This is a genomic window from Pseudomonas sp. LS_2 (genome assembly GCF_042709235.1).
Lineage (GTDB): Bacteria > Pseudomonadota > Gammaproteobacteria > Pseudomonadales > Pseudomonadaceae > Aquipseudomonas.
In genome coordinates this window covers 1-57,671 of record NZ_JAVAYC010000007.1, presented here as the reverse complement: position 1 = coordinate 57,671, position 57,671 = coordinate 1, and the positions used below count along the sequence as shown (strand labels likewise).

Below are 57,671 nucleotides of genomic sequence, written 5' to 3'. Positions count from 1 at the left end.
CAAGCAGGCGATGGAGCTGAAGTACTCAGGCAGCGAGGAGGAAGGCTTGAATGTGGTGATCCCGAATGCCTCGCCCGAAGCCACCCACATCAACCTCGCCACCCTCGAGCACATCGCCGATGCGCTCAGCCAACTGCCCCAGCGCACCCGCTATGCCTTCGAGATGTACCGCCTGCATGGCGTGCCGCAGAAAGACATCGCCAAGGAGCTTGGGGTGTCGCCGACCTTGGTCAATTTCATGATTCGTGATGCGCTGGTTCATTGCCGCAAGTCCAGCAAGCAGGGTTGAAGCTGAGGCTTGCAGTAGCGACCCAGAGATTTTCGTCCTTTCTCGATAGAACACGGGCTTTTTCGCGGGTAAACCCGCTCCCACAGGTATTGCGCCGCTCTCCAGTACGCCGCTGAACCTGTGGGAGCGGGTTTACCCGCGAAGAAACCAGCGCCGCCCCGCAGACTAACGCCTCAAACCAACCTGCACCGATCAAAGAACCGTTCCCGCCCCAGGATCATCAGCGCCGCGCGCTTGTGCGGGAAATCGAATTCCTTCTCGCAGTGAAAGCACTGGTCCTGCATGTAGCCAATCATCTTGCCGTTGTCGGCACGCGGCTCGGCCACCACGCGCTGGGTGCGCGGGTCGTCCAGAAACAGGTAGTGCACCAGCGCCGATAACCAACTGGCCACCTTGTGCGGGCCGCGGTGCCCCTCCTCCCCCACCAGCATGTGAATGCCGCGGTCGTAGTCATCGGCCGGGTAGAACGGCGCGATGCGATCCTCCTTGGCCCAGTAGGCCTCGAAGTAGGCGAACGGCTCATCGTCGAAGCAACCGATCAAGGTCAGGGTGTGCGGGTCGGCGTCCAGCGTGTCCAGGTACTCACGGTGCTTTTCCAGGCTGCCGTCTTCCTGCCAGAACTGGGCTACCCGCGGGTTGTTCTGCCAGCGATTGAAACGCGCCAGGTCCTGCTCGATCTCCAGGGTGCGCAGCGACACCCACGCCCCCACGCGCGCATCGAAACGACGGTACACCTCGCCCCGCGGCTTCGGCGCACGGCGCGGGTGGCGCTTGCCATTGCTGAACTGCATCTGCTGCGGGTAGACGCCACTGGCGGACTGGCCCAACCAGGGCTGCGGCAACTGCCAGAACAGGGTGCGTTCACACAGGTACACGCCGGGCTGCGCGCTGGCCAGCAACAAGCCGCTGGCAAGGCTCGGTGCCAGCGCTTGTGGCAGGTGCCATACCAGGCGCTGGCACGCCGGGTCGCGGGACAGCAACCAGTAGCAGGCCGCCCACAGACCTTGCGGGCCGCGCTCGGGGCACAGTTGCTCAAGGTGCACTTCAAGCGGCTGCGCCGGCGCCAGGCGTACCTGGATCAGCGGACGGCCATCCAGGCTCAGGGTCAGCCGGCGGTCGCCCTCGTCGGCGCTGAGGTTGGGCCAGCGTGGCAGGGCCTTGGGCGGTGAAGCGGCATCGAACGGCATGGTCTTGGCTCACGAATTCTGAAGGAATGGCTCACTTCGAAAAACGTCGCCGGACCGTGGGAATTTAGTCCTCGCCAGGTGGATCGACGGTGATCTGGTAGGGCCGGAAGATCCGCAACAGCTCGCCGTTGTCGTGCAACTTGCGCATCAGCGCGGCGAACGCCTGCCCGCTGATAGGCGCGCTGGGGCGCAACAGGGCGTAGTGATGGTAGACCTGGTCGACGCGTTCGGAGGCCATCAGCAAAGGCGTACTCTGCGGGTTGCGCTGGAGGAAATCGCTCAGGTACGAGCGCGTCACCAGGGCGATGTCGGCGCGGCCGCGCTGGACCATGAACAGGTTGCTGTCATGGGAGTAGGTCAGCGTGGCGCGATAGGTTTCGGCCAGGTAGCGAGGGTCGGCATTGAAGTTGGCGAAGGCATAGTGATAACCGTTGAACAGCGCCAGGCGCTTGCCACGCAGCTCGTCGAAATAGCGCTGGTCACGCCCCGGCTGCTGGTGGGCGACGAACACCTCGGCGTCCTCCAGGCCCATGTCCACCGCCACATGGGGAATCTGCTGCCAGCCCCACTGCGGGTTCTCGAAGATCGCCATGTCGGTGCGCCCTTGCTGGAAGTCGCCGAAGCGCCGCGGAATCGAGGTAGGCACCAGCACGAAACGGTACTCGCCCTGCACACGGTTCAGCGCCTCGGCCAGTTGCGGCAGCAAGCCGCTGTCGGCACCCTGCTCGGGGCGCACGGTGTAGGGCGGGAAATGAGCGGCACCGATCCTGACTTCCTGCACCGCAGCGGCCTGGGTGGGGGAAGCCAGCCACAGCGTGGCGAGCAGCATCAGGGAGGAAATGGCCTTGGGGCCGGGCAGTGGAGTCAAGACAAACACTCGTCACGGGGTGGGACGGACCTGGAGCACCCTAAGCTAGGCGTTTTCCCGCCAGGGCACAACCGCCGGTTATGCCAAAATAAAGGCAAATTGCCAGGGGCTGTCGCCCGGCTGCGTATTGGCTAACCTCTACTTCTGGGGTGACTGTGTCTTGCAAGGGAGCCTGGTATGGGCCATTGGCTGGTGATCGACCTGGAAGCCACGACCGATGAAGGCGGCTGGCCTGTCACGGAGATGGAAATCATTGAAATCGGGGCAAGCCTGGTCACCCGTGAAGGGCGCGAGGTGGAGCATTTCCAGCGCTTCGTGCGGCCCCGGCGCAGGCCGCAGTTGACGCCGTTCTGCCGCGAACTGACGCATATCGGCCAGGCCGACGTCGACAGCGCGGCGAGCTTTCCCGACGTGTGGGCGCAGTTCGAGCTGTGGCTGGGCCAGCATCGCGAGCGGTTGCAGGCGTGGGTCAGCTGGGGCGACTACGACCGCCAGCAGTTGCGCCAGGAATGGCAGCAGCACAACGTGCACAGCCTGCTGGAGACGCTGGCGCACATCAACCTCAAGCAACGCTTTGCCAAGGCCCGCCACCTGCAACGCCCAACCGGGCTGAACAGCGCCCTGCAACTGGCTGGCCTGCAGTTCACCGGGCAGCAGCACCGGGCCTTGGAAGATGCCCGCAACACCGCGCGCCTGTTGCCGCTGAGCCTACCGGCGGCAGCCTCGGAAAGCAGATGACGAAGTCGGGGGCCTTGGGCATACTGGCCAGCCTTTTTTCAGCCCGCTCAGGAGTCGCCCCATGTTCAAGGTCAACGAATACTTCGATGGCACCGTCAAGTCGATCGGCTTCAACGGCGAGGCAGGCCCGGCCACCGTCGGCGTGATGGCCCCGGGCGAATACGAATTCGGCACCGCCAAGCGCGAGATCATGCATGTGGTCGCTGGCGCCCTGACCGTAAAGCTGCCAGGCAGCGACAGCTGGGAAACCTTCGTGGCCGGCAGCCAGTTCAATGTGCCCGCCGATAGCAAGTTCCAGTTGCAGGTGAAGGTCGATACCGCCTACCTGTGCGAATACGTCGACTAAAAATGCGTTGACCGTACCGGCCTGTTCGCCGGCAAACACCGCTCTACAGAACAACGGCGTACGTTGTGGGAGCGGGTTTACCCGCGAAGCAGGCACCGCTGTGTTTGGCACCGGCCTTGCCGGTGTTCGCGGGTGAACCCGCTCCTACAAGAGCAGTGCTGCCCTTGAGAGGGCGCTACAAAAAACCCGCCACCCGCTGCGCCGTTGCCTGCAAATGCTGCTCATGACTGAACCCCGACGCCTTCAGCGGCTTGAGGTCATGGTCACCCGCCACCAGCCAGCACAGCTCGATCGCTGGCGACAATGCATACCCCGCCACCGCCTCGCGATTGCCCAGGGCATCCCGCTCGCCCTGCACGATCAGCGTGCGCGTGCGCAACCCCGCCAAGTGCTCGACCCGCGGTTTCTCCGGCTTGCCCACCGCATAGAACGGATACCCCAGGCACACCAGGGCGTCCGCGTCCAGTTCGTCGGCCAGCAAGCTGGCCATGCGCCCGCCCATGGACTTGCCGCCAATGGCCAGGTTTCCCGCGACCAAAGGTCGCACCTGCCGGTACACCTCGCGCCAGCATTCGAGCAGCACCTTTTGCGGGTTCGGCGGGCGCTTGCCGCCGTTTAGACGCCGCTCGGCCATGTAGGGAAACTCGAAGCGGATCACCCCTACCCCAAGGCTCGCCAGCCTTTGCGCGATGTCGTCCATGAACGCGCTGTCCATTGGCGCACCCGCGCCATGGGCCAGGATCAGGGCACCGCGATAACCCTGCTCCCCCCCGGCTCGCGGGGGATCGACGCGCAAGCCTGGGATATTTCCCACTTGCGCCCATTGATCCCCGTCAATACCGGCCACTTGCCCATTACTCATGCTTGCCTCGCTGTTTAGCCTGCCTATAACCGTGGATGGGAACCCATACATGAACACAACCAGCAGTACCGCCTACAACTACCAGGTGGTCCGCCAATTCGCCATCATGACGGTGGTGTGGGGAATCGTCGGGATGGGGCTCGGCGTATTCATCGCCGCACAACTCGTCTGGCCATCCCTCAACTTCGACTTACCCTGGACCAGCTTCGGCCGCCTGCGCCCACTGCACACCAATGCAGTGATCTTCGCCTTCGGCGGCTGCGCCTTGTTCGCCACCTCCTATTATTCGGTGCAGCGCACCTGCCAGACCAGCCTCTTCGCGCCACGCCTGGCCGCGTTCACCTTCTGGGGCTGGCAACTGGTGATCTTGCTGGCGGCCATCAGCCTGCCGCTGGGCTACACCAGCTCCAAGGAATACGCCGAACTGGAATGGCCGATCGACATCCTCATCACCCTTGTCTGGGTGGCCTACGCCGTGGTGTTTTTCGGCACCCTGATGAAACGCACAACCAAGCACATCTATGTGGGCAACTGGTTCTTCGGCGGCTTCATCCTGACCGTGGCGATTCTGCATATCGTCAACAACCTGGAAATGCCGGTCAGCCTGACCAAGTCCTACTCGGTGTATGCCGGCGCCACCGATGCGATGGTGCAGTGGTGGTACGGCCATAACGCTGTGGGCTTCTTCCTGACCGCAGGCTTCCTGGGGATGATGTACTACTACGTGCCCAAGCAGGCCGAGCGCCCGGTGTATTCGTACCGATTGTCCATCGTGCATTTCTGGGCGCTGATCACCCTGTACATCTGGGCCGGCCCGCACCATCTGCACTACACCGCCCTGCCCGACTGGGCCCAGTCGCTGGGCATGGTGATGTCGCTGATCCTCCTGGCCCCGAGCTGGGGCGGCATGATCAACGGCATGATGACCCTCTCCGGCGCCTGGCATAAGCTGCGCAGCGATCCGATCCTGCGTTTCCTGGTGGTATCGCTGGCGTTCTACGGCATGTCCACCTTCGAAGGCCCGATGATGGCCATCAAGACCGTCAACGCCCTCTCCCACTACACCGACTGGACCATCGGCCACGTTCACGCCGGCGCCTTGGGCTGGGTGGCGATGATCTCCATCGGCGCGCTGTACCACACCATCCCGAAAGTCTTCGGCAAGGCGCAGATGCACAGCATCGGGCTGATCAACGCGCACTTCTGGCTGGCGACCATCGGCACCGTCCTGTACATCGCCTCCATGTGGGTCAACGGCATTGCCCAGGGCCTGATGTGGCGGGCAGTCAACAGCGACGGCACGCTCACCTACTCGTTCGTCGAAACCCTGGTGGCCAGCCACCCAGGCTTCATCGTGCGCTTCGTCGGTGGCGCGATCTTCCTGAGTGGCATGTTCCTGATGGCCTGGAACACCTGGCGCACCGTGCGTGCCCCGGCCGACCAAGCCGCCACCGCGAACGCCCAGCTGGCCTGAGGAGACGAGCCTGATGAAACATGAAGTGATCGAGAAAAACGTCGGCCTGCTGGCGTTGCTGATGGTGTTCGCCGTCAGCATCGGCGGCCTGACCCAGATCGTCCCGCTGTTCTTCCAGGACGTCACCAACACGCCGGTCGAAGGCATGAAGCCCTACACCGCACTGCAACTCGAAGGCCGCGATATCTACATTCGCGAAGGCTGCGTGGGCTGCCATTCGCAGATGGTGCGCCCGTTCCGCGCCGAGACCGAGCGCTACGGCCACTACTCGGTGGCCGGTGAAAGCGTGTGGGACCACCCGTTCCTGTGGGGCTCCAAGCGCACCGGGCCGGACCTGGCCCGGGTTGGCGGGCGCTACTCGGACGACTGGCACCGCGCGCACCTGTACAACCCGCGCAACGTGGTGCCCGAGTCGAAGATGCCGTCCTACCCGTGGCTGGTCGCCCAGCCGGTCGACAACAGCCACACCGAGACCAAGCTGCGTGCCCTGCGCACCCTCGGCGTGCCCTATAGCGACGAGGACATCGCCGGTGCCAAGGAAGCCGTGAAGGGCAAGACCGAGATGGACGCGCTGGTCGCCTACCTGCAGGTGCTGGGCACCGCAATCAAGAACAAGAGGTAGACACGATGGACATGGATATCGGCATGATCCGCGGCCTGGGCACGCTGGTGGTGATGATCGCCTTCATCGGCCTCTCGCTGTGGGTCTTCAACCGTCGCCGCGACCGTGATTTCGCCGAAGCGCGCCTGCTGCCCTTCGTCGACGACCGCCTGCCCCCTGCCGGGCAGGAACCTGCTGCAAGGAGTAACGGGCAATGACCACCTTCTGGAGTACCTACATCAGCGTGCTCACCCTCGGCAGCCTGGTCGGCCTGACCTGGCTGCTGCTCAGCACCCGCAAGGGCCAGAGCGACAGCACCACCGACCAGACCATGGGCCATAGCTTCGATGGCATCGAGGAGTATGACAACCCGCTGCCCAAATGGTGGTTCTGGCTGTTCGTCGGCACCCTGGTGTTCGGCGCCGGCTACCTGGTGCTGTACCCGGGCCTGGGCAACTGGAAAGGCATCCTGCCAGGCTACGAGGACGGCTGGACCCAGGCCAAGGAATGGCAAAAGGAAATGGACAAGGCCGACGCGCGCTTCGGACCGATCTTCGCCAAGTTCGCCGCCATGCCGGTCGAAGCAGTGGCCAAGGACCCACAGGCGTTGAAGATGGGCGCACGCCTGTTCGCCTCCAACTGCTCGGTGTGCCATGGTTCCGACGCCAAGGGTGCCTACGGTTTCCCCAACCTGACCGACAACGACTGGCGCTGGGGCGGCGAGCCGGAAACCATCAAGGCCAGTATCATGAACGGCCGCCACGGCGTGATGCCGGCCTGGGCCGAGGTGATCGGCGAGCAAGGCGTGGCGGATGTCGCTGCCTTCGTGCTGACTAACCTCGATGGCCGCACATTGCCTGAAGGGGTCAAGGTCGACGTGGACGCCGGTCAGAAGCTGTTCGCCGCCAACTGCGTGGCCTGCCATGGTCCTTCGGGCAAGGGGACCCCGGCCATGGGGGCGCCTGACCTGACCCACCCACAGGCGTTCATCTATGGTTCGAGCTTCGCCCAGTTGCAGCAGACCATCCGCTACGGTCGCCAGGGGCAGATGCCGGCCCAGGCCGAGATCCAGGGCAACGACAAGGTGCACCTGCTGGCGGCTTATGTGTACAGCCTGTCGCAGGATCGTGAAGTCTCCGAGGCTGTAACCGCCAAGTAAAACTCCAATGCATGGCCAGGGCTGCGCCCTGGTTCGCGGGCAAGCCCGCCCCTACAGGCTGCATGGTAACTGTAGGGGCGGGCTTGCCCGCGAATGGCTGCACCACCCTTCCCTCCCTCCCTTGCACCCCTTCCGAACGCAACTAAGCTTGTTGCCTCAGTAGCCTTGCGCTTGCGCAAGGCCGCCGAAGCGGCGCAAAGCCTGTCGTCGCCTCCAGAAAACAAACCCTGACCAAACGATCAGAAAAATACGAAAAATGGTACACATTACAAATATTTATTTGTGTACAATCGCCCAACCCCAAGACCACGGGACGGTGGTCGAAAGGGCTTGGACACGGGTCGGAGCGAGGATCCTTGCGTTGCCATAACCCTGGTGGTTATCGATACTTGCGCCGATTTTTACGACTAACAAGAACACCCAAACCGTGGAACCTTAGAATGAGCACAGCAATCGGTCCGACTGCTTATAACTATAAGGTCGTCCGCCAGTTCGCCATCATGACGGTGGTCTGGGGGATCCTTGGCATGGGGCTTGGCGTCTTCATCGCTTCGCAACTGGTATGGCCCCAGCTGAACCTGGACCTGCCATGGACGAGCTTCGGTCGCCTGCGCCCACTGCACACCAACCTGGTGATCTTCGCCTTCGGCGGTTGCGCACTGTTCGCCACGAGCTACTACGTGGTGCAGCGCACCTGCCAGACGCGGCTGATCTCCGACGGCATGGCCGCCTTTACCTTCTGGGGCTGGCAGGCAGTGATCGTCGGGGCGCTGCTCACCCTGCCGATGGGTTACACCACCACCAAGGAATACGCCGAGCTGGAATGGCCGATCGCGATCCTGCTGGCGATCGTCTGGGTCACCTACGGGCTGGTGTTCTTCGGCACCATCGTCAAGCGCAAGACCAAGCACATCTACGTCGGCAACTGGTTCTACGGCGCCTTCATCGTGGTCACCGCGATGCTGCACATCGTTAACCACGCCTCGCTCCCGGTCAGCCTGTTCAAGTCCTACTCGGCCTACTCCGGCGCCACCGACGCGATGATCCAGTGGTGGTACGGCCACAACGCCGTGGGCTTCTTCCTGACCACGGGCTTCCTGGGGATGATGTACTACTTCGTGCCCAAGCAGGCCGAACGCCCCATCTACTCGTATCGCCTGTCCATCGTGCACTTCTGGGCGCTGATCACCCTGTACATCTGGGCCGGCCCCCACCATCTGCACTACACCGCCCTGCCCGACTGGGCGCAGTCGCTGGGCATGGTGATGTCGATCATCCTCCTGGCCCCGAGCTGGGGCGGCATGATCAACGGCATGATGACCCTCTCCGGCGCCTGGCATAAGCTGCGCACCGACCCGATCCTGCGTTTCCTGGTGGTATCGCTGGCGTTCTATGGCATGTCCACCTTCGAAGGCCCGATGATGGCCATCAAGACCGTCAACGCGCTGTCGCACTACACCGACTGGACCATCGGCCACGTTCACGCCGGCGCCTTGGGCTGGGTGGCGATGATCTCGATCGGCGCGGTGTACCACATGATCCCGAAACTCTATGGCCGCGAGCAGATGCACAGCATCGGCTTGATCAACGCGCACTTCTGGCTGGCGACCATCGGCACCGTGCTGTACATCGCCTCGATGTGGGTCAACGGCATCACCCAGGGCCTGATGTGGCGCGCCATCAACGACGACGGCACGCTCACCTATTCGTTCGTCGAAGCCCTGCAGGCCAGCCACCCTGGCTACATCGTGCGCACCCTGGGCGGTGCGTTCTTCGCCTCCGGCATGCTGCTGATGGCCTACAACGTCTACCGCACCGTTCGCGCCGCCAACCCGGCGCAGGCTGAAGAAGCCACCAAGATCGTCGTCGTGGGAGCGCATTGATGAAGCATGAAGCAGTCGAGAAGAACATTGGCCTGCTGGCCTTCTTCATGGTCATTGCCGTCAGTGTCGGCGGCCTGACCCAGATCGTCCCGCTGTTCTTCCAGGACGTCACCAACAAGCCGGTCGAAGGCATGAAGCCGCGCACAGCGCTGGAGCTCGAGGGCCGCGATATCTACATCCGCGAAGGCTGCGTAGGTTGCCACTCGCAGATGGTGCGCCCATTCCGCGCCGAAACCGAGCGCTACGGCCACTACTCGGTGGCCGGTGAAAGCGTGTGGGACCACCCGTTCCTGTGGGGCTCCAAGCGCACCGGGCCGGACCTGGCCCGGGTCGGTGGGCGCTACTCGGACGACTGGCACCGCGCGCACCTGTACAACCCGCGCAACGTGGTGCCTGAGTCGAAGATGCCGTCCTACCCGTGGTTGGTCGAGAACAAGCTCGACGGCAAGGACACCGCGAAGAAGATGGAAGTCCTGCGCACCCTCGGCGTGCCCTACACCGACGAAGACATCGCCGGCGCCAAGGATGCAGTCAAGGGCAAGACCGAGATGGACGCCATCGTCGCGTACCTGCAAGGGCTTGGCACCCTCATCAAGAGCAAACGGTGACACTGATGGATATCGGGATGATTCGAGGCCTGGGTACCGTCGTGGTCCTGGTGGCTTTCGTCGGTCTGGCCCTGTGGGTGTTCAGCCCGCATCGCAAGAAAGACTTCGAAGAAGCCACTCGGTTGCCGTTCGCGGATGACCCCGAGGCGATCAGGCACGTCGAGCAAGCAAAAGCTGCTGGGAGCAAAAAAGAATGACAACCTTCTGGAGTCTGTACGTCACCGTCCTGACCCTGGGCACCATCTTCGCATTGACCTGGTTGCTGCTGTCGACCCGCAAGGGCCAGCGCGAAGAGGTCACCGACGAAACCGTAGGGCATTCCTTCGACGGCATCGAGGAGTACGACAATCCACTGCCGCAGTGGTGGTTCTGGCTGTTCGTCGGCACCATCGTGTTCGCCCTCGGCTACCTGGTGCTGTACCCGGGCCTGGGCAACTGGAAAGGCGTGCTGCCGGGCTATACCTACCTGGATAACGAGAAGCAGACCGAGTTCAGCAACGGCCAGCCCGGCTGGACCGGCGTGCACGAATGGGAAAAGGAAATGGCCAAGGCCGACGCCCGCTTCGGGCCGATCTTCGCCAAGTTCGCCGCCATGCCCATCGAGGAAGTGGCCAAGGACCCGCAAGCACTGAAGATGGGCGCGCGCCTGTTCGCCTCCAACTGCTCGGTGTGCCACGGCTCCGACGCCAAGGGTGCCTACGGTTTCCCCAACCTGACCGACAGCGACTGGCGCTGGGGCGGCGAGCCGCAAACCATCAAGACCACCATCATGAACGGTCGCCACGGGGTGATGCCGGCCTGGGCCGAGGTGATTGGCGAGCAAGGCGTGGCCGATGTCGCCGCCTTCGTGCTGACCAACCTCGATGGCCGCACACTGCCCGACGGGGTCAAGGCCGACCCCGTCGCGGGGCAGAAACTGTTCGCTGCTAACTGCGTGGCCTGCCACGGCCCCGAAGGCAAGGGCACCCCGGCCATGGGCGCACCTGACCTGACCCATCCACGCGCGTTCATCTACGGTTCGAGCTTCGCCCAGTTGCAGCAGACCATTCGCTATGGTCGCCAAGGACAGATGCCGGCCCAGGCCGAGATTCAGGGCAACGACAAGGTGCACCTGCTGGCCGCGTATGTGTACAGCCTGTCGCACCAGGAGCAGCCCGAAACGGCTCAGTCCGGGCAGTAACCTGTACCACCCCTCGCGGGAAACCCCGCTCCTGCACGAGTTGCGCGAACCCTGCAGGAACGGGCTTGCCCGCGAAAGGACCACGACAGGCAACACGAACCACCGCTTCAATGACCTGGATCAATTGACACTCGCCATAACATGATTCAATCCATGACCCAACGCGACTAAATGTCGCAGTGAAGCCCTACCCTGCCATCAGCGGCGTATCATGGGCCGCAGAGCGCCAGAAGACGCGCACGACCGTGACCGGCACGCACTGGTCTCGGCACCCCTCCACTGCCGTGGGACTCTATGATGAGCAAGCAGATTCCGGTACATGACGTCACCCCGCCTGCCAACAAGGGCAAGGACTCGGTCGACCTGTACGCCTCGCGCGAGAAAATCTACACCCGCGCCTTCACCGGCGTGTTCCGCCAGCTGCGCATGGTCGGCGGCGCGGTGCTTTTTCTGCTGTACTTCGGCACCGTGTGGCTGAACTGGGGCGGCCACCAGGCGGTGTGGTGGAACCTGCCCGAGCGCAAGTTCTACATCTTCGGCGCCACCATCTGGCCCCAGGACTTCATTCTGCTCTCGGGCATCCTCATCGTCGCGGCCTTCGGCCTGTTCTTCATCACCGTATTCGCCGGCCGCGTGTGGTGCGGCTACACCTGCCCGCAGAGCGTGTGGACCTGGGTATTCATGTGGTGCGAAAAAGTCACCGAAGGCGACCGCAACCAACGCATGAAGCTCGACAAGGCACCGATGAGCGCCAACAAGCTGCTGCGCAAGAGCACCAAGCACCTGATGTGGCTGCTGGTGGGCTTCGTCACCGGCCTGACCTTCGTCGGCTACTTCTCGCCGATCCGCGAGCTGGTCATCGAGTTCTTCACCGGCGATGCCGATGGCTGGGCCTATTTCTGGGTCGGCTTCTTCACCCTGGCCACCTACGGCAACGCCGGCTGGCTGCGCGAACAGGTGTGCATCTACATGTGCCCATACGCACGCTTCCAGAGCGTTATGTTCGACAAGGACACCCTGATCGTTTCCTACGACCCGCGTCGCGGCGAGGCCCGCGGCCCGCGCAAGAAAGACGCCGACTACAAGGCACAGGGCCTGGGCGACTGCATCGACTGCACGATGTGCGTGCAGGTCTGCCCCACCGGCATCGACATCCGCGACGGCCTGCAGGTCGAGTGCATTGGCTGCGCGGCGTGCATCGACGCCTGCGACAACATCATGGACAAGATGGACTACCCCAAAGGCCTGATCAGCTACACCACCGAGCACAACCTGTCGGGGCAGAAAACCCACCTGCTGCGCCCACGCCTGATCGGCTACGCCGTCGTGCTGCTGGTGATGATCGGCCTGCTCGCCACCGCCTTCGCCACCCGCTCGCTGGTTGGCTTCGACGTCAGCAAGGACCGCGTACTGTACCGCGAGAATGCCCAGGGGCGGATCGAGAACGTCTACAGCCTGAAGGTCATGAACAAGGACCAGCGCGACCACGTCTACGTGCTCGACGCCACCGGCCTGCCGGGCCTGCAGTTGGAAGGCCGTCGCGAGGTCCGCGTGGCCGCCGGCGACATCGTCAGCCTGCCGGTGCAACTCTCGGTAGCCCCCGAACAGTTGCCCTCGACCACCAACGAAATCACCTTCACCCTCAAGGACGCCGACGACAGCGCCACCGAGGTAGAAGCCAAGAGCCGCTTCATCGGCCCACTGATCCGCTGAGAGAGACTTTCGAACATGTCCACTGCCACCGCCACCGACCCTTGGTACAAGCACCGCTGGCCCTGGTTCATCATCGGCATCCTCACCACCTCGGTGTGCCTGAGCCTGACCATGGTGAGCATCGCCGTGCGCAACCCGGTCAACCTGGTCAACGACAATTACTATGAGGCCGGCAAAGGTATCAACCGCGCGCTGGACCGCGAACTGCTGGCCCAGACCCTGAACCTGAAAGCCAGCGTTCACCTCGACGAACTGACCGGCGAAGTCGAGCTGAACCTTAGCGGTGACAGCGCGCCGGCTACCCTGGAGCTGAACCTGATCTCGCCGACCCAACCGGAAAGGGACCGCAAGGTGCAGCTGGCCCGCACCGACAGCGGCCGCTACGTCGGCCAGCTCGACGACAAAGTCGAGGGCCGACGTTTCGTCGAGCTGCTGGGCAGCCAGGAAGGCCATGTATGGCGCCTGTTCGAGGAAGAAAAGGTTGCCCATGGCGTGACCCTGGAGCTGGGTGACGAGGCCTTGCAGGGTGCCGAGCACCACGAATAGAAAACACCATCGCGCCCTGTAGGAACGGGCCTGCCCGCGAAGGCGTCACACCGGACAACAGCATTGCCTGATTGATCGCCTTCGCGGGCAAGCCCGTTCATACAGGGTTGCTGCAGATTCGCCGACATGTGCAAGGCAATGATTCGATGACCCACCCCACCCCCTGCTACCACTGCGACCTGCCCGTCCCTGCTGGTAGCCGCTTCAGCGCCGTGGTCCTGGGCGAGCCCCGGCAGTTCTGCTGCCCCGGCTGCCAGGCGGTGGCCGAGTCGATCGTCGCCGGCGGACTGGCCCACTACTACCAGCACCGCAGCCAGAGCAGCGCTAACCCCGAGGCCCTGCCGCGCCAGTTGCAGGACGAACTGGCCCTGTTCGACCGCAACGACGTGCAGCAAGGCTTCGTGCGCCACCAGGGCGAGCTGGCCGAAGCCACCCTGCTGGTCGAAGGCATCACCTGCGCCGCCTGCGGCTGGCTGATCGAGAAGCACCTGCGCAACCTGCCGGGGGTTGCCGAGGCGCGCCTGAACCTTTCCAACCACCGCCTGCTGCTGAGCTGGGATGACCAGCAACTGCCGCTGTCGCGACTGCTGGCCGAACTACGCCAGGTCGGCTATGCCGCCCACCCTTATCAACCCGACCAGGCCGCCGAACAATTGGCCCGGGAAAACCGCAGCGCCCTGCGCCGCCTGGGCGTGGCGGGCCTGTTGTGGTTCCAGGCGATGATGGCGACCATGGCCACCTGGCCGGAATTCAACATCGACCTGTCCGCCGAGCTGCACACCATCCTGCGCTGGGTCGCACTGTTCCTCACCACCCCCATCGTGTTCTACAGCTGCGCGCCGTTCTTCAAGGGCGCAGCCCGCGACCTGCGCACCCGCCACCTGACCATGGACCTCTCGGTGTCGCTGGCCATCAGCCTGGCCTATGGCGCCGGCATCTGGACCGCCATCACCGGCAGCGGCGAGCTGTACTTCGACACCGTCGGCATGTTCGCCCTGTTCCTGCTTACCGGGCGCTACCTCGAGCGTCGCGCCCGCGAACGCACTGCCACGGCGACCGCGCAGCTGGTCAACCTGCTGCCGGCCTCGTGCCTGCGCCTGGACGCGAACGGCGCCAGCGAGCGCATCCTGCTGGGCGAACTGCAATGCGGGGATCGTGTGCAAGTATTGCCCGGTGCGGTGATCCCGGCCGACGGACGCATTGTCGAAGGCCGCTCCAGCGTCGACGAATCGCTGCTCACCGGCGAATACCTGCCCCAGGCGCGACGGGCCGGCGAGCGGGTCACCGGCGGCACCCTGAATGTAGAGAGCAGCCTGGTGGTGGAGGTCGAGGCGCTGGGCCAGGACTCGCGCCTGAGCGCCATCGTGCGCCTGCTGGAGCGGGCGCAGTCGGAAAAACCGCGGTTGGCGGAAATCGCCGACCGCGCCTCGCAGTGGTTCCTGTCGTTCACCTTGCTGGCGGCAGCGGGCATCGGCCTGTGGTGGTGGCACCTGGACGCCGAGCGGGCGTTCTGGATCGTCCTGGCCATGCTGGTCGCCACCTGCCCGTGCGCCCTCTCGCTGGCCACCCCCACCGCACTCACCGCCGCCACCGGCACCCTGCACAAGCTCGGCCTGCTGATCACCCGTGGCCACGTGCTCGAGGGCCTGGAGCAGATCGACACAGTGATCTTCGACAAGACCGGCACCCTTACCGAAGGCCGCTTGGCACTACGCAACATTCGCCCGCTGGGCACCCTCAGCGCCGACCGCTGCCTGGCCCTGGCCGCTGCCCTGGAGAACCGCTCGGAACACCCCATCGCCCGCGCCTTCGGCCGCAGCACCCGGCCTGCCGATGACGTACAAGCCGTGCCGGGCCTGGGCCTGGAAGGCGAGCTCGACGGGCAGCGCCTGCGCATCGGCCAGGCCACCTTCGTCTGCGCCCTCAGCGGCGCCGAAGTGCCCAGCGTGCCGGAGCCACGCGGCCAGTGGCTGCTGCTCGGCGACCGCCAGGGCCCGCTGGCCTGGTTCAGCCTGGACGACCGCCTGCGCGAGGATGCCGCCGACCTCGTGGCGACGTGCAAGGCCCGTGGCTGGCAGACCCTGCTACTGTCGGGCGACAGCTCGCCGATGGTCGGCGAAGTGGCCAAGCAACTGGGCATGGACCAGGCCGTCGGCGGGCTGCGCCCGGACGACAAGCTGGCCCGGCTCAAGGCCTTGCAGGCCGAGGGTCGCAAGGTGCTGATGCTGGGCGATGGGGTCAACGATGTGCCGGTGCTGGCTGCGGCCGACATCAGCATCGCCATGGGCTCGGCCACCGACCTTGCCAAGACCAGCGCCGACGCCGTGCTGCTGTCCAACCGCCTGCAAGCCTTGGTGCAAGCATTCGAGCTGGCCCGCCGTACGCGGCGCAACATCGTCGAGAACCTGCTGTGGGCAACGCTGTACAATGGCCTCATGCTGCCGTTCGCCGCCCTCGGCTGGATCACCCCGGTCTGGGCGGCGGTCGGCATGTCGGTCAGTTCGCTGATCGTGGTGCTCAACGCCCTGCGCCTGACCCGGCTGCCAGGCGCCACGCCCCCGACCAGCCGCCTGCAACCCGCCACGGCCTGAACAGGACACCGCCATGCCTGCCCTCTACGTGATGATCCCCGCCGCCCTGCTGCTGGTCGGCGTGGCGGTGTACATCTTCTTCTGGGCCGTGGACAGCGGCCAGTACGACGACCTCGACGGCCCTGCCCACAGCATCCTGTTCGACGACCAGGACCCCCGCCACCAGGCCGCCGTAAAGGACGACCCAGCAACCCCCGAAGACCCCAAGGACCCGCCCAGCCGTGCCTGACCTGCTTCCCCTGCTCGGTTCGGCACTGGTACTCGGCCTGCTCGGCGGCGGCCACTGCCTGGGCATGTGCGGCGGCCTGATGGGCGCGCTGACCCTGGCCATCCCCCCCGAACACCGCGCCCGGCGCCTGCGCCTGCTGCTGGCCTACAACCTGGGGCGTATCCTCAGCTACGCCAGCGCCGGCCTGCTGCTGGGCCTGGCCGGCTGGGCCGTGGCCAGCAGCCCGGCGGCGCAGGTACTGCGGGTGCTTGCCGCGCTGCTGCTGGTCGCCATGGGCTTGTACCTGGCCGGCTGGTGGAGCGGCCTGACCCGCATCGAGGCCTTGGGGCGCGGGCTGTGGCGGCATGTCCAGCCGGTCGCTGCAAGGCTGTTGCCGGTCTCCAGCCTGCCTCGCGCCTTGTTGCTCGGCGCGCTGTGGGGCTGGCTGCCGTGCGGGCTGGTGTACAGCACCCTGCTTTGGGCCGCGAGCCAGGGCAATGCCGCCCACAGTGCGGCGCTGATGCTGGCCTTCGGCGTGGGCACCTGGCCGGTACTGCTGGCCACTGGGCTGGCGGCAGAGCGGGTCAATGCCGTGCTGCGTCGGCGCAGCGTGCGCGTGGCAGGGGGCTTGCTGGTGATGCTGTTCGGTTTGTGGACGCTACCTGGCCCGCACCAGCACTGGCTGATGGGCCATTGAGCCACACGCCGCAAGCCTGATGCAGGTCAACACACCCCTGCCCGCACGCCCCTAGACTCCGGACACTGACGCCTTTTCCGGGGACCACCATGCTCGACGACCTATGTTGGGACACCGACCTGATCCGTCGCTACGATCTGGCCGGCCCGCGCTACACCTCCTACCCGACCGCCGTGCAACTGCACAGCGACGTGGGCTCGTTCGACCTGCTCCACGCCCTGCGCGAAAGCCGCCGCGCCACCCGGCCGCTGTCGCTGTACCTGCACGTGCCGTTCTGCGCCAACATCTGCTATTACTGCGCCTGCAACAAAGTCATCACCAAGGACCGCGGCCGTGCCCAGCCCTACCTGCAACGCCTGGAGCAGGAGATCCAGCTGATCGCCTGCCACCTCGACGCCAAGCAGCGCGTCGAGCAACTGCACTTCGGTGGCGGCACCCCGACCTTTCTTAGCCACGTGGAACTGCGCGCGCTGATGGCCTGCCTGCGCCAGCACTTCACCCTGCTCGACGACGACTCCGGCGACTACGGCATCGAGCTGGACCCGCGCGAGGCCGACTGGTCGACCATGGGCCTGCTGCGCGAGCTGGGCTTCAACCGCGTCAGCCTTGGCGTGCAGGACCTCGACCCTGCCGTGCAACGGGCGGTCAACCGCCTGCAAAGCCTGGAGCAGACCCGCGCCCTGGTGGAGGCCGCGCGTACCCTGCAGTTTCGCTCGGTCAACCTGGACCTGATCTACGGCCTGCCACGCCAGACCCCGGAAGGTTTCGCACGCACCGTCGAAGAGGTCATCCGCCTGCAACCCGACCGCCTGTCGGTGTTCAACTACGCGCACCTGCCCGAGCGTTTCATGCCCCAGCGGCGCATCGATGCCAACGAGCTACCCGCCCCCGCCACCAAGCTGGAAATGCTGCACAACACCATCGAGCAACTGACAGCTGCCGGCTACCGCTACATCGGCATGGACCACTTCGCCCTGCCCGACGACGAACTGGCCATCGCCCAGGAGGAAGGTACCCTGCAGCGCAACTTCCAGGGCTACACCACCCACGGGCATTGCGACCTGATTGGCCTGGGCGTCTCGGCGATCAGCCAGGTGGGCGATCTCTACTGCCAGAACAGCAGCGACCTGAACAGCTACCAGGAGCTGCTGGCCAGCGCGCAACTGGCCACCCAGCGCGGCTTGCTGTGCACCGCCGACGACCATGTGCGACGGGCCGTGATCCAGCAGCTGATCTGCCATTTCGAACTGGACATCGAGGCTGTCGAGCAAGCCTTCAACCTCGATTTTCGCGCCTACTTCAAGGCGCAATGGCCGCAACTGCAGGCCATGCAACGTGACGGCCTGCTGCGCCTGGACGAGCGGCGCATCGAGGTACTGCCGGCCGGACGCCTGCTGGTGCGTTCGGTGTGCATGGTGTTCGACGCCTACCTCGACCTGCACGAGCGCCAGCGTTTCTCCCGGGTGATCTGACCCGGGGAGCCAGTGCAACACAGGGACAGCCCTTTTGCCGGGCACACTATGGACAGTTGTAACGGCCGTTTCGGTATGCACGAACTGGCCTACCCCCCATGTCGTGGGTTACCCTTACGTCTTATGTGTGTTTCCCACAAGGATTGAAAAAATGTCCGAGCCAGTCAAACTGCGCCCCCACAACCAGGCCCACTGCAAGGATTGCAGCCTGGCTCCCCTGTGCCTGCCCTTGTCCCTGAACCTGGAAGACATGGATGCACTGGATGAGATCGTCAAGCGCGGCCGCCCGCTGAAGAAGGGCGAGTTCCTGTTCCGCCAGGGTGACAATTTCGGCTCGGTCTACGCGGTGCGCTCCGGGGCCCTGAAAACCTTCAGCCTGAGCGATGCCGGCGAAGAACAGATCACCGGTTTCCACCTGCCCAGCGAGCTGGTCGGGTTGTCGGGCATGGACACCGAGGCCTACCCGGTGTCGGCCCAGGCCCAGGAAACCACCTCGGTGTGCGAAATTCCCTTCGAGCGCCTGGACGAGCTGTCGGTACAGTTGCCTCAGTTGCGTCGCCAGCTGATGCGGGTGATGAGCCGCGAGATCCGCGACGACCAGCAGATGATGCTGCTGCTGTCGAAGAAGACCGCCGACGAACGCATCGCCACCTTCCTGGTAAACCTCTCTGCGCGTTTCCGCGCCCGTGGCTACTCGGCCAACCAGTTCCGCCTGAGCATGTCGCGCAATGAAATCGGCAACTACCTGGGCCTGGCGGTCGAAACCGTGTCACGGGTGTTCACCCGCTTCCAGCAGAACGGCCTGCTCAAGGCCGAGGGCAAGGAAGTGCACATTCTCGACCCTATCCAGCTGTGCGCCCTGGCGGGCGGCGCGATGGAAGCCTGAAGAGCGCGCGACGAGCGGGTATACTGGGGGCTTGGTTTTCCAGGATACCCGCCTCATGCACAGTGACACCTTCGACCTCAAAGCCCTGATCCGCCCGGTAGTGGATTTCCCCAAGCCAGGCGTGATCTTTCGTGACATCACCCCGTTGTTCCAGTCGCCGCGCGGTTTGCGCTACGTGGCCGACCAGTTCATCGAGCGTTATGTCGAGGCCGATTTCAGCCACATCGGCGCGATGGACGCACGCGGCTTCCTGATCGGCTCGATCATTGCCCACCAGTTGAACAAGCCACTGATCCTGTTCCGCAAGCAGGGCAAGCTGCCGGCCGACGTGCTGTCGGAAGGCTACCAGACCGAATATGGCGAGGCGTTCCTGGAAGTGCACGCCGACAGCCTCTGCGACGGCGACTCGGTGCTGATCTTCGACGACCTGATCGCCACCGGCGGCACCCTGCTGGCAGCCGCCAACCTGGTGCGGCGCACCGGTGCCCAGGTGTTCGAAGCGGCGGCAATCATCGACCTGCCGGAGCTGGAAGGCTCGCGTCGTCTGCAGGCAGCGGGCGTGCCGACCTTCTGCCTGACCGAGTTTTCCCTGAGCGAGTATTGAGTTGAACGCTTTGTTGTAGGTATGGGAGCTTGTATCGTCGGGGCCTCATTGTGCGCCGCTGCACTCGCCAACTCCTACACCGAGTTGTTTATTGCACTTACCCTACTAGGCTTTGGCTACAGTACCGCCCAACCGGGGGGAAGCAAGTCGGTCTCCAAATGGTTCGAAAACGGCCAGCTAGGCTTTGCGATGGGCATTCGACAAGCCGCGCTACCTCTCGGTTCTTTGCTTATGGGTGGTATGGACCTTGGGTGGCTTACATTGCGCAGACCGCTCCCCCTGATCGCCAGGGTTTGCACTGGGAATAGCAATGACAGCCAACCAGGTTTCGGCAGTGTTGGTACCTCCGATTATTGGTCTATCGCAAGATAGCCTCGGCACCTTCACCTATGGCTGGGTAGCGCTGGCGATTGTTTCCGCTCTTGTCCTGTTTACCACCGCACGTGGAATCGAGCGGTAACGTTTAAATAAGGCTATAGGGAAATCGGCCGACGCCCGGCAAAAGCGTGAGCCAAGGTACCGCCATCCACCAGTTCCAACTCCCCCCCCAGCGGCACGCCATGGGCAATGCGTGATGCCGTCAAGCCTTTCTCCGCCAGCAACTGCGCGATGTAGTGCGCCGTCGCCTCGCCTTCCACCGTCGGGTTGGTGGCCAGGATCACCTCGGTGAAGCTGCCCTGCTCCTCGATCCGCGCCATCAGTTGCGGAATGCCGATCGCCTCCGGGCCCAGCCCATCCAGCGGCGACAGGTGCCCCTTGAGCACGAAGTAACGGCCCCGGTAGCCGGTCTGCTCCACCGCATACACATCCATCGGCCCTTCGACCACGCATAGTTGAGTGTCGTCGCGGCGCGGGTCGGCGCATTGCGGGCACAGCTCCTGCTCGGTCAGGGTGCGGCACTGGCGGCAGTGGCCAACCCCTTCCATGGCCTGGCTCAGGGCCTGGGCCAGGCGCAGGCCGCCGCTGCGGTCGCGCTCGAGCAGTTGCAGGGCCATGCGCTGGGCGGTTTTCTGGCCGACGCCCGGCAAAGTGCGCAGGGCGTCGATCAGTTGGCGGATCAGGGGGCTGAAACTCATGTATGCAGGCCTGTCATTTCAGGAAACAGAACGAACAAGGGAGCAACGACCGCAGGGTCGTTGCTCCCCAATGTACAGCGAGTGGCCGATCAGAACGGCATCTTGAAGCCCGGTGGCAGCTGCATGCCAGCGGTCATGCCGCCCATTTTCTCCTGGCTGCTCTGCTCGACCTTGCGCACCGCGTCGTTCAACGCTGCGGCGATCAGGTCCTCGAGCACTTCCTTGTCGTCCGCGTCGGTCGACATCAGGCTCTGGTCGATGCTGACGCGCTTGACGTCATGACGACCGGTCATCACCACGCTGACCAGGCCGCCACCGGACTGGCCGGTGACTTCCGCATTGGCCAGCTCTTCCTGCATCTTGGCCATTTTTTCCTGCATCTGCTGGGCCTGCTTCATCAGGCCGGCCATGCCACCTTTCATCATGGGTGTATACCTCGATTTGGCTCATGTGCTGCGGCCGGCGCAGGGCCGGGCGCATGGTTATCCGTTCACTGCCCCGGCGCGGCCAGGGCGGTCTCTACCGGTTCAATACTATCGTGTCGCACGGTTGCGCCGAACTGGCGAACCATCTGCTGGATCAACGGGTCCTGCTCGATCGACACCTCGGCCTCGCGCTGGCGCTCGGCACGCTTGCGCGCAGCGCCCTGGGCCGGCGTTTCCTGCTCGGGGCGAATCAGTTCGATGGTCAACCGCAGGGTCCGCCCCAGGTGCTGGTTAAGCGCATCGTTCAGGCGGCGCTGCTGGGTGGCGTTGAACAGCGCGCCTTGCCCTGGATCCAGGTGCAGCAGCCAGTCGTCGCCGTCGGCGGAAATCAGCGTACAGTTTGCGGCGATGTTGCCTGTCATACCGGAGACAGGCAACTGTGGGAATAATTCCAGCCATTGCAATGCCAGCCCGGTCGCGGGCTTGGCGGCAGGCAAGGGGTCGTGGGCAGGCGCAGGCTCGGCCTCGTGCACGTGCTCGGCCAACTCGTCGAGGTAGCTGAACCCTGCAGGGTCGGCTTCCGGGGCGTAGTAGTCCTCGTCTGGCGCATCGTCGTCGCGCTCCATGCCGACGGAGCCATAGGCGGACGGGTCGAACGGTGGCTCGTCGTAGTCCGGCATGTCGTCGCGGGCCTCTGGCGTCGGCGCGGGCGCAGCGGCTTCCACCACAGGCACTGCGACGACTGGCGCGGCGGGCTCTTCCCAAGGCAGGTCGGTGACCTCTTCCACCACCGGCAGCGGCTCAGGCTCGGGGGCAACGACGACAGGGTCGGGCTCAGGTTCAGGTTGCGGCGCAGGCACTTCGGCCACCACCTCGGCTACAGGCTCGACAGGCGTGGCCGCAACGGTTGGCGCCACAGGCGTCGCCGCTGCCACCGGCCTGGCAGGATCAGCTGTGGCCTGGCTGATCCCCACCGGCTTTAGTACCGGTTTCGGTGCATCGTCGCTGTCGGCCGGGCGGAACGCCAGCATGCGCAACAGGACCATCTCGAAACCGCCACGCGGGTCTGGCGCCAGTGGCAGGTCGCGTCGGCCAATCAGGCCCATCTGGTAGTAGAACTGCACATCCTCGGCGGGCAGCGCCGAGGCCAGGGCCAGCACTCGCTCGCGGTCACCCTGGCCGTTGTCCACCGCTTCCGGCAAGGCCTGGGCGATGGCCACGCGGTGCAGCACGTTGAGCATCTCGGACAGCACGCCGTTCCAGTCCGGCCCCTGCTCGGCCAGGTCGCGCACGGCCGCCAGCAGCGCCCGCGCGTCACCCTCGAGCAGCGCCTGCAGCACGCCATACACCTGGCCGTGATCGAGCGTGCCGAGCATTGCACGTACATCGGCGGCCAGCACCTTGCCCTCGCCGAAGGCAATGGCCTGGTCGGTCAGGCTCATGGCATCGCGCATCGAGCCATCGGCGGCGCGGCCCAGCAGCCACAGGGCGTCTTCCTCGAACGGCACGTTCTCGGCGCCGAGCACGTGGCTCAGGTGCTCGACCACCCGCTCCGGGCTCATGTTCTTCAGCGAGAACTGCAAGCAGCGCGACAGGATGGTGGCCGGCAGTTTCTGCGGGTCGGTGGTGGCGAGGATGAACTTGACGTAGGGCGGCGGCTCTTCCAGCGTCTTGAGCAAGGCGTTGAACGAGTGGGTGGAGAGCATGTGCACTTCGTCGATCAGGTAGACCTTGAAGCGCCCGCGGCTGGGAGCGTACTGCACGTTGTCGAGCAGTTCGCGGGTGTCCTCGACCTTGGTGCGGCTGGCGGCGTCGATCTCGATCAGGTCGACGAAACGCCCCTCGTCGATCTCCCGGCACACCGAGCAGGTGCCGCAAGGCGTGGAGGTGATACCTGTTTCACAGTTAAGGCATTTGGCTATGATTCGCGCGATGGTAGTCTTGCCGACCCCGCGGGTGCCGGTAAACAGGTACGCATGATGCAAGCGCTGGTTGTCCAGGGCGTTGATCAAAGCCTTGAGCACATGGGTCTGGCCGACCATCTCGCGGAACGAGCGCGGGCGCCATTTTCGTGCAAGAACCTGATAACTCATCAAAAAACCATCGCAGCCTGATCGAGCGGAAGATCGCTAATGCTAGCGGAGCGGGGGGGAAATTGCACCCTGCACCGCTTGGCTAAGCTGAACGTCGGGTGCGTTGGAAGCTTTCTAGGAGGGCCGTGGTGCGCCGACTGCTCGCAATCCTGTTGTTATGGACCAGCCACAGCCTGGCGCAGCAGCCTGTGCTGCGCTTTTCCGTGGCCGAGAGCTGGAGCATGCCGTTGATGCGTACCGAAGCCGGAGTGCCGGTCGAGGGCATCGTCTTCGACCTGCTCGAAGCCCTGGCCCGCGAGGCCGGCGTCACACCGCAGTACCACGTCATGGCCCGCCTGCGCCTGGAGCAGGCGATGGTAGATGGCACCATCGATGTGCGCTGCTACGTGTCCACCAGCTGGCTCAACAATCGGCCAGGAGACTTTATCTGGAGCGTGCCGCTAATCCGCCAGCGCGACCTGCTGGTGGGGCGCCCTGGAGAAAGCGCCTTCGGCGTACGCGAGGCCACGCCACAAGCGGTCGGCACGGTGTTGGGCTACACCTACCCCACCCTGGCGCCACTGCTGTCCAGCGGGCAATTGCGCCGCGAAGACAGCCGCAGCCAGGAACTGGCGTTGCAGAAGCTGCAGGCCGGTCGCTATAGGCTGGCAGTCAGCAACCAGCTGTCTCTGCAATGGTTCAACCGCCAACTGCCGCAGGCCAAGCGCCTACGCCCGTTGCAGGTGCTGGAAGAGCAGGACCTGGGCTGCATGGTGCGCAACGACCCGGCGATTCCGGCCCAGGGGGTGCTGCGCGCGCTATTGAGGATGAAGCAGTCTGGCGAAGTGGATCGCATCATCGAGCGCTACGCCGAGCCCAGCGGCACGTCCAATCAGTAGCCGTGAGACTCGCGGAATTTCTGGCCCTTGTGAAACGCCACCCACTCCTCCACGTCATACGGCAGGTACAACCGCTGTCGCGCCCGTGACAGGGCGATGTACACCGCACACACCCGGCTGTCGAATTCGTAGGCGTCCTTGAACTTGCCCAGGCTCATCAGCTCGGGGGTAAGCAGCACCTGGTCGAACTCCATCCCGCCCGCTTCTTCGGCGCGCATCAGCAACAAGCTGCCGGACTGGCTGGATAGGCGCGCGGTGATGCTGTTGAGGTCAGCGACCTTGAAGCCATCCTGCAACTTCGCCTCAACCCACAGGAACGCTTCGTCGAAGCGGTTGGCCTCCCGGACCTGCCGCCAGTCGACGGTATGGGCGAAGTACGGGTGCGCCTCCTGCCCGGCCTCGCCCACTCCATAGAAATCGGCGCGGTACAACTGCACCACAGTGGCCATGAAGCACTGCATGTCGGCGTTGTCGGCAAAGCCGAAGCCACAGCCGCTGCCAGCCAGTTGCAAGGCCCACTTCATCGCATCCCAGGGCGACGCGGCGAGCACCACGCAGCCGGGCGGAGGGAGGAAATCCTGGGGATAGAACTCGATGCCGACATCTACGCTGCCAACGCCTTCGAAGGCCAGCTTGGAGTGCTGCGAGTGCACGCCGATCAGCGGGTTGATCAGGCGCTCCACCTGCGGTCCGCAGCGCACCGACAAGGCGATGTCGCGTTGGCGCACGCTGCGCTGGCGGCGCAGTACCGGTCCTTTGGCGCGCTGGTACTCGTCGCCGAGGGTCACCAGCACCTGGCGGCCACGCTCGATGATCTGCAGCAGCGGCCCCGGCATGTCCTGGCTTTCGTCGACGATGACGTGGCTGATATGCGCCGGCACGCTGCAACCAGCCAGGGCAGCACGCTTGAGCAGCAGTAGCGCCGGGAAACCGGTGTGCCGGTGCCAGCCGGGGTTGGCCTGCAGCCAGGTCCACAGGCGGCTGGCGTATTCGAGCAGCACCTGGGCGTCGAGCCGCGCCAGAGGTTGTTCGAAATGCGGCAGGTGGCGGTCCGACAGGCTGTAGTCGCGCGACTCGCAATAGCTGGCCAACAGTTCCAGACAGATATCCAGGGTCTTCTCGGCGCCATATTGGCGGAACCCCAGGATGCCCAATTCCTCGGCCACCGCACGCTTGCCAGGCAAACGCGGTGAGGGCTTATGTGGCTGACGACCTGGCCCGGCGAGCAGTTCCTGGGCCAAAGCGCCGAAGGTCTTGCCCACCTTTCCCGCGCCACCGCCCATGCGCTTGCGCAGGGTTTCGAGCTTGGCTGGCGTACGCGCCAGGGGCAGTACGCGGCCCTTGGGCAGGCTGTCCATCAACGCGCCCAGCAGGTAGCTCTTGCCGATGCCCGCGTAGCCCTGCACGTGCAGGTCTTCGTCAGGGTTGGCGCGCAGCACGCGCAGCAGCTTGTCCTGCTCGCGGGTCAGCCAGCGCTCCTTGTCGAAGCGGGTTTGTGTCTGCTGGGTGAAGGGGTTGTCGGCGTGGTGGCGGCGCACCCGGTATTGCATGTCCCAGGTGCCATCGGCCAGCAGGTAATCGCCCTTGGCCAGCGCCTCGGCGCTGAGCAGTTGCAGGCGCGAGCCCTTGATGACCTCGAGGCCGAAGTACAGCTTGCGGGCGTCGAACAGGCGCTGCGCCTCGTCGCTTAGGCTGCCGGTCGCCGCCCAGGCCAGCAACTTGGCCAGCACCTTTTCGGCCGCGCCGGGGTCGAGCACCTGTTCGCGGGCATGGGCGAGGTTCTGGATTACCAGCACGGCAGCCAGTTGCGCGTTGTCCAGGGTATCGAGCAGGGTCGCGTCGTCGAGCAGTGCCTGGCAGGTTTCGGCGGTAACCGGGAGGTAGACGGGGCTGGTGAAGTCGTAGTGTTCAGGCTGCATGATGGCGCATCAAGGCTGCGGGTCGTTGGATTCGAGCTCAAAGGCGTAGGCGCCCAGGCTGCCGGACATACCGCCTGGGTAGACGCGCTTGCCCTGCCCTTGCGCCTGGGCGTCGGTGGCCAATGCGCCATCGAGTTCGTGCAGGGCCATTTCCAGCAGCTTGCGCAGGTCCTGGGCGTTGCGGGCCGAGAGACTCAGGCGGAAATCCAGGCCGTCGGCCGGAGCTTCTGCTTCGACGGGGGCCGAGGTGGCTTCTTCGAGAATGCGTTCGTGCTCCTCTTCCATCTCGTCGAGCACCCGCGACAGCTCCAGCACGCGTTCGGGCTGGGAGGCCATCTGGTCCTTGATTTCCAAGCGGCGCAGCTGCCATTCGCGGATACGTTGTCGGGTTTGCTCGTCAACCGGTTCCACGGTGGCGGTCTCCTGGCCTGAAGGGGTGGGCGGATAGGCTGCATGATAAGCCGCTGCGCTGATAAATGCGCAGGTCAATGACCAGACGGAGGGGAGAAAAAGGTTTGGCGGACGCCAGAAATGGAGGCGGCCCCACCAGCCACACCCCGGCACTCGATGTTCCCGCTATGGCTGCTCCCTTCCGGGCCTGACCAGGTTGACGGGTAATCAATGCGGGGGGACCGATGGGGCCACCATAACGCAGCTCGTCAGGTGACGAGCCGCGCCATTGTACAGCGACGGGGCGAAGTTACAACCTTTGGGTGAGAAAAAACCATCATTTCTCAAGGACTTGTCTAGCTTCAGTGCGATGGGTCTTGTTGCGGCTGTACCGGCCTCTTCGCGGGCAAGCCCGCTCCTGCAGGGGTAGCGCAATAGCTGAGAGCGGCGCGGCGGCTGTACGAGCGGGCTTGCCCGCGAAGGGGCCGCTACAAGTGCAGCACCCAATGCTTAGACGCTGATGCCCTGCCCCGCCAGGAAGGAAACGAACGCCTCTTCATCCATCACCTTCACCCCCAGCTCACTGGCCTTGGCCAGCTTCGAACCCGCGCCAGGCCCTGCCACCACGCAGTGGGTCTTGCCCGACACGGAACCGGCCACCTTGGCGCCCAGGGTCTCCAGCTTGTCCTTGGCGATATCGCGGCTCATGCGCTCCAGGGTGCCGGTGAGCACCCAGGTCTGGCCCGCCAGCGGCAAGCCTTCCGCAGTTTTCTTCTCGCAGCTCCAGTGCATGCCGAAGTCCAGCAACTGGGCTTCGATAGCACGCGCCAGCTGCTGGTTGGCCGGGTCGCGGAAGAACTCGCGCACCGCTTCGGCCGGCTTAGCGCTCAGCGCCTGGCGCAGGTCGATGCCGTCGGCGGCGAAGATCTTGTCCAGACTGTCCAGCTTGTCCACCAGCTTCTGCGCGCCAGTGGGGCCGACCGAGGCGATGTCGAGCTTGGCGATCAGCTCGGCCAGGGTGGTGCTGGCGGCGAACTCGGCGGCCAGCTCGCCTTCGTCCTGCAACTGCATGCCGCTGGCGAGCAGCTGCTGGATGACTTCGCGGTTGTGCGCATCTTCGAAGAAGTTATGGATCTCGTGGGCCACTTCCAGGCCGATGTCCGGCAGGTAGGTGAGCACCTGGGGCAACGCCACCTGGACCCGCGCAAGGCTGCCCAGGGAGCGGGCCAGCACCTTGGCGGTCTCTTCACCGACATCGGGAATGCCCAAGGCGAAGATGAAGCGCGCCAGGCTCGGGCGCTTGCTCGCCTCGATGGCCTCCAGCAGCTTCTTGCTGGACACTTCGGCAAAACCTTCCAGCCCGACGATCTGGTCGAACTGCAGTTTGTACAGGTCTGCCGGCGAACCGATCAGGCCCTCATCAACCAGTTGCTCGACACTCTTCTCACCCAGCCCATCGATATCCATGGCACGACGCGACACGTAGTGGATGATCGCCTGCTTGAGCTGGGCGGCGCAGCTCAGGCGACCGACGCAGCGGTACACCGCGCCTTCGCTGGTGGTCTCCTTGCCCTTGCTGCGCTTGACCAGTTGGGTGCGCTCGACCTGCGAGCCACACACCGGACAGGCGCTAGGCACTGCCACCGGCTGGGCGCCCTCGGGGCGACGCTCGGTCACCACCTGCATGACCTGCGGGATCACGTCGCCCGCACGACGGATGATGACGGTATCGCCGATCATCAGACCCAACCGGGCGATCTCGTCCATGTTGTGCAGGGTAGCGTTGGATACGGTCACCCCGGCCACCTTGACGGGTTTCAAACGTGCCACGGGCGTAACCGCGCCGGTACGCCCTACCTGGAACTCTACGTCGAGCACCTCGGTGAGTTCCTCCATGGCCGGGAACTTGTGGGCGATGGCCCAGCGTGGCTCGCGGGCACGGAAGCCCAGCTCGCGCTGCGCGGCCAGGCTGTTGACCTTGAACACCACCCCGTCGATTTCGTAGGGCAGAGCGTTGCGCCGTGCGCCGATGTCGCGGTAGTAGGCCAGGCATTGCTCGACGCCGGCGGCGTGCTTGAGCTCCCGGCTGATCGGCAAGCCCCACTCCTTGAGCCGTTCGAGAATGCCGATATGGCTGTTGGCAATCGCCTCGGACACCTGGCCCAGGCCATAGCAGCAGAACTCCAACGGGCGGCTGGCGGTGATCTTCGAATCCAACTGACGCAGGCTGCCGGCAGCGGCGTTGCGCGGGTTGGCGAACGTCTTGCCGCCGCTCTCGGCCTGGGCGGCGTTGAGCCGCTCGAAGCCGGCCTTGCTCATGTACACCTCGCCACGCACCTCCAGCACGCTCGGCCAGCCTTCGCCCTGGAGCTTGAGCGGGATGTTGCGCACGGTACGCACGTTGCTGCTGATGTCTTCGCCAGTGGTGCCATCGCCACGGGTGGCGCCCTGCACCAACTGTCCATCGCGATACAGCAGGCTCACCGCCAGGCCATCGAGCTTGGGCTCGCAGCTGTAGTCCACGGCGGCGGCCTGGTCGAGGCCTTCGACCACGCGACGGTCGAACTCCTTCAGGTCGGTCTCTTCGAAGGCATTGCCCAGGCTGAGCATCGGCACTTCATGACGCACCTGGCTGAACGCGGACAAAGCCGCGCCGCCGACACGCTGGGTAGGCGAGTCCGGCGTAACCAGGTGCGGGTTTTCGGCCTCCAATGCCTTGAGTTCGTTGAACAGGCGGTCGTATTCGGCGTCGGGCACCACCGGCATATCAAGTACGTAATAGTTGTAGTTATGCCGTTCGAGCTCTGCACGCAGTTCGTGGATGCGGTTTTCGATGTTCATGGGAATCTTCTCTTGCAAAGCAAAAGAGCAGCCTGGCGGGGCTGCTCTTTTGCTTGAATCACGGCGGACAACGCGTCCACCCGGACGATCAACGTTTCTGAGTCAGCGCACGACGCTCGAACTCGACGATACGCTGGCGGTAGTGCTCGATGGTCTGGGCGGTCAGCACGCTGCGCTGGTCGTCCTTGAGCTCGCCATTGAGCTCATGGGCCAGCTTGCGGGCGGCGGCGACCATCACATCGAAGGCCTGCTTGGGATGACGCGGGCCAGGCAGGCCGAGGAAGAAGCTTACCGCGCGGGTGCTGAAGTGGTCGATGTCGTCCAGGTCGAACACCCCTGGCTTGACAGCGTTGGCCATCGAGAACAGCACCTCGCCGTGGCCGGCCATGCTTTCGTGGCGGTGGAAGATGTCCATTTCGCCGAAACGCAGGCCGCTTTCGAGAATGTTCTGCAACAGGGCCGGGCCCTTGAAGCCGCTTTCGTCACGGGAGATGACGCTGATCACCAGCACTTCCTCCACCGGCGGCAGCTCCTTGGCGGCATTGCTGGTGGCGGCGAAACCGCTGCTGCGGTTGTCGTCGTATGCATCGGCGTCGGCGAACAGGTCCGGCTCGCGCGGGTCGGCGGCCAGGTTCAGGTCGCCCTGCTGCGGCTCGCTGTTGCGCTTGCCGCGCTTGGAGGCCTTGGCCGGTTTTGCTTCGCGCTCGGCGCGGGGCTCACGCTCACGCGGCGAGGCGCTCAGCGACGGCAGGTCGGTTTCGTCCAGCTCGGGCTCTTTATGCTGGGTTTCCAGCACCCGCGCAGGGCCAAGCACCTCGGCGCTGCCTTCATCGTCCGGCAGGTTCGAGTAGCTGCGGTCCAGACGGAATTTCAACTTGCCCTTGCCGCCGCGCATGCGGCGCCAGCCATCGAAGAGAATACCGGCGATAACTATGACGCCGATGACGATCAGCCACTCGCGCAGACCGATTTCCATGTAATCCCGTGCCTCTATAAAAATATGCTTGAAAACAAAGGGTTCAAAGCCCTTTAACACGTGGCGCCAACTCTATGTTCTGACAGGCGTTTTACCCACGCAAAAAAACAATGACATTAAGCTAGCACGACCTTGGGCAACTTTACACCGTCTGTCGCACTTGCAATGGAGCATTTGCCCACAGATCTAGCCATATCTTCTCTCATCACGCGTCGACCATGGCCATCGCTTCTTCCACATCAACTGCAACAAGACGTGAACAGCCCGGCTCGTGCATGGTCACGCCCATCAGTTGATCGGCCATTTCCATGGCAATCTTGTTGTGGGTGATGTAGATGAACTGCACGCTTTCACTCATTTCCTTGACCAACCTGGCGTAGCGCCCGACGTTGGCATCGTCCAGCGGCGCATCGACCTCATCGAGCATGCAGAACGGTGCCGGGTTGAGTTTGAAGATGGCGAACACCAGTGCCAGGGCAGTCAGTGCTTTTTCGCCGCCGGACAGCAGATGGATGGTGCTGTTCTTCTTGCCTGGCGGGCGCGCCATGATCGTTACCCCTGTATCGAGTAGATCTTCGCCCGTCAGTTCCAGATAAGCGCTGCCGCCACCGAAAACTTTTGGAAAAAGTGCCTGTAAACCCGCATTTATCTGATCGAAGGTATCCTTGAAACGGTTGCGGGTTTCCTTGTCGATCTTGCGGATGACGTTTTCCAGGGTCTCCAGCGCCTCGACCAGGTCGGCATCCTGGGCGTCGAGGTAGCGCTTGCGCTCGGACTGCTGCTCGTACTCCTCGATGGCCGCCAGGTTGATCGCGCCCAGGCGCTGGATACGCGCCTCCATCTGCTCCAGCTCCTGCTCGGTGCCCGCCTCGCTGGCCTCGGCTTCGAGGGTGGCGAGCACGCCTTGCAGGTCATAACCGTCGGCCAGCAGTTGTTCCTGCAAGGTCTTGCGGCGTACATCCAGGCCCTGGGACTCCAGGCGCGACTGCTCCAACTGGCCGCGCAGCAACTGCGATTGCTGCTCGGCCTGGGTGCGGCGTTTTTCCGCGTCACGCAGCTGGCGATCGGCGTCGTCCATGTGCAGGCGGGCCTGGCGCATTTCTTCGTCGACGCTCATGCGCCTTTCCAGCAGCTCTTCGAGCTTCAGGCGCAGTTCCTCTTGCGGGGCCTCGCCCTCCTCCAGGTTCAGGCTCAGCTGTTCCTGGCGCTCGTTCAGGCGCTCGGCTTGCAGCTCCAGGCGCTCAAGCGCCTGGCGGGTGGAGTCGTGCTGGGCGCGCAGCGAGCCCAGGCGCACTGCCAGTTGGTGGGCGTGGTCCTTGTGCTGGCGGGCCTCCTGGCGGATGCGGTCGAGGCCTTCGCGCAAGGTATCGCGGCGGGCCAGCAACTGCTCGCGCTGCTCGGTGTCCTGGGCCATCAGGTCAAGCGCCTCTTGCAGCAACAGGCGCGACTCACCCAGTTGCTCGTGTTCGAGCTCGCGCTGTTCCTGCAGCTCGGCAAGCTCTTCGGCCAGGCGACGGCGGCGCAGTTCCAGTTGCTCGGCGCGGGCACGACCGGCCGAAAGGCTGGCCTTGAGTTCGCCCAACTGGCGGTTTTCTTCCTGGCTGCTGCGGCGCAGCTGTTCGCGCTGCTCTTCCTGTTCTCGCTGTTGCTCGCGCAGTTGCTGCAATTGCTGGTCGAGCAGTTCGAGCAGCGCTTGCTGCTCCAGTTGCTCGTGGCCTAGGCGTTCGATTTCCTGGCCACGCGCCAGCACACCACCCTGGGCCTCGCCGCCGCGGCTGACCCGCAGGAAATGCCGGCCCACCCAGTAGCCATCGCGGCTGACCAGGCTCTGCCCCTCGCCCAGTGCAGCGCGTTGCGCCAGTGCCTGCTCCAAGCTCTCGACCGGCCGTACCTGGCCCAGCCACGGTGCAAGATCCGTACGCCCTTCTACTTTGTCCAGCAGGCTACCGGGCTGGCGGGCGCCTTCGTCGGCAGCCAGCAGCAGGCGCAGGTCGCCTTGCTCCAATGCAGCGAAATCGAGGCCAGCGAAGTCATCCACCAGCACCGCTTGCAAATCGGCGCCCAACACGGTTTCCACCGCCAGTTCCCAGCCGGGCTCGACGCGCAGGCCTTCGGCCAGGCGCGGACGTTGCTCCAAGCCCTGGCCGCGCAACCATTCGCCGGCTCCGGCACCCGGTTCCAGAGCGGCTTGCTGCAAGGCCTCCAGCGAAGCGAGGCGACCGCCCAGGCGCTGCAGTTCGCCTTGCTGGCGTTGCTGGGCCTGGCTGGCCTGCTGCAACTGTTCGCGCACGCTTTCCAGTCGCTCGACCACCTGCTGCTCTTGCAGGTCGAGTTCTTCAAGCAGCATTTCACTGCTGGCCACCTGCTCGGACAACTCGAGCATCGCCGCATCCTGCGGGTCGGCGCCCAGTTGCTCGCGCTCCTCGCCGAGCTTGCGCTGGCGCTCGGCCAGGCGCTCCAGGCTGGTTTCCAGCTGTTGCAGGCGTGCCTGCTGCACTTCGGCCTGGCGCCTTGGCTCGGCGGAGCGGGTGTTGAATACGTCCCACTGTTCTTGCCAGCCGTGCATGCCCAGCTCGGCTTCTTCCAGTGTGACGGCAGCTTCCTCGGCGGCGGCCAGGGTTATTTCCTGCTCCGGCTCGAGCATCGCCAGTTCTTCGCCGAGGGTAGCCAGCAAGGTGCGGTCATGGCCCAGGTGCGACTCGGTCTCAAGGCGCGTGCGCTCGGCTTCCTTGAGGTCGTCCTGCAACTGGCGCAGGCGTTGCTGACCGTGCTGGATACTCTGCTCGACCCGAGCGATGTCGCCGGCTACCGAGTAGAAGCGCCCCTGCACCTGGTTGAAACGTTCGGACAGCTCATGATGGCCATCCCGCAGGCGCTCGATACTGGCATCGGCGTTGCGCTGTTCGGCCACCAGTGCCTCGAAGGCGACCTCCTGGTCGCCGATGATCGTCTCGCGCTGGCGCACACGCTCGTCCAAGGCACGCCAGCGCAGGGCCGACAGTCGCGCCTTGAGCTGACGCTCCTGGGCCTTGTATTCCTTGTATTTCTCGGCCGCCTGGGCCTGGCGGTGCAGGCGTTCAAGCTGGCGTTCGAGCTCTTCGCGCAGGTCAGTCAGGCGCGCCAGGTTCTCGTGGGTGCGGCGAATGCGGTTCTCGGTCTCGCGGCGACGCTCCTTGTACTTGGAGATACCTGCCGCCTCCTCGATGAAGTTGCGCAGCTCCTCCGGCTTGGCCTCGATCAGCTTGGAGATCATGCCCTGCTCGATGATCGAGTAGCTGCGCGGCCCGAGGCCGGTACCCAGGAAGATATCGGTGATGTCGCGGCGCCGGCACTTGGTGCCATTGAGGTAGTAGGTGTTCTGCGCATCGCGCGTCACCTTGCGACGGATGGAAATTTCCGCATAGGCGGCGTACTCGCCCACCAGGGTGTTGTCGCTGTTGTCGAACACCAGCTCGATGCTTGCCTGGCTGACCGGCTTGCGCCCGGACGAGCCGTTGAAGATGACGTCGGTCATCGACTCGCCGCGCAGGTTCTTCGCCGAACTTTCGCCCATCACCCAGCGCACCGCGTCGATGATGTTGGACTTGCCGCAGCCGTTGGGCCCGACCACCGCCGCCATGTTGCTGGGGAAGTTGACCGTGGTGGGGTCGACGAACGACTTGAAGCCGGCCAGGCGGATGCACTTCAAGCGCATCGGTCAGCCCCGCGCCAAGGCAGCCAGCACCAGCTCGCAGCTGCGCTGGCAGTAGGCGACCAGTACTTCGCGAATGCGCGGCAGGTCACGGGCAAGTACAGCTTCAAGCAGGCGGGCGAACAGCTCCAGGTAGTCGTCCATGCTGGCCTTGCGCTGGTCCAGGGCAAGGTAGTAGGCGCGGCTCATGGCCGGTTGCAGGTTCTCGACGGTTTCCTGCAGGTAGGGGTTGTCGACGAATGGGTAGGCGGCGCGCATCACCGCGAAGCTTTCGGCGACGAAGGCCTTGATGTCCTGGGCCGCGTGGGCCTGCTGCAAGCGCTGCTGGATCTCCAGGAACGGGCGCAGGTCGGCCTCGCTGCCCCAACGTTGGGCAACCGCGTTGCCCAACAGGATGTACAACTCGCCCATCAGTTGGCACAGACTGCGCACGCTGTGCTCGTCCAGCTCGGTGACGTGGGCGCCACGGCGCGGCAGGATCGCCACCAGGTGGCGGCGCTCGAGGATCAGCAGCGCCTCGCGCACCGAGCCGCGGCTGACGTTCAGCGCCTGGGTGACCTTCAGTTCCTGGATGCGCTCGCCCGGCGCCAGCTCGCCGCGAATAATGCGTTCGGCCAGGTAGTGGGCGATCTGCTCGGAGAGGCTGTCCGGCGCCTTGAACGTCATGGTTTTCCTTCAGAATCCAGGTAGTGGCACAAAGGCGCGATTGTAGCGCACTTGCTGCGCGCCCGCGCATAGCCCCGATGGGCTTTGTGCGACTCGCGAGTCAGCAGCGCGGGCGGCGCGATCTATGCTTGTAGAAAGACAGGTTTGGGCGGTTTCGTCGGATTGCGGGAAAAATCCTGACCTAAAAGTCAGAAAAATATTGACCACAAGGTCAGCCCTGCTTAGAGTCCGCTCCAACAACAATAAAACCCTTGCGAGGCACATCCCCGTGATCCAGTTTCTCGTCAACCAGGAGCTGCGCAACGAGCACGCTCTGGACCCGAACATGACGGTGCTGCAATACCTGCGCGAGCACCTGGGCAAGCCCGGCACCAAAGAAGGTTGCGCCAGCGGTGACTGCGGCGCCTGCACCGTGGTGGTCGGCGAGCTGACCCAGGACGACCAGGGCGTCGACACCCTGCGCTACCGCAGCCTCAACGCCTGCCTGACTTTCGTTTCCGCCCTGCACGGCAAGCAGCTGATCAGTGTCGAAGGCCTCAAGCACCAAGGTGAACTGCACAGCGTGCAACGGGCGATGGCCGACTGCCATGGCTCGCAATGCGGTTTCTGCACCCCCGGCTTCGTGATGTCGTTGTTCGCCCTGCAAAAGAACAGCAGCGGCCACGACCTGCACCAGGCCCAGGAAGCCTTGGCCGGCAACCTGTGTCGCTGCACTGGCTACCGGCCGATCCTCGACGCCGCCGAACAGAGTTGCGCGCGCCCCTGCCGCGACCAGTTCGATGCTCAGCAGCCGCAGACCATCTCCCGCCTCAAGGCCATCGCCCCGCAGCAGACCGGCGAACTCAACAGCGGCGACAAGCGCTGCCTGGTGCCGCTGACCGTGGCCGACCTCGCCGACCTGTACAGCTCGCACCCGGAAGCACGCCTGCTGGCCGGCGGCACCGACCTGGCGCTTGAAGTCACCCAGTTCCACCGCACCCTGCCGGTCATGATCTACGTCGGCCACGTGGCCGAGCTCAAGCGCATCGACAAGACCGCCACGCACCTGGAAATCGGCGCCGCCACCCCGCTCACCGACTGCTACGGCGCGCTCAACGAGGAATACCCGGATTTCGGCGATTTGCTGCACCGCTTCGCCTCGTTGCAGATCCGCAACCAGGGAACCCTGGGCGGCAACATCGGCAACGCTTCGCCAATCGGCGACTCGCCACCTTTGCTGATCGCCTTGGATGCGCAGGTGGTGCTGCGCCAAGGCCAACGCCAGCGCACCTTGCCGTTGGAGGACTACTTCATCGACTACCGCATCACCGCGCGCCAGGACAGCGAGTTCATCGAGAAGATCATCGTGCCGCGCGCCCGAAAGGACTGGGCGTTCCGTGCCTACAAGGTGTCCAAGCGCCTGGATGACGACATTTCCGCGGTGTGCGCCGCCTTCAACCTGAGCATCGAGAATGGCCTGGTCAGCGGCGTGCGCGTCGCCTTCGGCGGCATGGCGGCCATCCCGAAACGTGCCCGCGCCTGTGAAGCCGCGCTCTTGGGCAAGCCGTGGAACCAAGCCAGCATCGAACGCGCCTGCCAGGCCCTGGCAGAGGATTTCACACCACTGAGCGACTTCCGTGCCAGCCGCGAATACCGACTGCTGACTGCGCAGAATCTGCTGCGCAAGTACTTCATCGAACTGCAAACGCCGCACATCGAAACCCGGGTGACCGCCTATGTCTAACCATCACGCCGTCAAGAGCCAGGCCGAAATGGCCGAACTGTTCCGCCAGGACCTGACCACCGGGGTCGGCCGCAGCGTCAAGCACGACAGCGCCGACAAGCATGTCTCGGGCGAGGCGCAGTACATCGACGACCGCCTGGAATTCCCCAACCAGCTGCACGTCTATGCACGCACCTCGGACCGTGCCCACGCACGCATCCTGCGCATCGACACCACGCCGTGCTATGCCTTCGACGGCGTGCGCATCGCCATCACCCACGAGGACATCCCGGGCTTGAAGGACATCGGCCCGGTGGTCGCCGGCGACCCGCTGCTGGCCATCGACAAGGTCGAGTTCTTCGGTCAGCCGGTGCTCGCCGTCGCCGCCCGCGACCTGGACACCGCACGGCGTGCGGCGATGGCGGCGATCGTCGAATACGAAGACCTGGAACCGGTGCTGGATGTGGTCGAGGCGCTGCGAAAAAAGCACTTCGTGCTCGACAGCCACACCCACCAGCGCGGCGACTCCGCCGCGGCCCTGGCCAGTGCCCCGCACCGCCTGCAAGGCACCTTGCACATCGGCGGCCAGGAGCACTTCTACCTGGAGACGCAGATTTCCTCGGTGATGCCTACCGAGGACGGCGGCATGATCGTCTACTGCTCCACGCAGAACCCCACCGAGGTGCAGAAACTGGTGGCCGAAGTGCTGGACGTACCCATGAACAAGGTCGTGCTGGACATGCGCCGCATGGGCGGCGGCTTTGGCGGCAAGGAAACCCAGGCGGCCAGCCCGGCCTGCCTGTGCGCAGTGGTTGCGCGCCTGACCGGCCAGCCCACCAAGATGCGCCTGCCACGGGTCGAAGACATGACCATGACCGGCAAGCGCCACCCGTTCTATGTGGAATACGACGTCGGTTTCGACGACGATGGCCGCCTGCAGGGCATCGAGCTCGACCTGGCGGGTAACTGTGGCTACTCGCCAGACCTTTCCGGCTCCATTGTCGACCGCGCCATGTTCCACTCCGACAACGCCTACTACCTGGGCGATGCCACCGTACATGGCCACCGCTGCAAGACCAACACCGCCTCCAACACCGCCTACCGAGGTTTTGGCGGCCCGCAGGGCATGGTCGCCATCGAGCAGGTGATGGACCACATCGCCCGCCACCTGGGGCGCGACCCGCTGGCAGTGCGCAAGGCCAACTACTACGGCAAGACCGAGCGCAACGTCACCCACTACTACCAGACCGTCGAGCACAACATGCTCGAAGAAATGACCGCCGAGCTTGAGGCCAGCTGCGACTACGCCGAGCGGCGCAAGTCGATCCGCCAGTTCAACGCCCACAGCCCGGTGCTGAAAAAGGGCCTGGCGCTCACCCCGGTGAAGTTCGGCATCTCGTTCACCGCCACCTTCCTCAACCAGGCCGGTGCCCTGATTCACATCTACACCGACGGCAGCATCCACCTCAACCACGGCGGCACCGAGATGGGCCAAGGCCTGAACACCAAGGTGGCGCAGGTGGTGGCTGAGATTTTCCAGGTCGACTTCAACCGTATCCAGATCACCGCCACCAATACCGACAAGGTGCCCAACACCTCGCCGACCGCCGCTTCCAGCGGCGCCGACCTGAACGGCAAGGCCGCGCAGAATGCCGCCGAGATCCTCAAGGCGCGCCTGACCGAATTCGCCGCGCGCCAGTACAAGGTCACCGAGGAAGACGTTGAGTTCCGTAACGGCCACGTGCGTATTCGCGATGAGATCGTCAGCTTCGAGCAGTTGGTGCAACAGGCGTATTTCGCCCAGGTGTCGCTGTCGAGCACCGGTTTCTACCGCACGCCGAAGATCTTCTACGACCGCAGCCAGGCCCGTGGTCGGCCGTTCTACTATTTCGCCTTTGGCGCCGCCTGCGTGGAGGTGGTCGTCGACACCCTGACCGGCGAGTACAAGATGTTGCGCGCCGACATCCTGCACGATGTGGGCGATTCGCTGAACCCGGCCATCGACATCGGCCAGGTGGAAGGCGGCTTCATCCAGGGCATGGGCTGGCTGACCACCGAAGAGCTGGTGTGGAACGCCAAGGGCAAGTTGATGACCAACGGCCCGGCCAGCTACAAGATCCCGGCGGTGGCCGACATGCCAGTCGACATGCGGGTGAAGCTGGTGGAAAACCGCAAAAACCCGGAGGACACCGTGTTTCATTCCAAGGCCGTGGGTGAGCCGCCGTTCATGCTCGGCATCGCCGCCTGGTGCGCGATCAAGGACGCAGTGGCGAGCATCGCCGATTACCGCGTGCAGCCGAACATCGACGCACCGTCCACCCCGGAGCGAGTGTTGTGGGGCTGCGAGCAGATGCGCAAGGCAGTCGCTGCTGCGCAGCCTGTGGAACAGGAAGTGGAAACCGTTACCCACTGACGATGCAGGGCACTGTGGGAGCGGGTTTACCCGCGAAGCAAGCACCGCGGTGTATGGCAAGGGCTTTGCCCTTGCTCGCGGGTAAACCCGCTCCCACAAGGACAGCGTCGCTCTTGAGAGAGGTTGGATCATGCACCAATGGATCAACGCCCTCGCCGACCACCAAGCCCGTGGCGAAGCCTGCGTGCTGGTGACCATCATCGAGGAACGCGGCTCGACCCCGCGCAATGCAGGCTCCAAGATGGTAGTCAGCACCGCTGGCCTGTTCGACACCATCGGCGGCGGCCACCTGGAGTACAAGGCGCTGCACATCGCCCGGCAGATGCTCGAGGAACGACGCGGCACCCCGCACCTGGAGCGCTTCAGTCTGGGCGCCAGCCTGGGCCAGTGCTGCGGCGGCGCCACGGTGCTGCTGTTCGAGCCGATGGCCGCCGTGCAGGCGCAGATCGCGGTGTTCGGCGCAGGCCATGTCGGCCGCGCTCTGGTACCCTTGCTCGCCGCCCTGCCCTGCCGGGTGCGCTGGATCGATTCGCGCGAACAGGAATTTCCTCAAGTGATCCCCGAGGGGGTCACGAAAGTGGTCAATGAGGAGCCGGTCGACGAAGTGGCCGAGCTGCCCGCTGGCAGCTACTGCATCGTCATGACCCACAATCACGCGTTGGACCTGGAACTCACCGCCGCGATCCTCAAGCGCAACGACTTCACCTGGTTCGGCCTGATCGGCTCGAAGACCAAGCGGGTCAAGTTCGAGCACCGCCTGCGCGAACGTGGCTTCGACGACGCGCTGATGGCGCGCATGCGCTGCCCCATGGGCCTGGACGAGGTCAAGGGCAAGCTGCCGATCGAAATCGCCGTGTCCATCGCTGCGGAAATCATCGCCACCTACAACGCCTGCTTCGGCCAGCACGACGCTGCCGTCAACGCCGGCCCCATCGCCCAGTTGCTGCCGCCCTCCCGGCGCAGCCAAGCCATCTGACGAGCCTTCACATGAGCACAACCCGCAAAGCCTACCGCGCCGCCATCCTGCACAGCATCGCCGACCCGGCCGAGGTCGGCCTGGAGGCGTCCCATGAATACTACGAAGACGGCCTGCTGGTGATCGACGAGGGCCAGATCAAGGCCCTGGGCCATGCCAGCGAACTGCTGCCGACCCTCGACGCCGACATCGAGGTGGTTCACTACCAGGATGCGCTGATCACCCCGGGCTTCATCGACACCCATATCCACTTCCCGCAGACCGGCATGATCGGCTCCTACGGCGAACAGCTACTGGACTGGCTGAACACCTACACCTTCCCGTGCGAAAAGCAGTTCGCCGACAAGAATCACGCCGACCATGTGGCAAAGATCTTCCTCCAGGAGCTGCTGCGCAACGGCACCACCACCGCGCTGGTATTCGGCAGTGTGCACCCCGAATCGGTGAACGCGCTGTTCGAGGAAGCCGAACGCCTGGACCTGCGCCTGATCGCCGGCAAGGTAATGATGGACCGCAACGCCCCCGACTACCTGACCGACACCGCCGAAACCAGCTACACGCAGAGCAAGCAGCTGATCGAGCGCTGGCACGGCAAGGGCCGTCTGCACTACGCGGTGACACCACGCTTCGCCCCTACCAGCACCCCGGAGCAACTGGCAGTGGCCGGGCAGTTGCTCAAGGAGCATCTGGGCGTATACATGCATACGCACCTGTCGGAAAACCTCAAGGAGATCGACTGGGTCAAGGAGCTGTTCCCCGAGCGCAAGGGCTACCTGGATGTCTATGACCACTTCGAACTGCTGGGCGAGCGCTCGGTGTTCGCCCACGGCGTACACCTGTGCGACGAAGAATGCCAGCGCCTGTCGGATACCGGCTCCGCCATCGCCTTCTGCCCCACCTCCAACCTGTTCCTGGGCAGCGGCCTGTTCAACCTGCCCCAGGCCGAGCGCTTCAAGGTCAATGTGGGCCTGGGCACCGACGTCGGCGCCGGCACCAGCTTCTCGTTGCTCAACACGCTGAACGAAGCCTACAAGGTGATGCAGTTGCAAGGTGCGCGGCTGCATCCGTACAAATCCTTGTACCTGGCGACCCTGGGCGGCGCCCGCGCGCTGCGCCTGGACGACCGTATCGGCAGCCTGCGCCCAGGCAACGATGCCGACTTCGTGGTGCTCGACTACAAGGCCACGCCGCTGCTGGACTACCGCCTGCAGCAGTCCAGCAGCATCGAAGAGACCTTGTTCGTGCTCACCACGCTGGGCGACGACCGCACCGTGCGGGAAACCTACGCGGCCGGCCGTTGCGTGCACCAGCGCTGAAGCGCTAGAAATCGGCCAGCCGCTGCAAGGCGAGCTGGCCGGCATGCGGCCCTTCCTCCAGACGCAGGACCGCAACCATGCGCACCAGCCTGCCGCCCTCCTCGGCCCGTTGCAGGCGCTGCGCGGCCTCTGCCGGAAGCTGCTGGCGCCACTGCGCCAACCACTCGTTCGACAACACGGCACGCCCTTCCTGGACGGCGAACTCGACACCGGGCTGCTCGCTGACCGCCATGGCCACCAGGTAGCTGCGGTTGCTCGAAGCCTGGTGATACAGCGCCACGGCCCCGACGCGGTGCCGCTGGCTCAAGCCGTAGCGCACCAGCATGTCATCGATCAGGCTCAACGCGTGCTGACGCATACGCGTGCCGCTGACCGCTGCCAGCAGGCCTTGAGTGTAGTCGTCGACCGCACGCAGGTAGTACACCGTAGGCATCGCGCTGGGTACATCCGCAGGCAGCGCCAGACGCCAGACAGCGCCTGCGTCCAACCCCGTAGGCTGCTGTTCCCTGAGCAGCAGCAGCGGGTCGGCCAACTCGTCCACGGGCCGACTGCCATATCCCCAACAGCTGGTGACGTGCTCGAGGTAGATCAGCCGTTCGTGGGCGCTACCCTGGGCACGCTCGAATACATGCCGGGCGGCATTCAGCGAGCTTTGCCGGGTCATGCCGGCACGTGCACGCTCTACATGCCGGTCCAGCGGCGCGTTGAACAAAGGTCGGCGTACCGCCCAGCCACTGGGGCCACGGGTCATCAACCAGGGCTGTTCGCCGAACCGTTCGCGCAGGCAGCGCTCCAGGTCGTCGAAACTCAGGGAGGTCGCCAGGTCAGACGAGCGGCTCAAGAGGATGTGGCTGTCAGTCTCCACAGGGAACACTGGAAGCAATCGCCCATTGACCTCCACCCCCAAGACACTGGCCTGCCCTTCGGCACCGTACAGGCCACTACCGGGCACCAGTTCGCGGTCGGCGGGGGTGAATGGGCGCAAATCATCACGCCAGTTCCTCAGCCGCGGCAGCTGCGCCGAGCTGGCCGCGACCGGCCTCACCCGCTCCCACACCAGCACGCTGCGGTTGGGCCCGTCCAGGTGCACGCCGCCTAGCATGGGTCGCAACAAGCCATCCTGCCTTGCGCTACGTAGCAGGCTTGCCACCCGAGGGTCGTGAACCGATGCCAGCAGCACATCCATCCATGCGTCGCTCAAGACCACCAGGCCACTGCCGCCTCGCAGCGAGATCGGCCCCAGCGTGCGGCCGTGCAGCAGCACGTATATTTCCGGCAAGCCTGCCCGGCGCAACAGCAGCAAGTGACGCTCGGCGTTGCCCACGTGGTTGATCAATTGGTAGCCGCGCGCCGTAAGTACATCACTCAGCACGCCGTTCAGCGCGGCTGGCTCCACCTGGCCAAGGGCGTTGCGCAATGCCTGGTGTTCACCCGGCAACAGTTCCCAATGCAACTGCTGAAAAAGCCCGTCCCGGGAAGCCAGGGTCAAGTGCCGCGTATAGCCCAGTACCGGTACCTCTGCCAGCTCCTGCAAGGGCTCGAGGTTGACATCGGCGACGCGCTGTTCCAGGCGTACCATGCGCGCATGGCTCAACTGCGCCGTGCTGCGATCGGCGTTTCGGTACAGCGTCTCGCCCAGCGCCTGTCGGCTTTGCTCGCTCAGCGAAGGGAAGCGCGCTGCCAGGCGCTGACGGAATGTCTCGGTGAACCCACCCACTATGGTGGGTGCATCGATCACCGTGGCTCCCAAGGCAACGCGCACCGGGCCTGCGCCCTGCTCGATCAATGCATCGAGCTCCGCGAGGTTGCCAGGCATGCGCGCGCGGGGGCGCACGTACGCGATGTTGCCGAACGCGTCGCCCGCCAGGGTCGGGTAATACTGCCCACGTAAACGCAAGCCGGGCTGGGCCGTGGTGGCCTGCGAGCCGGCAAAGTAGACATTCACCCGTCCACCGTGCAGGTCGACGACACGGTCGCCCTGGCGGATAGTCCAGCGCACCGTTTGCCAGGCATCGGCTGGCGCATCCACCCCCAACGCAGTGCCCCTGCGCAGGTACTGCCGCGCCCAGCCCGGTGCCACGCCATCCTGCAGGTAGGCGTAGGTGAATTCCACTTGCTGGTGCGGGCTGGGGAAACGATACCGCGCCAGTTCTTGCCGCCCCCGTGCCACGGCCTGGGTACGGCCCAGGCCGGTCAGGGCCGGGTGATGGCTGCGCGGCCCCCATTCGGCGAACAGCCGTTCGGCGTCGGTCAATTTGCCACCGCCACCGCGCAAGCCGACATCACCATGCATGACCCAGCGCCCGCCGTCCTGGCGCACAGGCGCTTCGTAGCGTCGCGTAGCGGTGGCACGCAGGCGCAAGGTGGCTTCATCGCTACGCCGGTACACCTCGTAGGCCAGCCCGTCCTGCCAGATGTACTGCCTGCCCTGCTTGCGCCACGTGTTGGCGTCCAGACCCTGCAAGGGTTCGGCGCCATCCAGCAACTGCCCGCTGGCATACCCTCGCAACGGCAGGCGCGCCACCCGCTGGCGAGAGACCTGGCGCACCAGGCGGCGCAAGGCCAGGACCGAACCTCCCACTGGCAGGGCGGTACTGCAGATATCGATTATGCCCATGACGATGCTCAAGGTGCCGTGGATCATCTGGACACTGCTGCCGCTTCGCCAGGATTCGGCCAGCTGCTGGGCACCTTCGTGGATGTCGGTGATGCTGTACCAAGCGCCCAACCCCGGGACCACTCCGAGTGCCGCGCGCAGGTAGCCGGTGTGGCGCAGGTGCGCGTCGTAGGCGTTGTCCTTGCGGATACTGGCCTGGCTGCGCCCTTGCTGCCGAGCCTGGTCCAGCAGCCGGTCGCGGCGCTCCGCAAGCTGCAGGCCAACCAGTGTCTGCTCAAGGCACGGCGCGGTCTTCAGGTAGCCGGAGTAGCCGCGAATGCCGGCCTGGCGCAGGTACGCGGCCATACGTACTGGGTCGTTGCCACAGCGTTGCGCCACATAGTCGACCACCTCTGGCCGGCTGTTGATCTGCGATGCCAGGAACTCCAAGGCCGACTCGAGGCTGTCGCGCTCGATCAGCAGCACCGAAGGCGTCGCCCCCGGCAGGTAGAGCACTGCACGGCCCGCTTCGTTGACCAGGGCTGCGCTCCCTGAGAGAGCTTGTCCCAGTTCGTCGTCCGACTGCACCACGACCCAGCGCAGGCGTATGCCAACGGCTTGCAGCGCTTGCCAGGAGTGCGCTGCGGCCGCTTGCTGGAGCATTCGTGCACCTTCTTCGCTCAACCCGCCCCGCCACCTCTCACTGGTAGCCAGCAGTTGCAACTCGAGCTGGTAAGGAAGACGCAGGCGCTCAGGGGGCTGCACCTGCTCCGGGTCGAAGGCTTTCAACAGCTTGGCCTCGTAATGCTTGAGCGGGTCGAGCTCGCGCAGCACACGGGCAAGGTAATGCGGCTCGATACCCTCGACCGGCCAGCGCGCCCGGTCCAGCCTCTGGTACTCCGTATCACTGTCAGGGTCGATGCCTTCACAGGCGATCTGCGACACCGTGCTGGGAATATAGGGAAGGTTCTGGTCCAACGAAGGGTCGGGGCGCCAGAGCAGGATCTCGTCGATGTCCACCTCGATACCAAGGTCCTGTTCGATACGCGCCTTGAGGCGGTTACCGGCCCACGACGAGAATGTCGGTGCCTCGGCTTGCAAGCGGGCTTCAAGTGCCAGGGACGCCTCGTGGTACTCGCGCAGTTGCTCGGCATAGGCCTGGCGCTCCGTATCGCTGCGCGGCAGCACCCAGGAGGGAATGCTCTGCAGCAAGGCATCGACCTGCCATTGCCGCTCGGCCTGGTCCAGCGCAGCCTGGCGACAGGTATCCGCGGCGATCCCCAGGGCCGCGCGTGCCAGCGCCAGGCGTCGCTCTTGCGCTTCGTCCTGGGAGGGGACGTCCGCCAGGCTGCCTTGCCAGTGTTCAAGCATGGCCTGGAGCAGGCTATCCAACCCGCCCTGTACAGGTACCAGGCGCAGCGTCGTCTCGTCGTCTGGCAATGCAGCAGCGATCGGCAACCCTCCCTCGCGCAGGGTGGAGGCCAGCCGCTCCAGCAAGGCATGGCGATCGTCGAGGCAAGCCATGCCACCACCCTCGCCGTGCACCCACAAGAGCAACGGTACGTCGAGCCGACCTGATGACCAGCCTGACGCCTCGGCGAGCACCCACGCGCCAGGCACGGCGTCTTCCCCCGCTTGCACCGCCAGCCAGATGGCCGGGTGTTCGCTCGATGGCGTCAGCAGCCGCTGGCGCACCTCGTCCGCCAGTTCACCTTCCTCTACCAGCAAGCCGGCCTCGGCCCGCATCGCAGCGTACGTAGCTTCGCGCAACGTGGTGAGCGATAGCTGCAGGTTCGCGTCCTGATCCAGCAGTAGCGTGTTCAAGCGCTTCCAAGCCGTATGACGGCTCGCACGCAACCCACGCCATGCGCTCAACACCTCGACACTTGGCGCCTCCTGGCCAAACCGCTCGAGCAGGCGCTGCAGGTGAGCCTCCTGGTGCTGAGCCAGCAGTTTCCAGGGATAGCGCGATGGCAGGCTGCCCAGGGCCAGCAGGCCCGCATACTCGCGGGCCTGCTGAAGCGATTCGCGCTCCAGCGCGCTGCGCCAGTGCTCCAGATGCTCCCCAATGCTTTGTTCGTGCTCGCGCAACGACTCTGGCAGGCCCTGGACCCTCGCGCCAGGTTGCTCGGCCTGCGCGGCCAGGGCCGTCGCCACTTGGTTCAGCCAGGTGACGGGCGCGCTGGCCTGCGCCAAACCACAGCGCAGGCGATACAAAGCTCGCTCGTATGTCGGCGAATCATCATGCGGCCCGGAATCAGGCAAGAGATCGATCAGGTGTTCAAGTGAATCCATGGTGAAGGCTCCATTTTCAAGAGCCGTTCACCATAGGCATGCAACCAGCAAGCAGGTGATGTGCCGCTACTACCCGCAGGCGGCGGGTACGAAGCAGCGGGAAGGCAGGAGACCCCAGGGCCACTGCGGCCCCAGGGCGGCGCAGCAAACGATCAACCTTTGGCGGCAGCCTTGGGTTTTTTCAGCAGGTGGGAGAATACAGCGTGCAAGTCGTCCGAGGCGCTTTCCTCGTCCAGGTTCAGCTTGCTGTCGATGTGGTCCATGTGGTGCATCATCAGTTCCACCGCATGCTCGGCGTTGCGCGCTTCGATAGCGTCGATCAGTTGCATGTGCTCATCGTAGGAGCAGTGCGAGCGGTTGCCGCTTTCGTACTGGGCGATGATCAGCGAGGTCTGCGACACAAGGCTGCGCTGGAAGCTCACCAGTGGCGCGTTGCCCGCCGCCTCGGCGAGCTTGAGGTGGAATTCGCCGGAAAGACGAATGCCTGCACCACGGTCGCCACGCGAGAAGCTGTCGCGTTCCTCGCGCACCATCTGGCGCAGCTCGTTGAGCTGCTCGGCAGTGGCGTGCTGGACGGCCAACTCGGTGATCGCCCGCTCCACCATACGTCGGGAGAAGAACACCTGGCGGGCTTCCTCGACGGTAGGGCTGGCCACCACGGCGCCGCGGTTGGGCCGCAGCAGCACCACGCTTTCATGGGCCAGGCGCGACAAGGCACGGCGGATGATGGTGCGGCTGACACCGAAGATCTCACCCAACGCTTCCTCGCTCAACTTGGTGCCCGGGGCGAGGCGCTGCTCGAGAATGGCCTCGAAAATATGCGCGTAGACGATGTCGTCCTGGGTACCGCTGCGCCCGGCCTTGCCGTTGCGCACGGGTTTCTTCAGAGGTTGCAGCTGTTCGTTCATGGGCTCTCGAGCACAAGGGGCCGGCCAGTGGAGCCTCGACTGTAATAGCGGTCGCGGGGGTGCTGGCAAGTCCTGGATGGAAAAAAGGGACCAAGGTATCGGCGCATTGTACACAGGCTGAGGCGTTTTAGCAGGAGACCTTTGCCCATATAGCTGTAGTACGAAAGATTGTGCACGCAAAAGATAAAACATTATTTGCATTCTTTGTACACAAAAGCATAATCCCCACAGCAACTTCTTGACCCATAAGTCAACAAATCGGTCAGGCGTCTGCCAACCCCCCTCGCGGAGCCCCCAAGTGCATTGCGCAGGAACACTGGCTCCGAACAACAAGAAAGACTTGAGGAGTACTCGCTGTGGAAAGCCGCAAATCCGACGCCCCTACGCTGGATCTCGCCCCACCGCTCGAAACGAGCTGGCTGGAGCGGATTTTCAAACTCAAGCGACATGGCACCACCGTCAGGACCGAACTGATCGCCGGGGTGACAACGTTCATCACCATGGCCTACATCATCTTCGTCAACCCCAACATCATGGCTGACGCCGGCATCGACCACGGTGCAGCCTTCGTCGCCACCTGCATCGCCGCCGCCTTGGGCTGCCTGCTGATGGGACTGTACGCCAACTGGCCGGTAGGCCTGGCGCCGGGCATGGGGCTCAACGCCTTCTTCACCTACACCGTGGTCGGCACCATGGGCTACACCTGGGAAGCAGCGCTCGGCGCGGTGTTCGTCTCGGGTGTGCTGTTCATGTTCCTGACCCTTTCGCGGGTGCGTGAATGGCTGCTCAACAGTATTCCGGTCAGCCTGCGCCATGCCATGGGTGCGGGCGTCGGCCTGTTCCTCGGGCTGATCGGCCTGAAGACCGCCGGCATCGTGGTCGACAGCCCGGCCACGCTGATCAAGCTGGGCTCGCTGCATGAGCCCGGACCGCTGCTGGCTGCGGTGTGCTTCCTGATGATCGCGATTCTCAGCTACCACCGGGTGTTCGGCGCGATTCTCATCAGCATCATCAGCGTCACCCTGGCCGGCTGGGGCCTGGGGCTGGTGCAGTTCGGCGGCGTGTTGTCGATGCCACCGAGCCTGGCACCGACCTGGATGGCCATGGACGTGGCGGGGGTATTCAACATCAGCATGATCAGCGTGGTACTGGCGTTCCTCTTCGTGCACATGTTCGACACCGCCGGCACCCTGATGGGCGTTGCCCAGCGGGCCAACCTGGTGGCGCCGGACGGGCGCATCGAGAACCTGTCCCGGGCGTTGAAGGCCGATAGCGCCTCGAGCGTGTTCGGTGCGGCGGTGGGCGTACCACCGGTGACCAGCTATGTGGAAAGTGCTGCGGGCGTGGCCGCCGGTGGTCGTACGGGCCTTACCGCTGTAGTGGTCGGCCTGCTGTTCGTCGCGGCCATGTTCTTCGCCCCGCTGGCCGGGATGATCCCTGCCTATGCCACCGCAGGTGCCTTGATCTACGTGGCCATGCTGATGATGGGCAGCATGGCGCACATCAATTGGGACGAAGCCACCGACAGCATTCCGGCCATTGTCACGGTCATCATGATGCCGCTGACCTTCTCGGTCGCCGACGGCATCGCCATGGGCTTCATCAGCTATGTGGCGTTGAAAGCGGGTACCGGCAAGTACAAGGAGATCTCGGCCAGCCTGTGGGTGCTGTGCGTGATCTTCATCGCCAAGTTTGTGTTCCTTTAAACCCGACTATTCGGCCAGGGCGCTTCGGCGCCCTTTTCGCTGGTTGCCACACCATGGTGACTGACATTTTTGTCAGATGCCGCGAGCGGTACAAATCGATAAAACATTTGCTGACTTCACCTAATCACCCAGGAAATAAAGCGAATGCCGATCACAACATGCTCACTGCTCGCCAGCGATGCCGCCAACTCGGTTCTGTTCTCGCATCGCCAGCGCTTTCTGCACACCAACACCTTTACACCCTACGGATACCAAGCGACTCCTCAAACCTTGCTTGGCTTCAATGGGGCACTGCGAGAAAGTGCCGGCGGCAACTATGTGCTGGGCAATGGCTACCGCCTTTACAGGCCAGCGCTGATGAGATTTCTCGGCCCCGACAAGCTCAGCCCTTTCGGCAAAGGGGGGGCCAACAGCTATGCGTATTGCCTGGGTGAACCGGTAAACCGATCCGATCCCAGCGGAGCGATACCCCTCCTACGCCCGAAAGCCGGGGCTTCCGTGGTCGCCAAGGCACTGGTTGCGGATCGGCATGGACTTCCACTGAACCCCGCCAGCAAGCAATTCGCCGAACATATGCAGGACGCCATCATCACCACCTCACTCCCGGGCAACGACGGCCGGCTGCCCAGCACCACCCCTGCTCAAAGCCGGCTGGGCGCGCACGTGCAACACATGCAAAGCAACGCCCCATTTCCTAACAAGGTTCGCGCGGTGGTCTTGAACAAGGAAAGCCGCAACAAGCCACCCATCAGCGGCTATTTGCAGGACGCATACATCGCCAACGTAGAGCGCGTCAGAAACGCAGACATCTCCAGCGTCACGGCGCATCTGAACATGCTTGAGCACTGGGGGGCGTATGAGGGGCCAAGGGCTATACCTACGCGCACGGTGGCGCGCGCATTGCACCTGGCATCTGCCGTATTCACAGGCGTTGAAGAACAGGCCTCGTACAAGACCGGGGCCTACCTGCGCCGCCACTAGGCAAAAAAAAGCCCGCCAGTGTGATAGCGGGCAAGGACCTACGAAGATTCTTCTAGCGACCAACTAGCTTCCGCGATAGGTCGAATAACTGTACGGCGAGATCAACAGCGGTACATGGTAGTGCTCCTGGCCGGCATCGATGCCAAAGCGCAATACCACCACATCCAGAAACGCCTGCTCGCCCAACTGCACACCGCGAGCCCGGTAGTAATCGCCTGCGCTGAATTGCAGTTGATAAACGCCCGTGCGGTAGTCGTCACCTTGCAGCAGCGGCGCGTCGACGCGGCCATCGCTGTTGGTCAGTGCGGTATTCACCAGCTCCAACTGCTGGCCTTCGACACGGTAAAGCTCGATCTTGATCGAGCTGCCGGGACAGCCGTGTGCTGCATCCAGTACATGTGTGGTCAAACGTCCCATGTGCCAGTGGCCTCTTGTTCGATTCGTGGGCAAAAAATTCCCAGCGAGCACCAGAACGGGGCCAGCTGGGCGCGAGGAGTGAAGCCATTAAGACACTTTACAGTTAAATTGTACACAATTTTTTGAGCCACTTTATGATCGCCTGGTGCCAGGCCCTGCAAATACGCCGCGCATTCGATAGCGCTCATGGTACGGCAACGCCAGCCACATTTACTGACCACTTGGGCAGGTTTCTTGCAGGGCATTTTCAACCGACAAAAGGAAAGAAATGCGGAAAAACAGGCTTACAAACTGCTCCAAAAGTTGTATACAATCAGCCCATCCGGTGCATGCGACATCTCGACGCGGTCGCCCACCCCCCGCACAACGTACAAGAAGGAAGACTGCAGTGAGCGCTGACTATCCTCGCGACCTGATCGGCTACGGCAACAACCCACCTCACCCGCACTGGCCGGGCAACGCCCGCATCGCCCTGTCCTTCGTGCTTAACTACGAAGAAGGCGGCGAACGCAACATCCTGCACGGTGACAAGGAGTCCGAAGCCTTCCTGTCCGAGATGGTCGCCGCCCAGCCACTACAGGGCCAGCGCAACCTGTGCATGGAGTCGCTCTACGAATACGGCAGCCGCGCAGGCGTATGGCGCCTGCTCAAGCTGTTCAAGGACAGCGGCGTGCCGTTGACCATCTTCGCCGTGGCCATGGCCGCCCAGCGCCACCCGGATGTGATCCGCGCCATGGCCAAGGCCGGCCATGAAATCTGCAGCCACGGCTACCGCTGGATCGACTACCAGAACATGGACGAGGCGCAGGAGCGCGAGCACATGCTCGAAGCCATCCGCATCCTCACCGAACTGACCGGCGAGCGCCCGGTGGGCTGGTACACCGGTCGCACCAGCCCGAACACCCGGCGCCTGGTGATGGAGGAAGGTGGCTTCCTCTACGACAGCGACACCTACGACGACGACCTGCCCTACTGGGAGCCGAACAACCCGACCGGTAAGCCGCACCTGGTGATCCCCTACACCCTGGACACCAACGACATGCGCTTCACCCAGGTGCAAGGCTTCAACTGCGGCGAGCAGTTCTACCAGTACCTCAAGGATGCCTTCGACGTGCTCTACGCAGAAGGTGCCGAAGCCCCGAAAATGCTTTCCATCGGCCTGCACTGCCGCCTGGTCGGCCGCCCGGCGCGCCTGGCTGCGCTCAAGCGCTTCGTCGACTACGCCAAGAGCCACGACCAGGTCTGGTTCGCCCGGCGTGTGGACATCGCGCGCCACTGGCACGCCACCCACCCGTACAAGAAAGAGAATGCCTGATGACCGCCTTCAAGACCCTCAAGCCCTCCAGCCTCGGCCGCGATGCCTTCGTCGCAGCCTTCGCCGACATCTACGAGCATTCGCCGTGGGTCGCCGAAAAAGCGCATGCCCTGGGTAACCTGAGCGAGCTGGACGAGATCGAGGTGCTGCACCAGCGCATGAGCGACATCCTGCTCAGCGCAAGCCATGCCGAGCAACTGGCGCTGATCAACGCCCACCCGGACCTGGCTGGAAAGGCGGCGGTCCAGGGCGAGCTGACCGAGTCGAGCACCAACGAACAAGCCGGCGCCGGTATCCACCAGTGCACCGCCGAGGAGTTCGCCCGTTTCACCGAACTCAACGATGCCTACAAGGCCAAGTTCCAATTTCCGTTCATCATGGCGGTCAAGGGCAGCAACCGGCACCAGATCCTCGCGTCGTTCGAGAAGCGTATCCACAACGACGCCGATGCCGAGTTCAAGGAAGCCCTGGCACAGATAAACCTGATCGCACTGTTCCGCCTGCTGCAGCTTTGAGGACCAAAGCCGGCACTGGCCCGAGTGCGTGACGCGAGCGCACCCAGGGCCTGGCTGGCAAGTCGGTCCACCCTATTGAAGAACAACGAACAGAGAAGAGACAACCATGCGTACCCTGATGATCGAGCCCCTGACCAAAGAAGCCTTCGCCCCTTTCGGTGACGTGATCGAAACCGATGGCAGCGACCACTTCATGATCAACAACGGCTCGACCATGCGCTTCCACAAGCTCGCCACGGTCGAGACCGCCGAGCCGGAAGACAAGGCCATCATCAGCATCTTCCGCGCCGACGCCCTGGAGATGCCTTTGACCGTACGCATGCTGGAGCGCCATCCGCTGGGCAGCCAGGCTTTCATCCCGCTGCTCGGCAACCCCTTTCTGATCGTGGTCGCGCCACTTGGCGATGCACCTGTATCAGGCTTGGTCCGAGCCTTCCGCAGTAATGGCAGGCAGGGCGTTAATTACCATCGCGGCGTCTGGCACCACCCGGTGCTGACGATCGAAAAGCGGGATGACTTCCTGGTGGTTGATCGCAGCGGTTCTGGCAACAACTGCGACGAGCATTACTTCACCGAGGAACAGATGTTGATCCTCAATCCCCACCAATAAGAAAAGGTCGGTCATCTACCGGTGACCGGCAGAGGTACATACTGTGGAAGCACACCTTCACGAATGGCTGAACCTGAGCATTCGCTGGGTTCACATGATCACCGGGGTCGCCTGGATCGGTGCATCGTTCTACTTCGTCTGGCTGGAAAACAACCTCAACCGCAGCAACCCGCGCGATGGGTTGTCGGGTGACCTCTGGGCCATCCACGGCGGTGGTATCTACCACCTCGAGAAGTACAAGCTGGCCCCCCCGAAAATGCCCGAGAACCTGCACTGGTTCAAATGGGAAGCCTACTTCACCTGGTTGTCCGGCATCGCCCTGCTGTGCGTGGTGTTCTACTGGAACCCGACCCTGTACCTGCTGGCCCCCGGCAGCACCCTGAGCGGTGCCGAGGGCGTGGCCATCGGTATCGGTTCGCTGGTCGCCGGCTGGTTCGTCTACGACTTTCTCTGCGACTCGCCCCTGGGCAAGAAACCCGCGCTGCTCGGCGGCGTGCTGTTCGTGCTGATCATCGCCGCCTGCTGGGGTTTCAGCCTGGTGTTCAGCGGTCGTGGTGCCTACCTGCACACCGGCGCGATCATCGGCACCATCATGGTCGGCAACGTGTTCCGCATCATCATGCCGGCCCAGCGCCAGCTGGTAGCGGCGATCGAGAAGAACGAGACCCCCGACCCGGTGCTGCCGGCCAAAGGCCTGCTGCGCTCGCGCCACAACAACTACTTCACCCTGCCGGTGCTGTTCATCATGATCAGCAACCACTTCCCGAGCACCTACGGCAGCCAGTACAACTGGTTGATCCTGGCCGGGATCGCGGTGGCCGCGGTACTGATCCGTCACTACTTCAACACCCGCCACGACAGCAACAAGTACGCCTGGGCCGTGCCGGCCGGCGCGCTGGCGATGATTTGCCTGGCCTTCGTGACCGGTCCGAAACCGCTGACCTCCACCCCTGACCAGGCGGCAGCGAAGATCGAGTACCAACCCCTGCCGGCCACCGCCGTAGGTGGCAAGACCGCTGCCGAGCAGCGCGCCGAAGCTGCCGCCAAGGCGGCCGAAGCTCCCGCCGAGGCACCGGCCCAGGCCACCGCCCAGGCAGCGCCCGGCAACTTCGAGAAGATCCACGACGTGATCCAGGAGCGCTGCACCGTGTGCCATTCGGCCAAGCCGACCAGCCCGCTGTTCAGCACTGCACCGGGGGGCGTGATCCTCGATACCCCGCAGCAGATGCAGGCCCAGGCCGCACGCATCCAGGCCCAGGCTGTCGCCAGCCAGATCATGCCGCTGGGCAACATCACCCAGATGACCGTCGAGGAACGCAAGCTGGTAGGTGACTGGATCGCCAAGGGCGCGCCGGTGAACTGAGACACGCTGCTGCAAGCACGAAAGCAACAAGCAAGCATCGAGCACCAGTCTCCAAGCGGGAACCCCAGGCTTTTTCGTGAAGCTTGCCGCTTGGAGGCTGCTGCTTGGATCCGAGAATAAAAACAAAACTCGAGGTGCTGCATGTCCGAGTCACCCAAGGCGTACATCCCCGTTGCGCCGCCACGACAGCCCCTGCCCTGGTTCCAGCTGATCCTGGTGGGCCTGCAACATGTCCTGCTGATGTACGGCGGCGCCATCGCCGTGCCGCTGATCATCGGCCAGGCCGCCGGACTGTCCCGTGAAGAAGTTGCCTTCCTGATCAACGCCGACCTCTTGGTCGCAGGCGTCGCCACCATCGTCCAGTCGTTCGGCATCGGCCCGGTAGGTATTCGCATGCCGGTGATGATGGGCGCCAGTTTCGCCGCCGTCGGCAGTATGGTAGCCATGGCCGGCATGCCGGGCGTGGGCATGCAAGGAATCTTCGGCGCGACCATCGCCGCCGGGTTCTTCGGCATGCTGATCGCGCCGTTCATGTCCAAGGTGGTGCGCTTCTTCCCACCGCTGGTCACCGGCACGGTCATCACCTCCATTGGCCTGTCGCTGTTCCCGGTCGCGGTCAACTGGGCCGGTGGTGGCGATCAAGCCAGCACCTTCGGCTCGCCGATCTACCTGATGGTGGCCGGGCTGGTACTGGCTGTCATCCTGCTGATCAACCGCTTCATGCGCGGGTTCTGGGTCAACGTGTCGGTGCTGGTGGGCATGGGCCTGGGCTACGTGCTGGCGGGCGCCATCGGCATGGTCGATTTGTCCGGGCTTGGCCAGGCGCCTTGGTTGCAGGTGGTCACACCGCTGCACTTCGGCATGCCGACCTTCAGCCTGGCGCCGATCCTGTCGATGTGCCTGGTGGTGGTGATCATCTTCGTCGAGTCTACCGGCATGTTCCTGGCCCTGGGCAAGGTCACCGACCGCGAAGTGACGCCCGGCATGCTGCGCCGCGGTTTGCTGTGCGATGCCGGTGCGTCGTTCGTGGCCGGGTTCTTCAACACCTTCACCCACTCCTCGTTCGCCCAGAACATCGGCCTGGTGCAAATGACCGGTGTGCGCTGCCGCTACGTCACGGTGGTGGCCGGGATGCTGTTGATCCTGCTCAGCCTGCTGCCCAAGGCCGCCTACCTGATCGCCTCGATCCCGCCTGCAGTACTGGGCGGCGCGTCCATCGCCATGTTCGGCATGGTCACCGCCACCGGGATCAAGATTCTCCAGGAAGCGGACATCGCCGACCGGCGCAACCAGTTGCTGGTGGCCGTCAGCATCGGCTTCGGGCTGATCCCGGTGGTCAAGCCGGAGTTCTTCGCGCAGCTGCCCCACTGGATGGAGCCGATCACCCATAGCGGCATCGCCATGGCGACGGTCAGTGCCCTGGTGCTGAACATCCTGTTCAACATTCTCGGCGGCAAGGAGCGCGCGGCGCACAACGCCGCCTGTCACGGCCACTGAGTCAACCTGGGCGGCCCCGCGCCGCCCTGCCCTTCATTCTTCGTTGTGCCGTCGGCCCGCCGGAATGGGCCGTCCGGGGCGCCTGCGCGCCGAAAAAACCCAAAAAAACAATAAGTCCGGGAAACACAGCATGAAGTGCATCGCATCAACCCTGCTACTGGGCGGCAGCCTCGTGGCCACCCTCCCCGCCGCTGCCGGCGAATGGCTGCAATGGCATGGCGAAAGCCTGACCTACCTGTATGGCAAGGACTTCAAGGTCAACCCCGACATCCAGCAGACGATCACCTTCGAGCACGCCAACAAATGGAAGTACGGCGACACCTTTCTGTTCATCGACAAGATTTTCTATAACGGCAAGGCCGACCCCGGCAAAGGCGTGACCACCTACTACGGCGAATTCAGCCCGCGCCTGTCGCTGGGCAAGATCACCGGCCAATCGTTCGCCTTCGGCCCGGTCAAGGATGTACTGCTGGCCATGACCTACGAGCGTGGCGAAGGCGACAACGAGGCCTACCTGATCGGCCCAGGCTTCGACCTGAACGTTCCCGGCTTCAACTACTTCACCCTGAACTTCTACCTGCGCAATACCGAGGGCAGCCGCCCCGGCGACAACGTCTGGCAGATCACCCCGGCGTGGTCCTACACCATTCCCGTGGGCAGGTCCGACATCCTGATCGACGGCTACATGGACTGGGTGGTGGACAACGACCAGACCCGCCGCGGCACCTACCACGCCAACCTGCAGTTCAACCCACAGGTCAAGTACGACCTGGGCAAGGCCCTGAACCTCGGCGCCAAACAGCTGTACGCGGGTTTCGAGTACAGCTACTGGAAGGACAAGTACGGCATCGACAGCCGCGGCAACGTGCAGAGCAACCAGAGCGTTTTCAGCGCGCTGGTGAAAGTGCATTTCTAGAAACCTGACCAAACGACCAATTTTGTAGCGGTGTGCCCCAGGACGGAGCACTTGAGACCCGGCGCGCAAGTGAGTAATCTGCGCGCCCCTCGATCAGGGCCGGACGGATCCGGCCTGCGTTTACTGACCGCTCAGTCAATGAATACGGGCGGTTAGCCAACGTGTTGGCAGCCAGAAACACCCATTTTCATCCGTTCAGAAAGACGTCGAGCAGGATGGTTGTGACCACCCGAAAAGGTTGGCACAGCGCTTGCCAAAACGCTGTGGCCAATCGAAAAAAACTGACCCAAAAGACAAGAAAGCGCCAATCACGAGCGCTGACAACTGATCCATCAAAGGGAGCGACTTTCGCAATGCGTACAATCAATAGCCTGATCCTCGCCGGTGGCCTGCTGGCCTGCGGTAGCACCTTCGCCGGCGACCTGCTGCAATGGCAGAACAACAGCCTGACCTACCTGTGGGGCAAGAACTTCAAGGTCAACCCGCAGGTGCAGCAGACCGTCACCTTCGAGCACGCCGATGCGTGGAAGTACGGTGACAACTTCATCTTCATCGACAAGATCTTCTACCAGGGCAAGAAAGATGACCTCAACGGCCCGAACACCTACTACGGCGAGATCAGCCCGCGCCTGTCGCTGGGCAAGATCACTGGCCAGTCCTTCGCCTTCGGCCCGGTCAAGGACGTGCTGCTGGCCATGACCTACGAGTTCGGGGAGGGCGACACCGAGGCCTACCTGATCGGCCCGGGCTTCGACCTGGACATCCCGGGCTTCGACTACTTCCAGCTGAACTTCTACCACCGCACCGCAGATGGCAGCCGCCCGGGCAGCAACACCTGGCAGGTGACCCCGGCGTGGTCGTACACCATTCCCTTGGGCTCGTCCGACATCCTGATCGATGGCTTCCTGGACTGGGTGGTGGACAACGACGAGAACCGCCGTGGCAGCTATCAGGCCAACGTGCACTTCGTGCCGCAGGTCAAGTACGACCTGGGCAAGGCCTTGAAGCTGGGCGAGAAGCAGTTGTACGTGGGCTTCGAGTACGACTACTGGAAGAACAAGTACGGCATCAAGGACAGCGACGCGTTTACCACCGACCAGAGCACCGCGAGCTTCCTGGTCAAGCTGCACTTCTGACCTGGGACCCACGGGCTGCTGCGCAGCCCATTCGCGGGTAAACCCGCTCCTACAGGATCGCGCAATCCTTGTAGGAGCGGGTTTACCCGCGAACCGGGGCCATGCCCCGGCCATCCCTCACCGATCAACGACCCGGCTTCAG

49 protein-coding genes and 1 other RNA gene (1 of these 50 running past the window's edge) are annotated in these 57,671 nt (G+C 64.1%); 34 read left to right on the top strand and 16 right to left on the bottom strand.

Features of this window, described 5'->3' with window-relative positions; translation table 11 throughout:
- Positions 1-289 carry the 3' portion of an RNA polymerase factor sigma-70 gene (locus RAC97_RS08650; RefSeq protein WP_375100923.1) on the top strand. The gene continues 239 nt to the left of window position 1, outside the view, so the window shows 289 of its 528 coding nt (coding positions 240-528); its start codon lies off the left edge, out of view; it ends in the stop codon at positions 287-289.
- Between the two features lie 173 nt (positions 290-462).
- Here RAC97_RS08650 and RAC97_RS08645 read toward each other — a convergent pair whose 3' ends face one another.
- Entirely contained in the window at positions 463-1,476 is a 1,014-nt protein-coding gene (locus RAC97_RS08645) for a GNAT family N-acetyltransferase (RefSeq protein WP_375100922.1), read from the bottom strand.
- 64 nt (positions 1,477-1,540) lie between these two features.
- A complete protein-coding gene (locus tag RAC97_RS08640; protein WP_375100921.1) occupies positions 1,541-2,344 on the bottom strand; it encodes a substrate-binding periplasmic protein in 804 nt (267 codons plus the stop codon).
- A gap of 177 nt (positions 2,345-2,521) precedes the next feature.
- On the opposite strand from RAC97_RS08640, the gene RAC97_RS08635 reads away from it, so the two are divergent.
- Together RAC97_RS08635 and RAC97_RS08630 are read left to right on the top strand one after the other, a co-directional pair.
- Positions 2,522-3,082 (top strand): exonuclease domain-containing protein, encoded by a 561-nt coding sequence (locus tag RAC97_RS08635; RefSeq protein ID WP_375100920.1) that lies wholly within the window; start codon positions 2,522-2,524, stop codon positions 3,080-3,082.
- A 61-nt stretch (positions 3,083-3,143) separates the two neighbouring features.
- A complete protein-coding gene (locus RAC97_RS08630) occupies positions 3,144-3,428 on the top strand; it encodes a pyrimidine/purine nucleoside phosphorylase (RefSeq protein ID WP_375100919.1) in 285 nt (94 codons plus the stop codon).
- A gap of 175 nt (positions 3,429-3,603) precedes the next feature.
- Here RAC97_RS08630 and RAC97_RS08625 read toward each other — a convergent pair whose 3' ends face one another.
- Positions 3,604-4,290, bottom strand: a complete 687-nt coding sequence (locus RAC97_RS08625) for an alpha/beta family hydrolase (RefSeq protein WP_375100918.1) — start codon at positions 4,288-4,290, stop codon at positions 3,604-3,606.
- A 49-nt stretch (positions 4,291-4,339) separates the two neighbouring features.
- Between RAC97_RS08625 and ccoN (RAC97_RS08620) the strand changes: the two genes are divergently transcribed.
- The 17 genes from ccoN (RAC97_RS08620) (at position 4,340) to RAC97_RS08540 (ending at position 20,284) form a co-directional block, all read left to right on the top strand.
- Positions 4,340-5,764 carry a cytochrome-c oxidase, cbb3-type subunit I gene (ccoN, locus tag RAC97_RS08620; protein ID WP_375100917.1) on the top strand — a complete coding sequence of 475 codons (1,425 nt, stop codon included), beginning with the start codon at positions 4,340-4,342 and terminating at the stop codon, positions 5,762-5,764.
- Positions 5,765-5,777: 13 nt separating this feature from the next.
- Entirely contained in the window at positions 5,778-6,386 is a 609-nt protein-coding gene (gene ccoO / locus RAC97_RS08615; protein WP_375100916.1) for a cytochrome-c oxidase, cbb3-type subunit II, read from the top strand.
- A 5-nt stretch (positions 6,387-6,391) separates the two neighbouring features.
- The gene (locus tag RAC97_RS08610; protein WP_375100915.1) at positions 6,392-6,583 is read left to right on the top strand and encodes a cbb3-type cytochrome oxidase subunit 3; all 192 of its coding nucleotides are present in this window, start codon (positions 6,392-6,394) and stop codon (positions 6,581-6,583) included.
- Positions 6,580-7,524 (top strand): cytochrome-c oxidase, cbb3-type subunit III, encoded by a 945-nt coding sequence (ccoP, locus tag RAC97_RS08605; RefSeq protein ID WP_375100914.1) that lies wholly within the window; start codon positions 6,580-6,582, stop codon positions 7,522-7,524. The genes RAC97_RS08610 and ccoP (RAC97_RS08605) overlap by 4 nt, the downstream gene beginning before the upstream one ends.
- 440 nt (positions 7,525-7,964) lie before the next feature.
- Positions 7,965-9,407 (top strand): cytochrome-c oxidase, cbb3-type subunit I, encoded by a 1,443-nt coding sequence (ccoN, locus tag RAC97_RS08600; RefSeq protein ID WP_375101633.1) that lies wholly within the window; start codon positions 7,965-7,967, stop codon positions 9,405-9,407.
- Entirely contained in the window at positions 9,407-10,015 is a 609-nt protein-coding gene (ccoO, locus tag RAC97_RS08595; protein WP_375101634.1) for a cytochrome-c oxidase, cbb3-type subunit II, read from the top strand. Before ccoN (RAC97_RS08600) ends, ccoO (RAC97_RS08595) begins: the two co-directional genes overlap by 1 nt.
- A 5-nt stretch (positions 10,016-10,020) precedes the next feature.
- Positions 10,021-10,212 carry a cbb3-type cytochrome oxidase subunit 3 gene (locus RAC97_RS08590; RefSeq protein WP_375101635.1) on the top strand — a complete coding sequence of 64 codons (192 nt, stop codon included), beginning with the start codon at positions 10,021-10,023 and terminating at the stop codon, positions 10,210-10,212.
- The gene (ccoP, locus tag RAC97_RS08585) at positions 10,209-11,195 is read left to right on the top strand and encodes a cytochrome-c oxidase, cbb3-type subunit III (protein WP_375101636.1); all 987 of its coding nucleotides are present in this window, start codon (positions 10,209-10,211) and stop codon (positions 11,193-11,195) included. The genes RAC97_RS08590 and ccoP (RAC97_RS08585) overlap by 4 nt, the downstream gene beginning before the upstream one ends.
- 297 nt (positions 11,196-11,492) lie before the next feature.
- Positions 11,493-12,908, top strand: a complete 1,416-nt coding sequence (gene ccoG / locus RAC97_RS08580; RefSeq protein WP_375101637.1) for a cytochrome c oxidase accessory protein CcoG — start codon at positions 11,493-11,495, stop codon at positions 12,906-12,908.
- A gap of 15 nt (positions 12,909-12,923) precedes the next feature.
- Complete coding sequence (locus RAC97_RS08575) at positions 12,924-13,454, top strand: FixH family protein (RefSeq protein WP_375101638.1); 531 nt, start codon at positions 12,924-12,926, stop codon at positions 13,452-13,454.
- Between the two features lie 146 nt (positions 13,455-13,600).
- Positions 13,601-16,045 (top strand): heavy metal translocating P-type ATPase, encoded by a 2,445-nt coding sequence (locus tag RAC97_RS08570; RefSeq protein ID WP_375101639.1) that lies wholly within the window; start codon positions 13,601-13,603, stop codon positions 16,043-16,045.
- Positions 16,046-16,058: 13 nt separating this feature from the next.
- A complete protein-coding gene (gene ccoS, locus RAC97_RS08565) occupies positions 16,059-16,274 on the top strand; it encodes a cbb3-type cytochrome oxidase assembly protein CcoS (RefSeq protein ID WP_375101640.1) in 216 nt (71 codons plus the stop codon).
- A complete protein-coding gene (locus RAC97_RS08560; protein ID WP_375101641.1) occupies positions 16,267-16,950 on the top strand; it encodes a sulfite exporter TauE/SafE family protein in 684 nt (227 codons plus the stop codon). The genes ccoS and RAC97_RS08560 overlap by 8 nt, the downstream gene beginning before the upstream one ends.
- A gap of 89 nt (positions 16,951-17,039) precedes the next feature.
- Positions 17,040-18,422, top strand: a complete 1,383-nt coding sequence (gene hemN, locus RAC97_RS08555; protein ID WP_375101642.1) for an oxygen-independent coproporphyrinogen III oxidase — start codon at positions 17,040-17,042, stop codon at positions 18,420-18,422.
- Positions 18,423-18,573: 151 nt separating this feature from the next.
- Positions 18,574-19,308 (top strand): Crp/Fnr family transcriptional regulator FnrA, encoded by a 735-nt coding sequence (fnrA, locus tag RAC97_RS08550; protein ID WP_110991794.1) that lies wholly within the window; start codon positions 18,574-18,576, stop codon positions 19,306-19,308.
- Between the two features lie 55 nt (positions 19,309-19,363).
- Positions 19,364-19,912, top strand: coding sequence for an adenine phosphoribosyltransferase (locus RAC97_RS08545; protein ID WP_050706580.1), 549 nt, complete (start codon positions 19,364-19,366; stop codon positions 19,910-19,912).
- Between the two features lie 21 nt (positions 19,913-19,933).
- Positions 19,934-20,284, top strand: a complete 351-nt coding sequence (locus RAC97_RS08540) for an MFS transporter (RefSeq protein WP_375101643.1) — start codon at positions 19,934-19,936, stop codon at positions 20,282-20,284.
- Positions 20,285-20,385: 101 nt separating this feature from the next.
- Here the strand turns inward: RAC97_RS08540 and recR are convergent, their stop codons facing one another.
- The 3 genes from recR to dnaX form a co-directional block, all read right to left on the bottom strand.
- Entirely contained in the window at positions 20,386-20,988 is a 603-nt protein-coding gene (gene recR / locus RAC97_RS08535) for a recombination mediator RecR (protein ID WP_375101644.1), read from the bottom strand.
- Positions 20,989-21,077: 89 nt separating this feature from the next.
- Positions 21,078-21,413, bottom strand: a complete 336-nt coding sequence (locus RAC97_RS08530) for a YbaB/EbfC family nucleoid-associated protein (protein WP_375101645.1) — start codon at positions 21,411-21,413, stop codon at positions 21,078-21,080.
- Between the two features lie 65 nt (positions 21,414-21,478).
- On the bottom strand, positions 21,479-23,506 hold the full coding sequence (gene dnaX / locus RAC97_RS08525) for a DNA polymerase III subunit gamma/tau (RefSeq protein WP_375101646.1): 2,028 nt from the start codon (positions 23,504-23,506) through the stop codon (positions 21,479-21,481).
- A gap of 128 nt (positions 23,507-23,634) precedes the next feature.
- On the opposite strand from dnaX, the gene RAC97_RS08520 reads away from it, so the two are divergent.
- Positions 23,635-24,384: a substrate-binding periplasmic protein gene (locus RAC97_RS08520; RefSeq protein WP_375101647.1), complete on the top strand. Its 750-nt coding sequence runs from the start codon at positions 23,635-23,637 to the stop codon at positions 24,382-24,384.
- On the opposite strand, the gene RAC97_RS08515 is transcribed toward RAC97_RS08520, so the two are convergent.
- From RAC97_RS08515 to RAC97_RS08485, 7 genes are all read right to left on the bottom strand, one after another.
- A complete protein-coding gene (locus tag RAC97_RS08515) occupies positions 24,378-26,303 on the bottom strand; it encodes a hypothetical protein (protein WP_375101648.1) in 1,926 nt (641 codons plus the stop codon). The two genes, RAC97_RS08520 and RAC97_RS08515, sit on opposite strands and share 7 nt — an antisense overlap.
- A 9-nt stretch (positions 26,304-26,312) precedes the next feature.
- The gene (locus tag RAC97_RS08510; protein WP_375101649.1) at positions 26,313-26,714 is read right to left on the bottom strand and encodes a hypothetical protein; all 402 of its coding nucleotides are present in this window, start codon (positions 26,712-26,714) and stop codon (positions 26,313-26,315) included.
- A 130-nt stretch (positions 26,715-26,844) separates the two neighbouring features.
- An RNA gene (gene ffs, locus RAC97_RS08505) (signal recognition particle sRNA small type) lies at positions 26,845-26,941 on the bottom strand.
- Between the two features lie 262 nt (positions 26,942-27,203).
- Positions 27,204-29,534 (bottom strand): NAD-dependent DNA ligase LigA, encoded by a 2,331-nt coding sequence (gene ligA, locus RAC97_RS08500; RefSeq protein ID WP_375101650.1) that lies wholly within the window; start codon positions 29,532-29,534, stop codon positions 27,204-27,206.
- A gap of 88 nt (positions 29,535-29,622) precedes the next feature.
- Positions 29,623-30,510 carry a cell division protein ZipA gene (zipA, locus tag RAC97_RS08495; RefSeq protein WP_375101651.1) on the bottom strand — a complete coding sequence of 296 codons (888 nt, stop codon included), beginning with the start codon at positions 30,508-30,510 and terminating at the stop codon, positions 29,623-29,625.
- A gap of 205 nt (positions 30,511-30,715) precedes the next feature.
- Positions 30,716-34,204, bottom strand: coding sequence for a chromosome segregation protein SMC (smc, locus tag RAC97_RS08490; RefSeq protein WP_375101652.1), 3,489 nt, complete (start codon positions 34,202-34,204; stop codon positions 30,716-30,718).
- 3 nt (positions 34,205-34,207) lie between these two features.
- Entirely contained in the window at positions 34,208-34,867 is a 660-nt protein-coding gene (locus tag RAC97_RS08485; RefSeq protein ID WP_375101653.1) for a GntR family transcriptional regulator, read from the bottom strand.
- A gap of 268 nt (positions 34,868-35,135) precedes the next feature.
- Between RAC97_RS08485 and xdhA the strand changes: the two genes are divergently transcribed.
- The 4 genes from xdhA (at position 35,136) to guaD (ending at position 41,274) form a co-directional block, all read left to right on the top strand.
- Positions 35,136-36,590: a xanthine dehydrogenase small subunit gene (xdhA, locus tag RAC97_RS08480; protein WP_375101654.1), complete on the top strand. Its 1,455-nt coding sequence runs from the start codon at positions 35,136-35,138 to the stop codon at positions 36,588-36,590.
- Positions 36,583-38,982, top strand: a complete 2,400-nt coding sequence (gene xdhB / locus RAC97_RS08475; protein ID WP_375101655.1) for a xanthine dehydrogenase molybdopterin binding subunit — start codon at positions 36,583-36,585, stop codon at positions 38,980-38,982. Before xdhA ends, xdhB begins: the two co-directional genes overlap by 8 nt.
- 130 nt (positions 38,983-39,112) lie before the next feature.
- Complete coding sequence (gene xdhC, locus RAC97_RS08470) at positions 39,113-39,958, top strand: xanthine dehydrogenase accessory protein XdhC (protein ID WP_375101656.1); 846 nt, start codon at positions 39,113-39,115, stop codon at positions 39,956-39,958.
- An 11-nt stretch (positions 39,959-39,969) separates the two neighbouring features.
- Positions 39,970-41,274 carry a guanine deaminase gene (gene guaD, locus RAC97_RS08465; protein ID WP_375101657.1) on the top strand — a complete coding sequence of 435 codons (1,305 nt, stop codon included), beginning with the start codon at positions 39,970-39,972 and terminating at the stop codon, positions 41,272-41,274.
- 4 nt (positions 41,275-41,278) lie between these two features.
- On the opposite strand, the gene RAC97_RS08460 is transcribed toward guaD, so the two are convergent.
- Together RAC97_RS08460 and RAC97_RS08455 are read right to left on the bottom strand one after the other, a co-directional pair.
- On the bottom strand, positions 41,279-46,165 hold the full coding sequence (locus RAC97_RS08460) for a hypothetical protein (protein ID WP_375101658.1): 4,887 nt from the start codon (positions 46,163-46,165) through the stop codon (positions 41,279-41,281).
- 152 nt (positions 46,166-46,317) lie between these two features.
- Positions 46,318-47,073 carry a GntR family transcriptional regulator gene (locus RAC97_RS08455; protein ID WP_375101659.1) on the bottom strand — a complete coding sequence of 252 codons (756 nt, stop codon included), beginning with the start codon at positions 47,071-47,073 and terminating at the stop codon, positions 46,318-46,320.
- 356 nt (positions 47,074-47,429) lie between these two features.
- Here RAC97_RS08455 and RAC97_RS08450 point away from each other — a divergent pair, with 356 nt between their 5' ends.
- A complete protein-coding gene (locus RAC97_RS08450; protein WP_375101660.1) occupies positions 47,430-48,779 on the top strand; it encodes an NCS2 family permease in 1,350 nt (449 codons plus the stop codon).
- A gap of 144 nt (positions 48,780-48,923) precedes the next feature.
- Complete coding sequence (locus tag RAC97_RS08445; protein ID WP_375101661.1) at positions 48,924-49,760, top strand: RHS repeat-associated core domain-containing protein; 837 nt, start codon at positions 48,924-48,926, stop codon at positions 49,758-49,760.
- Positions 49,761-49,823: 63 nt separating this feature from the next.
- On the opposite strand, the gene uraH is transcribed toward RAC97_RS08445, so the two are convergent.
- The gene (uraH, locus tag RAC97_RS08440) at positions 49,824-50,177 is read right to left on the bottom strand and encodes a hydroxyisourate hydrolase (protein ID WP_375101662.1); all 354 of its coding nucleotides are present in this window, start codon (positions 50,175-50,177) and stop codon (positions 49,824-49,826) included.
- A gap of 388 nt (positions 50,178-50,565) precedes the next feature.
- Between uraH and puuE the strand changes: the two genes are divergently transcribed.
- From puuE to RAC97_RS08405, 7 genes are all read left to right on the top strand, one after another.
- The gene (gene puuE, locus RAC97_RS08435) at positions 50,566-51,492 is read left to right on the top strand and encodes an allantoinase PuuE (protein WP_375101663.1); all 927 of its coding nucleotides are present in this window, start codon (positions 50,566-50,568) and stop codon (positions 51,490-51,492) included.
- Positions 51,492-52,007, top strand: coding sequence for a 2-oxo-4-hydroxy-4-carboxy-5-ureidoimidazoline decarboxylase (gene uraD, locus RAC97_RS08430; protein ID WP_375101664.1), 516 nt, complete (start codon positions 51,492-51,494; stop codon positions 52,005-52,007). The genes puuE and uraD overlap by 1 nt, the downstream gene beginning before the upstream one ends.
- Before the next feature lie 106 nt (positions 52,008-52,113).
- Entirely contained in the window at positions 52,114-52,617 is a 504-nt protein-coding gene (locus tag RAC97_RS08425) for an ureidoglycolate lyase (RefSeq protein ID WP_375101665.1), read from the top strand.
- A 43-nt stretch (positions 52,618-52,660) separates the two neighbouring features.
- Positions 52,661-53,980 (top strand): urate hydroxylase PuuD, encoded by a 1,320-nt coding sequence (locus RAC97_RS08420; RefSeq protein WP_375101666.1) that lies wholly within the window; start codon positions 52,661-52,663, stop codon positions 53,978-53,980.
- Positions 53,981-54,121: 141 nt separating this feature from the next.
- A complete protein-coding gene (locus RAC97_RS08415) occupies positions 54,122-55,477 on the top strand; it encodes a nucleobase:cation symporter-2 family protein (RefSeq protein WP_375101667.1) in 1,356 nt (451 codons plus the stop codon).
- A 130-nt stretch (positions 55,478-55,607) separates the two neighbouring features.
- Positions 55,608-56,393, top strand: coding sequence for an outer membrane protein OmpK (locus RAC97_RS08410; RefSeq protein WP_375101668.1), 786 nt, complete (start codon positions 55,608-55,610; stop codon positions 56,391-56,393).
- A 353-nt stretch (positions 56,394-56,746) separates the two neighbouring features.
- Positions 56,747-57,529: an outer membrane protein OmpK gene (locus RAC97_RS08405; RefSeq protein WP_375101669.1), complete on the top strand. Its 783-nt coding sequence runs from the start codon at positions 56,747-56,749 to the stop codon at positions 57,527-57,529.
- Positions 57,530-57,671 lie beyond the last annotated feature (142 nt).

Coding starts and splice junctions, on each gene's coding strand:
- RAC97_RS08515 (WP_375101648.1), bottom strand. CDS start 26,303: ATGCAGCCTGAACACTACGACTTCACCAGCCCCGTCTACCTCCCGGTT.
- ccoN (WP_375100917.1), top strand. CDS start 4,340: ATGAACACAACCAGCAGTACCGCCTACAACTACCAGGTGGTCCGCCAA.
- xdhC (WP_375101656.1), top strand. CDS start 39,113: ATGCACCAATGGATCAACGCCCTCGCCGACCACCAAGCCCGTGGCGAA.
- ccoN (WP_375101633.1), top strand. CDS start 7,965: ATGAGCACAGCAATCGGTCCGACTGCTTATAACTATAAGGTCGTCCGC.
- RAC97_RS08530 (WP_375101645.1), bottom strand. CDS start 21,413: ATGATGAAAGGTGGCATGGCCGGCCTGATGAAGCAGGCCCAGCAGATG.
- RAC97_RS08455 (WP_375101659.1), bottom strand. CDS start 47,073: ATGAACGAACAGCTGCAACCTCTGAAGAAACCCGTGCGCAACGGCAAG.
- ccoG (WP_375101637.1), top strand. CDS start 11,493: ATGAGCAAGCAGATTCCGGTACATGACGTCACCCCGCCTGCCAACAAG.
- RAC97_RS08540 (WP_375101643.1), top strand. CDS start 19,934: ATGGGAGCTTGTATCGTCGGGGCCTCATTGTGCGCCGCTGCACTCGCC.
- RAC97_RS08610 (WP_375100915.1), top strand. CDS start 6,392: ATGGACATGGATATCGGCATGATCCGCGGCCTGGGCACGCTGGTGGTG.
- fnrA (WP_110991794.1), top strand. CDS start 18,574: ATGTCCGAGCCAGTCAAACTGCGCCCCCACAACCAGGCCCACTGCAAG.
- ccoP (WP_375101636.1), top strand. CDS start 10,209: ATGACAACCTTCTGGAGTCTGTACGTCACCGTCCTGACCCTGGGCACC.
- ccoO (WP_375100916.1), top strand. CDS start 5,778: ATGAAACATGAAGTGATCGAGAAAAACGTCGGCCTGCTGGCGTTGCTG.
- xdhB (WP_375101655.1), top strand. CDS start 36,583: ATGTCTAACCATCACGCCGTCAAGAGCCAGGCCGAAATGGCCGAACTG.
- smc (WP_375101652.1), bottom strand. CDS start 34,204: ATGCGCTTGAAGTGCATCCGCCTGGCCGGCTTCAAGTCGTTCGTCGAC.
- RAC97_RS08410 (WP_375101668.1), top strand. CDS start 55,608: ATGAAGTGCATCGCATCAACCCTGCTACTGGGCGGCAGCCTCGTGGCC.
- guaD (WP_375101657.1), top strand. CDS start 39,970: ATGAGCACAACCCGCAAAGCCTACCGCGCCGCCATCCTGCACAGCATC.
- RAC97_RS08625 (WP_375100918.1), bottom strand. CDS start 4,290: ATGAGTAATGGGCAAGTGGCCGGTATTGACGGGGATCAATGGGCGCAA.
- zipA (WP_375101651.1), bottom strand. CDS start 30,510: ATGGAAATCGGTCTGCGCGAGTGGCTGATCGTCATCGGCGTCATAGTT.
- RAC97_RS08425 (WP_375101665.1), top strand. CDS start 52,114: ATGCGTACCCTGATGATCGAGCCCCTGACCAAAGAAGCCTTCGCCCCT.
- uraD (WP_375101664.1), top strand. CDS start 51,492: ATGACCGCCTTCAAGACCCTCAAGCCCTCCAGCCTCGGCCGCGATGCC.
- RAC97_RS08570 (WP_375101639.1), top strand. CDS start 13,601: ATGACCCACCCCACCCCCTGCTACCACTGCGACCTGCCCGTCCCTGCT.
- RAC97_RS08645 (WP_375100922.1), bottom strand. CDS start 1,476: ATGCCGTTCGATGCCGCTTCACCGCCCAAGGCCCTGCCACGCTGGCCC.
- dnaX (WP_375101646.1), bottom strand. CDS start 23,506: ATGAGTTATCAGGTTCTTGCACGAAAATGGCGCCCGCGCTCGTTCCGC.
- RAC97_RS08590 (WP_375101635.1), top strand. CDS start 10,021: ATGGATATCGGGATGATTCGAGGCCTGGGTACCGTCGTGGTCCTGGTG.
- RAC97_RS08485 (WP_375101653.1), bottom strand. CDS start 34,867: ATGACGTTCAAGGCGCCGGACAGCCTCTCCGAGCAGATCGCCCACTAC.
- recR (WP_375101644.1), bottom strand. CDS start 20,988: ATGAGTTTCAGCCCCCTGATCCGCCAACTGATCGACGCCCTGCGCACT.
- RAC97_RS08405 (WP_375101669.1), top strand. CDS start 56,747: ATGCGTACAATCAATAGCCTGATCCTCGCCGGTGGCCTGCTGGCCTGC.
- RAC97_RS08415 (WP_375101667.1), top strand. CDS start 54,122: ATGTCCGAGTCACCCAAGGCGTACATCCCCGTTGCGCCGCCACGACAG.
- ligA (WP_375101650.1), bottom strand. CDS start 29,534: ATGAACATCGAAAACCGCATCCACGAACTGCGTGCAGAGCTCGAACGG.
- RAC97_RS08445 (WP_375101661.1), top strand. CDS start 48,924: ATGCCGATCACAACATGCTCACTGCTCGCCAGCGATGCCGCCAACTCG.
- RAC97_RS08635 (WP_375100920.1), top strand. CDS start 2,522: ATGGGCCATTGGCTGGTGATCGACCTGGAAGCCACGACCGATGAAGGC.
- hemN (WP_375101642.1), top strand. CDS start 17,040: ATGCTCGACGACCTATGTTGGGACACCGACCTGATCCGTCGCTACGAT.
- RAC97_RS08630 (WP_375100919.1), top strand. CDS start 3,144: ATGTTCAAGGTCAACGAATACTTCGATGGCACCGTCAAGTCGATCGGC.
- ccoP (WP_375100914.1), top strand. CDS start 6,580: ATGACCACCTTCTGGAGTACCTACATCAGCGTGCTCACCCTCGGCAGC.
- uraH (WP_375101662.1), bottom strand. CDS start 50,177: ATGGGACGTTTGACCACACATGTACTGGATGCAGCACACGGCTGTCCC.
- RAC97_RS08575 (WP_375101638.1), top strand. CDS start 12,924: ATGTCCACTGCCACCGCCACCGACCCTTGGTACAAGCACCGCTGGCCC.
- RAC97_RS08460 (WP_375101658.1), bottom strand. CDS start 46,165: ATGGATTCACTTGAACACCTGATCGATCTCTTGCCTGATTCCGGGCCG.
- ccoO (WP_375101634.1), top strand. CDS start 9,407: ATGAAGCATGAAGCAGTCGAGAAGAACATTGGCCTGCTGGCCTTCTTC.
- ccoS (WP_375101640.1), top strand. CDS start 16,059: ATGCCTGCCCTCTACGTGATGATCCCCGCCGCCCTGCTGCTGGTCGGC.
- RAC97_RS08545 (WP_050706580.1), top strand. CDS start 19,364: ATGCACAGTGACACCTTCGACCTCAAAGCCCTGATCCGCCCGGTAGTG.